Annotated in this window: 51 protein-coding genes and 1 pseudogene (2 of these 52 running past the window's edge); 16 read left to right on the top strand and 36 right to left on the bottom strand. The window is 61.6% G+C overall.

Annotated features, from left to right (window positions below; translation table 11 throughout):
- Together ACLH0H_RS26765 and ACLH0H_RS26760 are read left to right on the top strand one after the other, a co-directional pair.
- On the top strand, positions 1-244 hold the final stretch of the coding sequence (locus tag ACLH0H_RS26765) for an undecaprenyl-diphosphate phosphatase (protein ID WP_411380357.1). The gene continues 587 nt to the left of window position 1, outside the view; only the last 244 of its 831 coding nucleotides appear in the window; the start codon falls outside the window, past its left edge; its stop codon occupies positions 242-244.
- Complete coding sequence (locus ACLH0H_RS26760; RefSeq protein ID WP_411380356.1) at positions 241-624, top strand: DUF1294 domain-containing protein; 384 nt, start codon at positions 241-243, stop codon at positions 622-624. The genes ACLH0H_RS26765 and ACLH0H_RS26760 overlap by 4 nt, the downstream gene beginning before the upstream one ends.
- Here the strand turns inward: ACLH0H_RS26760 and ACLH0H_RS26755 are convergent.
- Both ACLH0H_RS26755 and ACLH0H_RS26750 read right to left on the bottom strand, forming a co-directional pair.
- The gene (locus ACLH0H_RS26755; protein WP_186689671.1) at positions 610-969 is read right to left on the bottom strand and encodes an MmcQ/YjbR family DNA-binding protein; all 360 of its coding nucleotides are present in this window, start codon (positions 967-969) and stop codon (positions 610-612) included. The two genes, ACLH0H_RS26760 and ACLH0H_RS26755, sit on opposite strands and share 15 nt — an antisense overlap.
- A complete protein-coding gene (locus ACLH0H_RS26750; protein WP_076952313.1) occupies positions 966-1,874 on the bottom strand; it encodes a LysR substrate-binding domain-containing protein in 909 nt (302 codons plus the stop codon). Before ACLH0H_RS26750 ends, ACLH0H_RS26755 begins: the two co-directional genes overlap by 4 nt.
- A gap of 126 nt (positions 1,875-2,000) precedes the next feature.
- Here ACLH0H_RS26750 and ACLH0H_RS26745 point away from each other — a divergent pair, with 126 nt between their 5' ends.
- A complete protein-coding gene (locus ACLH0H_RS26745; RefSeq protein ID WP_411380355.1) occupies positions 2,001-2,612 on the top strand; it encodes an FMN-dependent NADH-azoreductase in 612 nt (203 codons plus the stop codon).
- A gap of 209 nt (positions 2,613-2,821) precedes the next feature.
- The gene (locus ACLH0H_RS26740) at positions 2,822-3,859 is read left to right on the top strand and encodes an alpha/beta hydrolase family protein (RefSeq protein ID WP_411380354.1); all 1,038 of its coding nucleotides are present in this window, start codon (positions 2,822-2,824) and stop codon (positions 3,857-3,859) included.
- Here the strand turns inward: ACLH0H_RS26740 and ACLH0H_RS26735 are convergent.
- The 3 genes from ACLH0H_RS26735 to ACLH0H_RS26725 form a co-directional block, all read right to left on the bottom strand.
- Positions 3,853-5,028 carry an MFS transporter gene (locus ACLH0H_RS26735; RefSeq protein ID WP_411380353.1) on the bottom strand — a complete coding sequence of 392 codons (1,176 nt, stop codon included), beginning with the start codon at positions 5,026-5,028 and terminating at the stop codon, positions 3,853-3,855. The genes ACLH0H_RS26740 and ACLH0H_RS26735 overlap by 7 nt on opposite strands.
- Positions 5,029-5,331: 303 nt before the next feature.
- Complete coding sequence (locus ACLH0H_RS26730; protein WP_074851754.1) at positions 5,332-6,918, bottom strand: ABC-F family ATPase; 1,587 nt, start codon at positions 6,916-6,918, stop codon at positions 5,332-5,334.
- Between the two features lie 142 nt (positions 6,919-7,060).
- Entirely contained in the window at positions 7,061-8,299 is a 1,239-nt protein-coding gene (locus ACLH0H_RS26725) for an MFS transporter (RefSeq protein WP_411380352.1), read from the bottom strand.
- A gap of 156 nt (positions 8,300-8,455) precedes the next feature.
- Here ACLH0H_RS26725 and ACLH0H_RS26720 point away from each other — a divergent pair, with 156 nt between their 5' ends.
- Positions 8,456-9,268, top strand: coding sequence for a class I SAM-dependent methyltransferase (locus tag ACLH0H_RS26720; protein ID WP_411380351.1), 813 nt, complete (start codon positions 8,456-8,458; stop codon positions 9,266-9,268).
- Between the two features lie 54 nt (positions 9,269-9,322).
- Here ACLH0H_RS26720 and ACLH0H_RS26715 read toward each other — a convergent pair whose 3' ends face one another.
- The gene (locus ACLH0H_RS26715) at positions 9,323-9,709 is read right to left on the bottom strand and encodes a TIGR03067 domain-containing protein (protein WP_411380350.1); all 387 of its coding nucleotides are present in this window, start codon (positions 9,707-9,709) and stop codon (positions 9,323-9,325) included.
- Between the two features lie 305 nt (positions 9,710-10,014).
- Between ACLH0H_RS26715 and ACLH0H_RS26710 the strand changes: the two genes are divergently transcribed.
- Complete coding sequence (locus ACLH0H_RS26710) at positions 10,015-11,331, top strand: Wzz/FepE/Etk N-terminal domain-containing protein (RefSeq protein ID WP_411380349.1); 1,317 nt, start codon at positions 10,015-10,017, stop codon at positions 11,329-11,331.
- Positions 11,332-11,743: 412 nt separating this feature from the next.
- Positions 11,744-12,643: a lipid A hydroxylase LpxO gene (lpxO, locus tag ACLH0H_RS26705; RefSeq protein WP_411380348.1), complete on the top strand. Its 900-nt coding sequence runs from the start codon at positions 11,744-11,746 to the stop codon at positions 12,641-12,643.
- Between the two features lie 19 nt (positions 12,644-12,662).
- Here the strand turns inward: lpxO and ligD (ACLH0H_RS26700) are convergent, their stop codons facing one another.
- Complete coding sequence (ligD, locus tag ACLH0H_RS26700) at positions 12,663-14,597, bottom strand: DNA ligase D (protein WP_411380347.1); 1,935 nt, start codon at positions 14,595-14,597, stop codon at positions 12,663-12,665.
- Positions 14,598-14,600: 3 nt separating this feature from the next.
- Entirely contained in the window at positions 14,601-15,434 is an 834-nt protein-coding gene (locus tag ACLH0H_RS26695) for a Ku protein (RefSeq protein WP_411380346.1), read from the bottom strand.
- Positions 15,435-15,618: 184 nt separating this feature from the next.
- Between ACLH0H_RS26695 and ACLH0H_RS26690 the strand changes: the two genes are divergently transcribed.
- Positions 15,619-15,939, top strand: a complete 321-nt coding sequence (locus ACLH0H_RS26690; RefSeq protein ID WP_076952305.1) for a hypothetical protein — start codon at positions 15,619-15,621, stop codon at positions 15,937-15,939.
- Between the two features lie 12 nt (positions 15,940-15,951).
- Positions 15,952-17,109: a PQQ-dependent sugar dehydrogenase gene (locus tag ACLH0H_RS26685; protein WP_411380345.1), complete on the top strand. Its 1,158-nt coding sequence runs from the start codon at positions 15,952-15,954 to the stop codon at positions 17,107-17,109.
- Positions 17,110-17,289: 180 nt separating this feature from the next.
- On the opposite strand, the gene ACLH0H_RS26680 is transcribed toward ACLH0H_RS26685, so the two are convergent.
- Together ACLH0H_RS26680 and ACLH0H_RS26675 are read right to left on the bottom strand one after the other, a co-directional pair.
- A complete protein-coding gene (locus tag ACLH0H_RS26680) occupies positions 17,290-17,769 on the bottom strand; it encodes a DUF1348 family protein (protein ID WP_411380344.1) in 480 nt (159 codons plus the stop codon).
- Between the two features lie 54 nt (positions 17,770-17,823).
- Positions 17,824-18,387, bottom strand: a complete 564-nt coding sequence (locus ACLH0H_RS26675; RefSeq protein WP_411380343.1) for a TetR/AcrR family transcriptional regulator — start codon at positions 18,385-18,387, stop codon at positions 17,824-17,826.
- 124 nt (positions 18,388-18,511) lie between these two features.
- On the opposite strand from ACLH0H_RS26675, the gene pssA reads away from it, so the two are divergent.
- Both pssA and ACLH0H_RS26665 read left to right on the top strand, forming a co-directional pair.
- Positions 18,512-19,855 (top strand): CDP-diacylglycerol--serine O-phosphatidyltransferase, encoded by a 1,344-nt coding sequence (gene pssA, locus ACLH0H_RS26670; protein WP_076952302.1) that lies wholly within the window; start codon positions 18,512-18,514, stop codon positions 19,853-19,855.
- Between the two features lie 147 nt (positions 19,856-20,002).
- Positions 20,003-23,176 carry a hypothetical protein gene (locus ACLH0H_RS26665; protein ID WP_411380342.1) on the top strand — a complete coding sequence of 1,058 codons (3,174 nt, stop codon included), beginning with the start codon at positions 20,003-20,005 and terminating at the stop codon, positions 23,174-23,176.
- Between the two features lie 48 nt (positions 23,177-23,224).
- On the opposite strand, the gene efeO (ACLH0H_RS26660) is transcribed toward ACLH0H_RS26665, so the two are convergent.
- From efeO (ACLH0H_RS26660) to efeU, 4 genes are read right to left on the bottom strand one after another with little or no spacing between them, the layout of a single operon-like run.
- Positions 23,225-24,043, bottom strand: a complete 819-nt coding sequence (efeO, locus tag ACLH0H_RS26660) for an iron uptake system protein EfeO (protein ID WP_411380341.1) — start codon at positions 24,041-24,043, stop codon at positions 23,225-23,227.
- A 27-nt stretch (positions 24,044-24,070) separates the two neighbouring features.
- Positions 24,071-25,375, bottom strand: coding sequence for an iron uptake transporter deferrochelatase/peroxidase subunit (efeB, locus tag ACLH0H_RS26655; RefSeq protein ID WP_411380340.1), 1,305 nt, complete (start codon positions 25,373-25,375; stop codon positions 24,071-24,073).
- Positions 25,376-25,389: 14 nt separating this feature from the next.
- On the bottom strand, positions 25,390-26,592 hold the full coding sequence (gene efeO / locus ACLH0H_RS26650) for an iron uptake system protein EfeO (RefSeq protein WP_411380339.1): 1,203 nt from the start codon (positions 26,590-26,592) through the stop codon (positions 25,390-25,392).
- Between the two features lie 10 nt (positions 26,593-26,602).
- On the bottom strand, positions 26,603-27,448 hold the full coding sequence (efeU, locus tag ACLH0H_RS26645; protein ID WP_411380338.1) for an iron uptake transporter permease EfeU: 846 nt from the start codon (positions 27,446-27,448) through the stop codon (positions 26,603-26,605).
- A 186-nt stretch (positions 27,449-27,634) separates the two neighbouring features.
- Between efeU and ACLH0H_RS26640 the strand changes: the two genes are divergently transcribed.
- Complete coding sequence (locus ACLH0H_RS26640; RefSeq protein WP_411380337.1) at positions 27,635-28,657, top strand: AraC family transcriptional regulator; 1,023 nt, start codon at positions 27,635-27,637, stop codon at positions 28,655-28,657.
- 729 nt (positions 28,658-29,386) lie between these two features.
- On the opposite strand, the gene ACLH0H_RS26635 is transcribed toward ACLH0H_RS26640, so the two are convergent.
- From ACLH0H_RS26635 to ACLH0H_RS26550, 18 genes and pseudogenes are all read right to left on the bottom strand, one after another.
- Entirely contained in the window at positions 29,387-29,914 is a 528-nt protein-coding gene (locus tag ACLH0H_RS26635; RefSeq protein WP_411380336.1) for a hypothetical protein, read from the bottom strand.
- A 454-nt stretch (positions 29,915-30,368) separates the two neighbouring features.
- Positions 30,369-31,784: an efflux transporter outer membrane subunit gene (locus ACLH0H_RS26630; protein WP_411380335.1), complete on the bottom strand. Its 1,416-nt coding sequence runs from the start codon at positions 31,782-31,784 to the stop codon at positions 30,369-30,371.
- Positions 31,781-34,960 carry an efflux RND transporter permease subunit gene (locus tag ACLH0H_RS26625; protein ID WP_411380334.1) on the bottom strand — a complete coding sequence of 1,060 codons (3,180 nt, stop codon included), beginning with the start codon at positions 34,958-34,960 and terminating at the stop codon, positions 31,781-31,783. The genes ACLH0H_RS26630 and ACLH0H_RS26625 overlap by 4 nt, the downstream gene beginning before the upstream one ends.
- Before the next feature lie 15 nt (positions 34,961-34,975).
- On the bottom strand, positions 34,976-36,217 hold the full coding sequence (gene mexE / locus ACLH0H_RS26620) for a multidrug efflux RND transporter periplasmic adaptor subunit MexE (RefSeq protein WP_411380333.1): 1,242 nt from the start codon (positions 36,215-36,217) through the stop codon (positions 34,976-34,978).
- Positions 36,218-36,418: 201 nt separating this feature from the next.
- Positions 36,419-37,501, bottom strand: coding sequence for a protein-glutamate methylesterase/protein-glutamine glutaminase (locus ACLH0H_RS26615; protein WP_411380332.1), 1,083 nt, complete (start codon positions 37,499-37,501; stop codon positions 36,419-36,421).
- Positions 37,464-37,985 (bottom strand): chemoreceptor glutamine deamidase CheD, encoded by a 522-nt coding sequence (cheD, locus tag ACLH0H_RS26610; RefSeq protein WP_307393632.1) that lies wholly within the window; start codon positions 37,983-37,985, stop codon positions 37,464-37,466. The genes ACLH0H_RS26615 and cheD overlap by 38 nt, the downstream gene beginning before the upstream one ends.
- Entirely contained in the window at positions 37,982-38,791 is an 810-nt protein-coding gene (locus ACLH0H_RS26605) for a CheR family methyltransferase (protein WP_186689618.1), read from the bottom strand. The genes cheD and ACLH0H_RS26605 overlap by 4 nt, the downstream gene beginning before the upstream one ends.
- 9 nt (positions 38,792-38,800) lie before the next feature.
- Positions 38,801-39,340 (bottom strand): chemotaxis protein CheW, encoded by a 540-nt coding sequence (locus ACLH0H_RS26600; protein ID WP_411380331.1) that lies wholly within the window; start codon positions 39,338-39,340, stop codon positions 38,801-38,803.
- A gap of 36 nt (positions 39,341-39,376) precedes the next feature.
- Positions 39,377-41,032, bottom strand: coding sequence for a methyl-accepting chemotaxis protein (locus ACLH0H_RS26595; RefSeq protein ID WP_411380330.1), 1,656 nt, complete (start codon positions 41,030-41,032; stop codon positions 39,377-39,379).
- A gap of 28 nt (positions 41,033-41,060) precedes the next feature.
- On the bottom strand, positions 41,061-43,091 hold the full coding sequence (locus ACLH0H_RS26590; RefSeq protein ID WP_411380329.1) for a chemotaxis protein CheA: 2,031 nt from the start codon (positions 43,089-43,091) through the stop codon (positions 41,061-41,063).
- Between the two features lie 42 nt (positions 43,092-43,133).
- Positions 43,134-43,421 carry a lipid asymmetry maintenance protein MlaB gene (locus tag ACLH0H_RS26585; protein WP_411380328.1) on the bottom strand — a complete coding sequence of 96 codons (288 nt, stop codon included), beginning with the start codon at positions 43,419-43,421 and terminating at the stop codon, positions 43,134-43,136.
- Between the two features lie 20 nt (positions 43,422-43,441).
- On the bottom strand, positions 43,442-43,810 hold the full coding sequence (locus ACLH0H_RS26580; RefSeq protein WP_076952285.1) for a response regulator: 369 nt from the start codon (positions 43,808-43,810) through the stop codon (positions 43,442-43,444).
- A gap of 10 nt (positions 43,811-43,820) precedes the next feature.
- Positions 43,821-44,765: pseudogene (locus ACLH0H_RS26575) on the bottom strand (methyl-accepting chemotaxis protein); the annotation flags it as partial.
- 382 nt (positions 44,766-45,147) lie between these two features.
- Positions 45,148-45,678, bottom strand: a complete 531-nt coding sequence (locus ACLH0H_RS26570; RefSeq protein ID WP_411380327.1) for a sterol desaturase family protein — start codon at positions 45,676-45,678, stop codon at positions 45,148-45,150.
- Positions 45,679-45,713: 35 nt separating this feature from the next.
- A complete protein-coding gene (locus ACLH0H_RS26565) occupies positions 45,714-46,202 on the bottom strand; it encodes a response regulator (RefSeq protein WP_076952282.1) in 489 nt (162 codons plus the stop codon).
- Positions 46,199-48,514, bottom strand: coding sequence for an ATP-binding protein (locus ACLH0H_RS26560; protein WP_411380326.1), 2,316 nt, complete (start codon positions 48,512-48,514; stop codon positions 46,199-46,201). The genes ACLH0H_RS26565 and ACLH0H_RS26560 overlap by 4 nt, the downstream gene beginning before the upstream one ends.
- Positions 48,511-49,164, bottom strand: a complete 654-nt coding sequence (locus ACLH0H_RS26555) for a response regulator (RefSeq protein ID WP_411380325.1) — start codon at positions 49,162-49,164, stop codon at positions 48,511-48,513. Before ACLH0H_RS26555 ends, ACLH0H_RS26560 begins: the two co-directional genes overlap by 4 nt.
- Positions 49,161-50,327: a sensor histidine kinase gene (locus tag ACLH0H_RS26550; protein WP_411380324.1), complete on the bottom strand. Its 1,167-nt coding sequence runs from the start codon at positions 50,325-50,327 to the stop codon at positions 49,161-49,163. Before ACLH0H_RS26550 ends, ACLH0H_RS26555 begins: the two co-directional genes overlap by 4 nt.
- 155 nt (positions 50,328-50,482) lie before the next feature.
- On the opposite strand from ACLH0H_RS26550, the gene ACLH0H_RS26545 reads away from it, so the two are divergent.
- A complete protein-coding gene (locus tag ACLH0H_RS26545) occupies positions 50,483-51,001 on the top strand; it encodes an SgcJ/EcaC family oxidoreductase (RefSeq protein WP_411380323.1) in 519 nt (172 codons plus the stop codon).
- Between the two features lie 215 nt (positions 51,002-51,216).
- Here the strand turns inward: ACLH0H_RS26545 and ACLH0H_RS26540 are convergent, their stop codons facing one another.
- The gene (locus ACLH0H_RS26540; protein WP_411380322.1) at positions 51,217-51,441 is read right to left on the bottom strand and encodes a DUF2188 domain-containing protein; all 225 of its coding nucleotides are present in this window, start codon (positions 51,439-51,441) and stop codon (positions 51,217-51,219) included.
- Positions 51,442-51,462: 21 nt separating this feature from the next.
- Positions 51,463-54,891 carry a DNA ligase D gene (gene ligD, locus ACLH0H_RS26535; RefSeq protein ID WP_411380321.1) on the bottom strand — a complete coding sequence of 1,143 codons (3,429 nt, stop codon included), beginning with the start codon at positions 54,889-54,891 and terminating at the stop codon, positions 51,463-51,465.
- 268 nt (positions 54,892-55,159) lie between these two features.
- Between ligD (ACLH0H_RS26535) and ACLH0H_RS26530 the strand changes: the two genes are divergently transcribed.
- Positions 55,160-55,375, top strand: a complete 216-nt coding sequence (locus ACLH0H_RS26530; RefSeq protein WP_411382468.1) for a hypothetical protein — start codon at positions 55,160-55,162, stop codon at positions 55,373-55,375.
- Between the two features lie 7 nt (positions 55,376-55,382).
- On the opposite strand, the gene ACLH0H_RS26525 is transcribed toward ACLH0H_RS26530, so the two are convergent.
- Positions 55,383-55,619 carry a hypothetical protein gene (locus ACLH0H_RS26525; protein WP_083735353.1) on the bottom strand — a complete coding sequence of 79 codons (237 nt, stop codon included), beginning with the start codon at positions 55,617-55,619 and terminating at the stop codon, positions 55,383-55,385.
- A 171-nt stretch (positions 55,620-55,790) separates the two neighbouring features.
- On the bottom strand, positions 55,791-55,967 hold the full coding sequence (locus ACLH0H_RS26520; protein ID WP_019821495.1) for a general stress protein: 177 nt from the start codon (positions 55,965-55,967) through the stop codon (positions 55,791-55,793).
- A 309-nt stretch (positions 55,968-56,276) separates the two neighbouring features.
- Here ACLH0H_RS26520 and ACLH0H_RS26515 point away from each other — a divergent pair, with 309 nt between their 5' ends.
- The gene (locus ACLH0H_RS26515) at positions 56,277-56,498 is read left to right on the top strand and encodes a PLD nuclease N-terminal domain-containing protein (RefSeq protein ID WP_076954922.1); all 222 of its coding nucleotides are present in this window, start codon (positions 56,277-56,279) and stop codon (positions 56,496-56,498) included.
- 5 nt (positions 56,499-56,503) lie between these two features.
- Positions 56,504-56,568, top strand: the beginning of a protein-coding gene (locus tag ACLH0H_RS26510) for a hypothetical protein (RefSeq protein ID WP_411380320.1). 451 nt of this gene lie beyond the right edge of the window; the window shows 65 of its 516 coding nt (coding positions 1-65); its start codon is at positions 56,504-56,506; its stop codon lies beyond the right edge, outside the window.

Genomic DNA, 56,568 nt, shown 5'->3' with positions numbered 1-56,568 from the left:
GGTCGGCGCGGCGGTGTATTCGGGCTACAAGTACCGTGACCTGTTCCAGCCGGCGGACCTGCCGGTGTTCGTCATCGGCTTTGTGACCTCGTTCATCTTCGCAATGATTGCGGTCAAGGGCTTGCTCAAGTTCATCGCCAGCCACAGTTACGCCGCGTTTGCCTGGTACCGCATTGCGTTTGGCCTGCTGATCCTGGCAACCTGGCAGTTCGGCTGGATCGACTGGGCGGCCGCCAAGGCATGACGATCCAGTACCCGCGCCTCAAAGCGCTGATCTTTGTGCTGCTGTGCGCGGCGCCGTTGGTGGGGGCGGTATTGGTGTGGCAGCGCGGCGAGACGCTGATCCCGCTGGCGGCCTATGGGGTGGTCAGCCTGGTAGCGTTCTTCCTTTACTGGAGCGACAAGCGCAAGGCCCGCACCGACAGTTGGCGCACTCCGGAAAACATCCTGCACGCCGTGGAACTGGCGGGCGGCTGGCCTGGGGCGTTGATTGCCCAGCAGGTGTTCCGGCACAAGACGCGCAAGGCGTCTTACCAGGTGCTGTTCTGGGTGATCGTGTTGCTGCACCAGGTGTTCTGGCTCGACCAGTTGTTCCTGGGTGGCACCTTGTTATCCGTGCTCTAGCAATAACCCGATCTGCGTGCGCTTGGGCAGTTTGCTCACCACCAGCTGGTGCGAGCGCTGCAACAAGCCACGCAGTTCCTCGGCGCCCAGCGGGTAAGGCGTGTTCATGATGATCCATTGCGCGCGGGCCAGGTACGGCGCGGGGTGGATGCCCGGCCGGTCGACGTGGCCGAGGAACAGGTCCTTGTCGACCTTGAACGCCAGCGAGTCACCCCGCAGGTTTTGCAGGGCGAACATTTTGTTGCCGGCAATCGAGAACACTCGCACGCCGCCCCATTTGTAGTCCTCCCGCGCGCCGGGCAGGCTCAGGCAGAAAGTGGCGACTTGCGCTTCGCTCATGCTCATAACTGGCGGTCTCCGCAGCTTTTGAAGCCTTCTTCCAGGTAGTCGATCCAGGCGCGAATCGCCGGCAACACACCGCGTCGATGCGGGTACACCGCCTGGAGCCAGCCGCCCGGCAATGACCACTCGGGCAGCAGTTGCACCAGACGGCCGCTGGCCAATTCCTCTTCGCAATACATCATCGGCAGCACTGTAAAGCCCAGGCCCATGATCGCGCTGGCCTTGCGCACGATGAAATCGTCGATGCCCAGGCGCGCCTCCATCGCCAGGTCATGGGAGTTGCCTTGCGGGTCGAGCAGGCGCACGTGAACCATGCGGTCGGCTTCCAGCGCGCCGAGGATTGGCAATTGCTTGAGGTCGTCCAGGCTGTCGATGCGGCGACCGCGCATGAATTCGGGGCTGGCGACCAGCGCGGTCTGGGCCTGGCGCAGGCGTTTGGTCACCAGCAGCGGGTCTTCATCGCCCAGCTCACGCACCCGCAGCGCTACGTCGATCCCTTCGGCGACCAGGTCCACGCGGCGATTGACCAAGGTCATTTCCAGCTGCACCAGCGGGTGTGCCGCCAGAAACCCGGCCACCAGCTCCGGCAGGATGTGCTGCGCCATGCCCACCGGGCAACTCACGCGCAGTCTTCCACGAGGCTCGCTGGACATGCTTGCCACGGCTTCATCGGCCATTTCAGCCTCCAGCAGCATGGCCTGGCAATGGCGCAGGTAGCGCTCGCCCACGGCGGTGAGGGTCAACTGGCGGGTGGTGCGTTGCAGCAGGCGCGCGCCCAGGCGTTCTTCCAGCTCGGCGATACGCCGCGACAGCCGCGACTTGGGAATCCCCAGCAGCCGCCCGGCCGCCGCGAAGCCACCGGCTTCGACGACTTTGGCGAAATAGTAGAGGTCGTTGAGGTCTTGCATGCTGAGCCTATTGTCCTGTGTGTGGGACAAACTATCGCATTGCAGGCAGCTTATCGAGCATTGGTTTCATGCGTAGCATCACCACCATCTGGTCGCCACTGGCGATCCCACCTCGGAGACTTGCTCATGAAACTGTTGCACATCGATTCCAGCATCCTCGGCGACAACTCGGCTTCCCGTCAGCTCAGCGCGGGCGTGGTCAAGGCCTGGCAAGCGGCGCAGCCGGGCGTGGAAGTGATCTACCGTGACCTCGCCAGCGAAGGCATCAACCACTTTTCCGGCGCGACCCTGGGCGCATTGGGCACCGCTGCGGAGTTGCGTGACGCCGCGCAACAGCATGAAGCGCAGCTGAGCGCATCGTCGCTGGCCGAGTTCCTCGCCGCCGACGCCATCGTCGTGGGTGCGCCGATGTACAACTTCACCATCCCGACCCAGCTCAAAGCCTGGATCGATCGCATCGCCGTGGCCGGCCAGACCTTTCGCTACACCGAAGCCGGCCCGGAAGGCCTGTGCGGCAACAAGAAGGTCATCATCGTCTCCACTTCCGGCGGCCTGCATGCCGGGCAAGCATCCGGTGCCGCCCATGAAGGCTACCTGAAACTGCTGTTCGGCTTCCTCGGCATCACCGATATCGAAATCGTGCGCGCCGAAGGCCTGGCCTACGGTGACGAGGTGCGCAGCAAATCCTTGAGCGACGCCAACGCACTGATCAACGAACAATTGTTCGCCGCCGCGTAAGGCTTGTGTAAATTCAGCCCTCCCTCGGTTTCAATCTGAAGCCGGGCGCCTAAACTCTGTATCCTGCTCGCTGAACGCGAGCGGCGTACGGAGTTTTTTCGTTTGCTCGCGGTCTTGTTTAATGTGGCCCAGGTTGTGCAAGCATGGGTGTGCACCTGGGGCTTTTCTTTCGATTGGTCGGTTATCACGCAGCAAAGGTGGACATCCTCATGATGCGTCTTTGTGCAGTCATGGTTCTTTCCCTGCTCGGCGGCCTGGTTTCAGTGCACGCCGCGCCCGCGCCGCACCCGCATTGGAGCGTGGGGTTCCATCGCATGACGTTTCTTGATCCGCTGGACCTGCAGCCGATGAAAGCCGTGGCCTTTTACCCCTCCACCGGCCTTGAGCACACCACGCAGTTGGGTGCCTACCATGTGGCCGCCAGCGAAGACGCCAAGATCGCCATCGGCCGGTTCCCGCTGTTGATGCTGTCCCACGGCAACACTGGCACGCCGCTGGCCTTGCATGACCTGGCCACGTCCCTGGCGCGCAAGGGCTTTGTAGTGGTGGCCGTGCTGCACCCTGGCGACAACTACAAGGACCACAGCCGCCTGGGCACGGTGAGCAACCTGTATGGCCGGCCGATCCAGATTTCCGAAGCGATCACCGCCACTTTGGGCGACCCGATGCTGTCGCCTTTCGTCAACGTCAACCAGGTGGGCGTCATCGGCTATTCCGCCGGCGGCGAAACCGCGTTGATCCTGGCCGGTGCCAAGCCGGATTTCAATCGCCTGCGGCGCTACTGCCAGGAACGTCCCGAAGATCGCGATGCCTGCACCACCAAGGGCGAACTGATCGTGGATCGCGACGATCTGCAGCCGCAATCCGACTCGCGTATTCATGCCTTGATGCTGATGGCGCCGCTGAGCCTGATGTTCGGCCGTCACACCTTGGCCGACGTGCATGTGCCGGTGCTGCTCTACAGCGGGGACGGCGACAAATTGGTGGCTGTGGACAAGAACGCCGCCGCCCTGGCGCGCAAGCTGCCCGAGCCGCCGGACTTCAAATTGCTGGCCGGGGCAGGGCACTTCGTGTTCATGGCGCCGTGCGACAGCGATCAATTGGCGGCGATGCCGGCGATCTGCACCGATGCCGATGGGGTCGACCGCGAAGGGATCCACCGTGACTTGATCTCCGAGGCCGGGCGTTTTTTCAGCCAGACCCTCGGGCAATCCACCCGCGCCGGTCTGCAGACGGCGGATCAGTAAGCGCGACGCTTGAGCAACAGGGTCACGCCCAGGGCGGTCACCGACAGCAGCGCCGCGCAGAAGAAGATCCAGCTGTAGCCGAGGTTCAGGGCCACGGCGCCCATCAACGGTCCGGCAATCGCCAGGGCCAGGTCAAAAAACACCGCATACGCACTCAGTCCCGCGCCACGGCTGCTGGCGGGGACTTGCCTGATGGCTTCCACGCCCAGCGCCGGGTACACCAGCGACAGGCCAAAGCCGGTCAGCCCGGCGCCGATCAACGCCACCCCGGTCGACGGCGCCAGCCAGAGCAGGGCGAGCCCGAGGGTCTCGATGGTCATGCAGGCAATCGCCGCGCGGAAACCACCGAAGCGGCTGATTGCAGAGATAAACACCAGTCGCGACAGGATGAAGCACACGCCAAACACCGTCAGGCAGTACGCCGCGCCGGCCCAGCCGCGATTGAGGTAGTACAGCGTGATAAAGGTGGTCAGGGTGCCGTAGCCAATCGAGGCCAGGCACAGGCTGGCGCCAAACGGCGCGATACGCCCGAACACCGCCCGAAACGGCAACCGCTCGCCGCGCACCACCGGCACCGACGGTTTGTGGCGGATCAGCACCAGGCCCAGCGCCGCCAGCACTGAGAGCGCAATGCCAAGGCTGTTGTAGCCGTACTGCGCCACCATGACCACGCCCAAGGGGGCGCCAATGGCGATGGCGCCATAGGATGCGATGCCATTCCACGAAATCGACCGTGCGGTGTGCTCGGCGCCGACCTGGCCCATGCACCAGCTGATGGTGCCGACGCCGATCAACCCCTGGGCCACACCCAGCAGCAATCGGGCGACGATCAGAATGCCCAGGCTCAACGACGGCAGGCTTTGCGCCAGCGTGGCGAACAACGTCAGCACGCCACTCACCAGGATCCCGGCCAACCCCAACACAATCGCACGCTTGGTGCCGACGTTATCCGACATCCTCCCGGCCATCGGCCGGCTGAGCAGGGTGGCCAGGTATTGGCAGCCGATAGTCACCCCGGCGACAACGGCGCTGAAGCCCAGTTGCTCATGCACATAGCCTGGGATCACCGCAATCGGCAGGCCGATGCAAATGAACGCGATGAAGGTGTAGAAGACAATGGAGACGATCTGCAGAGTGATCGAGATTGAACTGGGGTTGGCGGCAGGCATGGGCATTCGTTCGCGGGCGGGCGGTACGGGCATCATGGCAAGGGTGTGGGTGAAATGAAAGCAGGCTATCTAACCTGGCAGATAAACAGGAGAGCGGGCTCGTATGTGGCGAGCAGGCTTGCCCTGCGTTGGGCTGCGCAGCAGCCCCAATGAAAAACACCGCGTTCTGCCTGGCAGAAACGCGGTGCCTGGTTTTAGGGCTGCTGCGCAGCCCAACGCAGGGCAAGCCTGCTCGCCACATAGAAGCTCTCCAGCCACAAGCAAGCCTGCTCGCCACAGGCATGCCGTCATGTCACACGGGTGTTAGAACACCACGCCTTGGCTGCGCAGGTAATCGTCATAAGTGCCGCTGAAGTCGATCACGCCACTTGGGCTCAACTCGATGATGCGGGTGGCCAGGGACGATACGAACTCGCGGTCGTGGCTGACGAAGATCAGCGTGCCGGGGTAGTTTTCCAGCGCCAGGTTCAGCGCTTCGATGGATTCCATGTCCAAGTGGTTGGTCGGTTCGTCCATGATCAGCACGTTCGGCTTTTGCAGGATCAGCTTGCCGAACAGCATGCGGCCTTGCTCGCCGCCGGAAATGACCTTGACCGACTTGAGGATCTCGTCATTGGAGAACAGCATGCGGCCCAGCGTGCCACGGATCACTTGCTCGCCTTGCGTCCACTGGCCCATCCAATCGAACAGGCTCATGTCGTCTTCAAAGTCGGAGGCGTGGTCCTGGGCGTAGTAGCCGAGTTCGGCGGCGTCGGTCCACTTGATGCTACCGGCGTCCGGTGTCAGCTCGTTGACCAGGGTGCGCAGCAGCGTGGTCTTGCCAATACCGTTCGGGCCGATGATCGCCACGCGCTCGCCGGCTTCGACCTGGAAGCTGAAGTCCTTGAACAGCGGCTTGCCGTCGAAGCCCTTGGCCATGCGATCGACGATGACCGCCTGGCGATGCAGCTTCTTGGTCTGTTCGAAGCGGATGAACGGGCTCACGCGGCTCGAAGGCTTGACCTCGGCCAGCTGGATCTTGTCGATCGCCTTGGCGCGGGAAGTGGCCTGCTTGGCTTTCGAGGCGTTGGCCGAGAAGCGGCTGACGAAGGATTGCAGTTCGGAAATCTGTGCTTTCTTCTTGGCGTTGTCCGACAGCAACTGCTCGCGGGACTGGGTCGCCACGGTCATGTACTCGTCGTAGTTGCCCGGGAACAGGCGCAGCTCGCCGTAGTCCAGGTCAGCCATGTGGGTGCACACGCTGTTCAGGAAGTGACGGTCGTGAGAGATGATGATCATCAGGCTGGAGCGCTGGGTGAGGATGTTTTCCAGCCAGCGAATGGTGTTGATGTCCAAGTGGTTGGTCGGTTCGTCGAGCAACAGCACTTCAGGATCGGAGAACAGCGCCTGGGCCAGCAATACGCGCAGTTTCCAGCCTGGGGACACTTCACTCATCGGGCCGAAGTGTTGTTCCAGGGGAATGCCCAGGCCCAGCAACAGCTCACCGGCACGGGATTCGGCGGTGTAGCCGTCCATTTCGGCGAATTCGGTTTCCAGCTCGGCCACGGCCATGCCGTCGTCTTCGCTCATTTCCGGCAGCGAATAGATGCGGTCGCGTTCGGCCTTGACCTTCCACAGTTCTTCATGGCCCATGATCACGGTGTCGAGCACGGTGAATTCTTCGTAGGCGAACTGGTCCTGGCGCAGTTTACCCAGGCGTACGTTCGGCTCCAGCATGACCTGGCCACCGGACGGATCAAGGTCGCCGCCGAGGATTTTCATGAAGGTCGACTTGCCGCAACCGTTGGCACCGATCAAACCATAACGGTTGCCGGCGCCGAACTTGACCGAGACGTTCTCGAAGAGCGGCTTGGCGCCGAACTGCATGGTGATGTTAGCTGTGGAGATCAATTACTTTACCTATCAATGGGTTGCGAGCGTGGCGGCAGGAGCCTTCAGGCATGCGTCAACAGCGACATCAAGGCGCGAAACCCGGTCGCTGAGCAGAAATTTTTGGATGTGTGTTGGAATTTGGCGCGCATTGTCGCATATGTCAGGCGACAGTTGTATGTCGAGCGAAGGAAGGTTTCGCCAAGGTCTCCGGCATCGCCAGCCATAACAGCGCCAGGGCCAGCGCCGCAACGCCGGCCAGGGTCAGGAAGGCCGCGTTGTAGCCGGCCTGCTGCACCACGAAACCGGCCAGGCTGTTGCTCAGCGCCGCGCCCAGGCCAAAGACGGTGGAAAGGGCGCCCAGGCTGACATTGAAGCGGCCGGTGCCCTGGGTCAGGTCCTTGACGATCACCGGGAACAGCGCACTGAAGATGCCTGCGCCGACGCCATCGAGCAGTTGCACGGCGACCAGCCAGTACGGGTCGCTGGACAAGGTATAGAGCACACCGCGCAGCGGCAGGATGATGAAACCCGCCATCAGCAAGGGTTTGCGCCCCCAGATGTCGGCCTTGAGCCCGACCAGCCAGGCTATCGGCACCATCACCAATTGCGCGGCGACGATGCAGGCGGACGTCAGCGGCGTGGCCATCTGCAGGTTGATCTGTGACAGCTTCTGGCTGACCAGCGGCAACATGGCCGCATTGGCCAGGTGAAACAGGGCGCAGCAGATGGCAAACAACAACAGCGGGCGGTTCGCCAGCAACACACGAATGCCGGAAGGTTGTTCATGGTCGGTGTGATGGGCCGGGTCGAAGCCTCGCGCCACGTCATGGTCGATGGCCTGCGCCGACACGCAACTGATCGCGACGATACTGGCCAACGCCATGAACGCCATCAGGTAGAACACCACCACGGGACCGAACAGGTAAGCCAGGCCGCCGGCCAACAGTGCAGCCACGGCATTGCCGGCATGGTTGAAGGTTTCGTTGCGCCCGGTACGGCGGGTGAAGGCGCGTGGGCCGGTAATGCCCAGCGAAATCGCACTGATCGCCGGCGCGAACACAGAGGCGGCGACGGCGCTGGCCGCCTGGGTCAACGCCACCAGGCTGAACGAACTGACGAAGGGCAGCAGCAAGCAACTGCCGGTTACCACGATGGCGGCCAGTGCAATCACCGCGCGCTTGCTGCGCGTGCGGTCAATCAGCGCGCCCGCCGGCCCCTGGGTGAGCAACGCGGCGATACCCGCCAGGGTCATGACCACGCCGATACTCGCCGGGTCCCATTGGTGCACGGCCAGCAGGTAGATGGCGAGGTAGGGGCCGAGGCCGTCGCGCACATCCGCCAGGAAGAAATTCAAGCTGTCCAACGACAACGCATTACGCAGGTCGGAGTGTCTGGCCACGGCGAGATCTTCAGAAGGCAGCGTTCAGGGGCTGAACACTCAGTGCGTTAATGACCCGCAAGCCCTGGGTTAAGTTTCGTGCGCGCCTCGGGGTTTTAATCTGCGGCCACTTGGCTTATTTTCTGAGCCCCGCTTTACAGAACATCCGGAGACGCAATGGACATGCCCTCAGCCCGACAGGCGATTGCCAGCAACAAGGACGCCTGGGACCAATCCGCCCACCTGCACACGACCACCGACACCTGGAACGCGCTGCGCAACAGCGTGAGCGACCCTGGTTTTTCATGCCTGGACCCGACCCTGACCGACTTGCTGCAAGACATCGGCGTGGCCGGCAAGGACGTGGTGCAACTGTGTTGCAACAACGGTCGTGAAACTCTTTCGCTGTTCGGCCTGGGTGCGCGCACCGCGGTGGGCGTCGACCAATCCCAGGGCTTCTTGCAGCAGGCCCGTGAACTGGCCGCGCTTTCACCCCACGACGCACAGTTCATCGAAAGCGATATCCACCAATTGCCGCAGGCGTTGCAGGCACGCTTCGATATCGCCTTGGTGACCATCGGCGTGCTGGGTTGGATGCCGGATGTCGCGCTGTTCATGCATCATGTTGCGAGCACCTTGAAACCCGGCGGTACGCTGGTGATGTACGAAACCCATCCGTTCCTGGAAGTGTTCGATCCTCGCGCGCCAGACCCCTTTCGGCCGGCCAGTTCCTACTTCCAGCGCGAGCCCTTCGTGCTGCAGGAATCGATTGTCTATGAAGGCGAAGGCGAAGGTGCCGGTCCCACTTCCTATTGGTACGTGCACACCTTGGGCGACGTGATAAATGCCGCCATCTGCGCGCAGTTGCAGATCGGCCACCTGCAGGAATATGCCCATTCCAACCGCGAAGAGCTGTACGACCGCTACGAGCACCAGCCTGCGCAACTGCCGATGTGTTTCACCTTGACCGCCACCAAGCGTCCCGCCTGAGAACGCTTTTTCCAGGCGAAAAGCCCCGCCTCGCCAGTTGGGATGGCGCGCCGATCAGCCGCGACGCACGAAGGTGCGCATTGTTTGACATGGGCCAGTACTGAATGCGAGCGGCCTGGGCATGCTTTCATCAGCGGCAATGAACACGAACTCATCGCCATCGAGGCGATAACTGGCGGGCAAGTGCTTGCCGGCGTCATCGCCCATGGCGTCGACCCAGGTAATGCGCTTGGGCACGGTGCTGCTGTCCAGGTAAAACCGGCCGGCCAGCAACACCTCGCCCTCGACGGTCTTCACTTCGAAACGGTCGCCGGTGATAGTCGTGAGTGCGCCTGGGGCACTGTGGGCATCGATGGGATTGAGCACGCCACTGTCTTCGAGTGAGGTTTGCTCCCAGGTGCCTTGCAGGGCTTGAACATCTGGGTCTGGAAGGGATGACATATAAATTCCTTTTGGCTGACAGTTCACTGCGGCTGCAGGTGTAGGCTGTTTTCCACCTGGTTTGCAATTTTCGTTTAATTACAAACAATTGATGCTATTTTGCATGATCTGGGAAACGTTTTGTAACGGCCTCTGGACACTGATTACCGGTGGGAATGACCCCGTGCCATTTAATGAGCCATGTTGCTGGTTGAGTGTTCTCCTATCGAGTGGCGTGTGCAGGGAACGTTTCCCCTGTTTACTCAGTCGTTATGCTTGTGCTTGCTTTTAAACGTTAGGTATAAACTCATCAGGGTGTATGAACATTGAGTAACGCTCCTCAGCTTCATCAATCGTTACCTTCGGATGAAATCGATCTCTTCGAACTGTTTGGCGCCATCTGGAAGCAAAAAAAACTGGTGTTGGCTTGCACGCTCCTGGCGGGCCTTCTGGGCGTAGGCTACGCGTTTCTTGCGCCCAGGGTTTATCAGGTCAGCAGCGTGCTGCGGCCTGCGGCAATCAATGAACTGGATGCCCTCAATCGCTCCGAAGTCTACAAGTTGCCGCCGGCTGAAGCGTTGAGCAAAGTCGCCGCGCAGCTTGAATCATACGAGACCCGATTGGGCTTCTTCAGGGCAAACCCCGCATTGTTCGAGGCCTTCCAACAGCCTGGGCGTAGCCTGGAACAGAGTTTTGAAGCATTCAATAACGACGCCGTTCGCCTGTCGCTTCCCGACCCCAAGAACCCCGATGCGCTCAACAACTACATCCGCCTGGAAATGCAATACCCCAGTGGCGTTGACGGGGTCGCAATTCTCAATGGATTCGTGACATACGCTATCGCGCAGCAACGCAATCAGGTGGGTGCGGATCTCAAGGTCATCGTCAATAACCGCCTCAACGAGCTCAAAGGCAAGATCGATGCGGCGCGCGCCAACTATGAAACCGGCAAGGAATCGAGAATCGCCAGGTTGTTGGAGGCGGACGAAGTCAAGCGTGCCCAATTGCAAGACGAACTCGGCGCCTTGCGCCTGCAGATGAAAACGCAACGCACCAGTCGCCTGGCCGAACTGGACGAGGCCATCGCAATTGCCAGGTCCATCGGCATCAAACATCCCACCACCCCTTCTGCAATGGGGGCTGAGGCTCGCCCGGGCGCCGGCCAGGTGATGCGTACTGAAGTGACCAACCAGGCAATCCCGTTGTACTTCATGGGTACCCAGGCGTTGGAAGCCGAGCGGGCTGCGCTGGCGCGACGTACCAATGACGACTTCTCCAACACTCGCATTGCTGAGATTGGCAAGGAGTTGCGCATGCTTGACGCCAATCGCGAGGTGGAAGTGCTCAAGAGTCGCAAGAGTGAAGACATGTTCTTGCAGGACGTTGAGCCTCTCTGGGCTGAGCAAGCACGGCTGCGCAGCCTGAATATAGACATGAGCGCCTTGAAGCTTGTGACCGTCGACAGGCAGGCGCAGGAACCATCAAGCCCGATCAAGCCGAAGAAAGCCTTGGTCATCGCCCTGAGCCTGGTGGCGGGGCTGATGCTGGGGGTATTGATGGCGCTAATTTGCCATTTCGTCCAGGTGCGTCGCCAAACCGTACCGGTTGCCACGCCGGAGGAGCGTCGGTTGCCACCCCGATAAGCATAGGTATCTACACATTTTGTAGTGAGCGGGCTTGTCCCGCGCTGGGTGGCGAAGCCGCCCCAAACCAGACGGTCGGGTTTCATCTGGAACACTACGGGGTCCTTATTGGGGCCGCTTCGCAGCCCAGCGCGGGCGGTGCGACGATTCGACAAGCCCGCTCACTACAGCGTACCCTCCGCGCGGCATTAGAATTTTTGCCCGGCGAACACAATACAAGACAGCTTTTCACAATTCTTGATTAACTTTTGGTTACAACTTGTGGCTAAATAACTGCACAGGGCGCACCGGGTTGTCACTCAGCCGGTCGTGCCGATTGTGTGAATTGTGATTTCAGGTTCTGCTAACCAAACCTCGGCCGTTGTGGGCACGCAGGAGCAACCTGTTTTCTTCTGACTTGTGACCACATCTCTTGAAGCTCATCATCGTTGTTCTCTACCTTGCCTCGATAGCGTATGTACACCTGCGTGGCCGAGTGCGGCACAAGCTGGGCCGCCAACTCAGCGACCATTCGACTTTCCTGGCACCGATCAACTGTTTCCTCTACCTGTTCTCCAAGCTGCCCAGCCGACCTTATCTGTCGCCCAGCGACTTTCCCGACCTGAGCCCGCTTCAGGAGCACTGGGAGGAAATTCGCCTGGAAGGCCAGAACCTGATGCGTGCCGGTGAGATCAAGCGTTCGCAGCAATACAACGACCTGGGCTTCAACTCGTTCTTCAAGTCCGGTTGGAAGCGCTTCTATCTGAAGTGGTATGGCGACAGCCACCCATCGGCGATGAAGCTGTGCCCGCGCACCACCGAATTGGTGCAGCGCATCGGCTCGATCAAGGCCGCGATGTTCGCCGAGCTGCCGCCGGGCTCCAGGCTGGTGCGCCATCGCGACCCCTATGCAGGCTCGTACCGCTATCACCTGGGCCTGGACACGCCCAACGACCCGGGCTGCTACATCAATGTGGATGGTGAGCACTACTACTGGCGCGACGGTGAGCCAGTGATGTTCGACGAGACCTACATTCACTACGCCGAAAACACCACGCAGCACAACCGTATCATCTTGTTCTGCGATATCGAACGCCCGATGAAGTACCGCTGGGCCACTGCTTTCAATCGCTGGTTCAGCCGCACCGTGATGGCCGCGGCCGGTTCGCCCAACGATGCCGGCGACAAGACCGGCGGGCTCAACCGCGCGTTCGCGCGTTTGTACAAAATCCGTTTGCGCGGCAAGGCACTCAAGAAGCGTAACCGCACACGTTATTACCTGGAACAATGGGTATTCTTCGCCGCGCTGCTGGCGATTTTTTTGCTGATCTGAGCCGGACCCTGGGCGCCATTCACTCAGGCGGTTGAGCGCCCAGTTTGTCCCACATTTTCCGGCTGATTTTTTGGCGGTTGGCATACCCGGCCCAAGGATCGGCCTTCAAACTCTTCAGGCGTTCCTGCAAGTTGGCGACCGTCCACTGTTGGGCGCCGCTCAGCCCTTTGAGCTCCTCACGACTGACCGGCACCGATACCGGCAAACCCGGGCGTGCACGCACGGAATACGCCGCTACCGTGCTGGCGCCCCGCGCATTGCGCAAGTAGTCGATAAAGATCTTGCCGACGCGGTTTTTCGGCCCCGACGTGGCGGTAAAGCGCTCGGGCAATCGCTCGGCCATGAACTGCGAGACTGCCTTGGCGAAGGCCTTGACGGTGTCCCAGTTATCGCGTCGCGCCAATGGCACGACCAGGTGCAGGCCTTTGCCGCCGCTGGTTTTGACGAACGCCTGCAGCCCCAGTTCGTCCAGTACCGACAGGGTCAGTTGCGCCGCTTCTACCATGGCCTCCCAGGGCAGTGCCGGGTCTGGGTCGAGGTCGAGCACAAACAGGTCCGGGGTTTCGATCTTGTCGGTGGTGGCGCCCCAGGTATGGAATTCCACGGTGCCCATCTGCACGGCACCGATCAACGCGCGGGGGCTGTCGATTTCCATCAGGCGTGCATGGCCGGGATCAAGCGCCGGGTCCAGTTGCTTGATGTTGGGTATGGCCAGGCGTTCCGAGTGTTTCTGGAAGAATTGCTCGCCTTCAATGCCTTCCGGCGCCCGGAGCAGGGCAACGGGGCGATGCACCAGGAAGGGCAGGATGCATTGGCTGATGTCGTCATAGAACTGCGCCAGTTGCTGTTTTTGCGTGCCGCTTTGCGGGTCGATCACGCGGTCCGGATGAGTGATCTTTACATCGGTGTCGGGTTGCTTGGCTGCTTTCATGGATTTGGCCGTTCGCGGTTGCTCATGGATGATCTGCGCGGCCGGTTTGTCGGTGCGCAGCGCGACAAACGCCGCCTGGCGGATGACGCCTTCGCGCGTCCACTCGGCGAATTGCACTTCGCCCACCAACGTCGGTTCCACCCAATGCACGCCACGCGCCTGGGCGCTGGCCAGCGGTGTCTCCAAGGGCGAAGCCTTGCGTTCAAGTGACATGAGTTGCGCGTAGATCGATATGAGCGCGGCTTGATCAAACCCGGTGCCCACGCGCCCGGCATACACCAGCCCGGAATCGTCATTCACCGCCAGCAACAGCGCGCCGAAACCACTGCGCGAACCCTTTGGCCGGGTGTAGCCGACGATCACGAATTCCTGGCGCAAGCGGCACTTGAGCTTGACCCAATCGGCACTGCGGCTGGACACGTACGGACTGCCCAGGCGCTTGCCGATCACACCCTCCAGTGCCAGGTCGAAGGCGCTTTCGATGATGTCCCGGTGGTGGGCAGTAAAGGCTTCGGAGAAACGCAGCAATTTGCTTTTGTTGGCGCCCAAGGCCGCCTTGAGGGCGGCGCGCCGCTTCTCGACAGGCGCCTGGCGTTGGTCCTGACCATTGAGAAACGGCGCATCGAACAGGTAGTAGACGATGTCCAGGCTGCGCCCGATATCAAAGGCGTTTTGCAGCGCCTGGAAATCAGGCAGGCCATCGCCGTTGAGGCTGACGACCTCGCCGTCGAGCCAGCTGTCCTTGAGCTTGAGGGCCTGCAAGGCCTTGGTTTGGCGGGGCAGGCGTTCGGTCCAATCGTGACCGTTGCGCGTGAACAGGCGCACCTCGCCGTCGCGGATACGCGCGAGCATGCGGTAACCGTCGTACTTGACCTCATATTGCCAGGCCCCTTCCGGTGCGCGGTCCACCAGCGTGGCCAATTGCGGGGTGAATTGATCGGGCAGGGCAGCCGTGTCTTTCCGGGCTCTGGCTCGGGGCCTGGGCTTGCTGGCCTGGGCTATCTGGTCATCGAGCTTTGGCATGAGCTATGACGCCTTGCTGGATTTCTTCGCGGCGGGCTTCTTGGCCGGTTTGCCTGCCAGGCTGCGCTTGAGCAATTCGGTCAGGTCGATCACATCGGCGGACTTGCGCTCCTCAGTGTCATTACCGGTCTCAACGTCCTCGATCTTGCCGGCCTTGGCCTTCTTGGCGACCAGCGCCATGATTTTTTCCTGGAAACTGTCGCGGTACTCGTCGGGCTGCCATTCGGCGCTCATGTCTTCCACCAGGCGCTTGGCCATGTCCAGCTCACCTTTGGCCAGGCTGGGCTTGGTTACGTCGCTGCCCAGTTCCAGTTCGTCCAGGCTGCGCACTTCGGCCGGCCAGCGCAGCATCACCAGTACCAGCGCCGACTCCAGGGGCATCAATGCCGCCAGGTGCTGCTTGGTGTGCAGCACTACGTTGGCCAGGGCGACTTTGTCGGTTTTTTTAAGGGTTTCCCTTAGCAACGCGTAGACCTTGCCCCCGCGTTTATCCGGTGCAAGAAAGTAAGGCGTGTCGATGTTCTGCAAAGGGATCTGATCGCTGGCGACAAAACCAATGATTTCGATGGTCTGGGTCGACTTGGGGTGAGCCGCGCGAATTTCTTCCTCGCTGATCACCACATAGCGGCCTTTCTCGAAGGCCACGCCTTTGACGATGTTTTCCTTGGTGATCTCCTTGCCGGTGGTCTTGTTGATGCGCTTGTAGCCCACCGGGTCCATGCTGCGCTTGTCCAGCCAGTCAAAGTCGACACCTTGGGAGGAGGTGGCCGAAACCAGTGACACCGGGATATGCACCAGGCCAAAACTGATGGCGCCTTTCCAGATTGCTCGAGGCATATGTGCGATTCCTTGAGTAGGGGCTGTGTTCTGGTGACTCGGACGCTGCGGGAAAAGTTTCGCCGGGCAGATGCGCGGACAGATCGTGTTACACCTGATGAGAAACTATTTAGTGTCGAAAGCCGAACCCAGGGCGTAGCGTGTTATCGAAAGCACGTACTCCTCGCCCCAGAGAGACTTTGTCATGAACAGTTGCAGGCGTCACATTGCAGCGCTGCTGTTGGGCCTGGCCCTGGTGCCGGTGGCATGGGCACAGAACCTGCCCGGTAACACCCACAACAACGCCAACAACGGTCCGATTCACCGGGCCAACCCCAACAGCATGCAGGGCACCCAGCCCAACGCACCGGCCATCCGCGGTATCCAGACCGGGCCGACCACACCCAGGCCGACCCTGGAGAACCGCGGCATCGGCAACGGTTACCCCCAGCGCGATGCCGCGCCCAGCCGTCCGGCCACCCAACCCAGAACCCCCACCTATGACGCCAGCGGCAATCGCCGGTAAGGACCCAGCCTTATGTTCCTACGCAAAACCCTGCTAGCCGCGCTGTGCGCAACCACGCTGCTGCCGATGACCGCCGCTTTCGCCGCTGACGTCCAGCAGTTCCCCAGCGAACAAGGCAGCATTACCGTCACCCCGATCGCCAAAGGCCTCGACCACCCGTGGGCGGTGGCCTTTCTGCCGGACAAGCAAGGCTTCCTGGCCACCGAGCGACCCGGCCACCTGCGCTTCGTCAGCCCGGACGGCAAGCTCTCCGCCCCGCTGACAGGCGTGCCCGAAGTGTGGGCCAAAGGGCAGGGCGGTTTGCTGGATGTGGTGCTGTCACCGGACTTCAAGCAGGACCGCATGGTCTACCTGTCCTACGCTGAAGGTGGCGGCAAGGGCGGTACGGCCGGCACTGCCGTAGGCCGTGGGCGCTTGGCGGCTGACCTGAGTGGCTTGAGCGACTTCCAAGTGATCCTGCGCCAAGAGCCTAAGCTGTCCACCGGCAATCACTTCGGCTCGCGCCTGGCCTTTGACCGCGACGGCTACCTGTTCGTGACCCTGGGAGAAAACAACGACCGCCCCACGGCCCAGGACCTGGACAAGTTGCAAGGCAAGGTCGTGCGCATCTACCCGGACGGCCGCGTGCCGGATGACAATCCCTTCGTCGGCCAGCCCGGCGTGCGCCCGGAAATCTGGTCCTACGGCCAGCGCAACCCCCAGGGGCTCGCGCTGAACCCTTGGAGCGGCACGGTTTGGGAAAACGAGCACGGCCCGCGCGGCGGCGATGAGGTCAACATCATCGAGCGCGGCAAGAACTACGGCTGGCCATTGGCAACCCACGGCATCAACTATTCCCTGACGCCAATTCCCGAAGCGCAGGGCAAGACAGTGGAAGGCACGGTGCCGCCTCATCACGTCTGGGAAAAATCACCGGGTATCAGCGGCATGGCGTTCTACGATGCGGATCGCTTCAAGCCCTGGCAGCACAACGTGTTTATCGGCGCACTGGTCAGCCAGGAGTTGATTCGGTTGCAGTTTGATGGCGACAAGGTGGTCCACGAAGAGCGATTGCTGGGCGGCTTGAAAGCGCGGATCCGCGACGTGCGGCAGGGGCCGGATGGCTTTTTGTATGTGTTGACGGATGAGGATAACGGGGTGTTATATCGGGTTGGGTTGAACCAGGACTAAGCGGTATTTACCCTATTTGTAGTGAGCGGGCTCGCCCCGCGCTGGGTGGCGAAGCCGCCCTAACCGAGGCGCCGCCGAGTTACAGATAAAACCGAGTCGCCTGGTGTGGGGCGGCTTCGCCACCCAGCGCGGGGCAAGCCCGCTCACTACAGGGATATTTGTGAGACGGCTTCACTGGGTTTATAGGCCGAGTTCTGAAAGCCCGGGATGATCATCCGGGCGTCGGCCCAGCGGCCAATGGAACTTGCGCTCGCTTTCCTTGATCGGCATGTCATTGATGCAGGCGAAACGGTTGGCCATCAAGCCATTGGCGTCGAATTCCCAGTTTTCGTTGCCGTAGGAGCGGAACCAGTTGCCTGAGTCGTCGTGCCACTCATAGGCATAACGCACCGCGATGCGGTTATCGGTGAAGGCCCATAATTCCTTGATCAATCGGTAATCGAGCTCCTTGGCCCATTTACGGGTCAGAAAGCCTTTGGCCTCTTCGCGGTTATGCGCGAATTCCGCACGGTTGCGCCACTGCGTGTCGAGGGTGTAGGCCAGGGACACGCGTTCCGGGTCGCGGGAGTTCCAGCCGTCTTCGGCCAGGCGCACTTTTTCGATGGCCGACGCGCGGGTAAACGGCGGCAAAGGGGGGCGTTTTTCTGCGGTCGATGACATGGGGCAGTTCCTCCAGATTAAAAATTTTATCGAGCGTTGTGTTGGGCCGTGCTTTCAAAGTGCCAATAAGGTTCGGGCCATGCATTGCGCGTTATCAGCGGCGGTCGGGTCGCCCATCACCAGGGCGACAGTAATGGCGCCATCGATCAGGATCAGCAGCTGCGCGGCCTGCCGTTCGGGGTCGGGGCTGCCATGTGCTTGACAGAGTTCAAGTGCGTACTCGAACAGTTTCTGTTTATGGGCCTTGGCCAGCAGACGTACCGGGTTCTGCGGGTCGCCGGTCTCGCCGCTGGTATTGATAAAGGCGCAGCCCCGGAAATCGGCAGTGCCGAACCAGGCCTTGAGGGCGCTGAACAGCGCCAACAGGCGCTCACCCGTGCCTTCGCTGCGTTCCACTTCATCGCGCAGCCACTGCAGCCAACGCTGGTCGCGGCGTTGCAGCGCGGCGATCACCAATTCATCTTTGTTGGCGAAATAACGGTAAATACTCTTTCTCGAGACGCCGGCGGTTTTCACCAGCAAGTCCATGCCTGTGGCCGCAATGCCATGGCGATAGATCAATTTTTCGGTGACGTCGAGGATGATGTCGCGGGTTTCATTGCTGGTCATTTCGTTCATGTTCCGCACAGTAGAACGATCGTTCTTCTTGGTCAACCCCTCTTTTGCCGACCGCGCAGCGAGACCTGGGCACCCCCATGGTGTAAGCTCGGGACTTCCTCGGATTCGACCCATTGCGAGCCTTATGCCGTCGTTCTTCAAACGCTCCCTGTTGCCCAAACTGCGCGGTTTCCCCCTCACGCCCGAGGCGCTCGAGGTGCTGTCCGGCGCCGACGCGTATCGGCGCTGTCTGCTGGAAAAAATCGCCCAGGCCACCCAACGCATCTATATCGTCGCGCTGTACCTGCAGCAGGACGAGGCGGGGCAGGAGATCTACGACGCGCTGCATGCCGCCAAGGCTGCGCGGCCGCAGTTGGACATCGTGGTGGTGGTCGATTGGCTGCGTGCCCAGCGCGGCTTGATCGGGGCTGGCAAGCAGCCGGGCAACAGCGCCTGGTATCAGGCCATGACCGAGCAACACAGCACCGAAGTGCCGGTGTACGGCGTGCCCGTGCAAACCCGCGAGCTGTTTGGCGTACTGCACCTCAAGGGCTTTGTGATCGACGACACGGTGCTTTACAGCGGCGCCAGCCTGAACAACGTGTACCTGCACAAGTTCGACAAGTACCGCTTCGACCGTTACCACCTGATCCACAACAAACCGCTGGCCGACTCCATGCAGCACCTGGTGGAGCATGGCCTGGTCGCCTCCAAGGCCGTGCATCGCCTGGACCTGCCGAACCCGCCGACCACCCGCAGCCTGCGCAACGACATCGGCGACCTGCGCAGCCGCCTCAAGCACGCGGCCTATGACACCACGGCCGGGCAATTGCCCAATGGGCATCTGTCGGTCAGCCCGTTGCTCGGGGTAGGCAAGAACAACCCGTTGAGCCGGGTGATCCTCGAACTGATCGCCAGCGCTCGAGATCAACTGACCATCTGCACACCGTATTTCAACCTGCCGCTGCCGGTGACCCGTGAAATCAACCGGGCCCTGGCGCGCGGGGTGAAGATAGACATCATCGTTGGCGACAAGACCGCCAATGACTTCTATATCCCGCCGAGCGAGCCGTTCAAGGTAATTGCGGCATTGCCTTACCTGTACGAAATCAGCCTGCGCCGCTTCGCCAAGCGCCATCAGCCGATGATCGACAGCGGCCAGTTGAACCTGCACCTGTGGCACGACGGCGATAACACCTACCACCTCAAGGGCATGTGGGTCGACCAGCGTTACACCTTGCTCACCGGCAACAACCTCAACCCACGGGCGTTCCGCCTCGACCTGGAAAACGCCTTGCTGATCGACGACCCGCAAGGCCAGTGGCTGGAGCCACGCCGCACCGAACTGGCGCAGATTTTCCAGCACACCACGCGCATCGAGCGGTACCTGGACTTGCAGACGCTGCCGGATTACCCGGAGGCGGTCGGCAAGTTCCTGCGACGGGTCAGCCGCGTGCGGATCGAACGGTTGCTGTATCGGATTCTGTAGTCACCACAATCTATCCTTGTGTGTAAGCCGGGCCTTTTAGGACTCGGCTTACAGCGCACACCGCCATGCTCTATCTAGATTGCCTCCTTACCGTTCAAGGAGGCACGGCATTTCCCTTATGGAATCGGCCAAATAGAGCACACTCTCATGCTGACGATATCGCCCCATGCCCGGCCTGTTGTTTTCCTGACCCCTGAGGCGCCAGCGCCTTTGCAGCACACCCCGCCCACGCTCGTGCGCTCCCGACGTTCCGAACCCTCCACGCCACCTGTCATTCCCGGGCCCATCTGGACCTTGCCGGAATCCGCCAGCGATCCCACCGCCACGGCTGAAGGCGAGCGAACCTTGGCCGCGAACCTGGCCACTGCGCTGAGCAGTGACCACGCCGCGATAGACGTCCCCGCAGGCAGCAGCCTGGCGGGGCTTTTGGATATTTACAGCCGGTTGGTCAAGCAGCCGCAAACCCAGGCCTGGATCGCCAGTAAAGGCTTGCTCACAGACCCATTGACACTCACGCAGGAGGGGGTCGAAGGCTTTGTCATTCGTGACGGAGTCCGCACGCCGGTGTCTTTCAGCAGCACAGACGGCAGCGGTTGGTGGGAGGCCTCGGTGAAGTTGCGCGCCATTCGCAATGCGCTCGACCCGGACAACAAAGGTTTGCCGTACCTTCAAAACGCTCAGTATCGCGTCCCGATACATGTCGTGCTGAGCGCCTACGGCCTCAAGCCTGCCGAGACTGCGCAGGAGCGGGAAGCGCTCAAGGCGCAAATTCTTACGAAGGACCTCACCCTGGCGCCTCAATTGGCGTCTACGGTTGAGGGCGTCAAGCGGGTCATCAGCGAACTCGATGAGCGTGCATACCTGGCGACGCTGCTTGAGCAGCAGGTGCAGGGGCTTGACGATACCAGTCCGACGGACTGGTCCAGGCATCCGACCCAGGTGTCGACGGCGTCCGCCCAGGCGATCGGCGCGCACACGCACTACAACGTAGGCCAATTGCTGGAGCACATGGGCCTTGGGGTACCGCGCACTGCCGGGGCCACGCGTAACGTCATCCAATGGCTGCGCACCGCTTTACCCCCGGCACCGGCGGCGGGGGATTACAGCGCCATCGTGCCGGCCGAGCCGGGTGCTGCCGACTACCGCCCCCTCGCCACGCTGGCCTCTTACACGCCCGAGACGTTACGCCTGAACGCCGATGCTCACCTTGCCAGAGTGCTCGACGGTCCGGATGCCGTGGCGTTCGGCAACCTGCTTGCCGCGACCCTCGACGACCTGCCCACAAGCATCGCCGGATTCGACGTCTATCAGCCCGCCCACATGGGGCGCACCCTGAGCGAAGTGCGCGCCGATCTGGAGCGGCACCTGCGTGAGAACAAAGGCCTGGACCCGAATGTCGCGGTCTTGATGGCGCACGTCGGACTGGCGCAGGCAGCGCCGGAGTTCCTGGTGCGTGACGTGCCCGACGCCGTGGCGATGGGTACGCCTGCCTGGATGGAGTTGCGTCTGGGCTGTGCCATTGCCGAAACCGCGGGCCCCGGCACCTCAAGGGGCATGGACGAAGCGCAAGTCAGTGCATTGACGAGCCTGGCGCCGACTACTGACGAGCAGCGTACGTTGATGCAATTGCGTGGGCTAGGCGTGTTGCTTGACTGGGCGGTGCTGAACGGCGTGCTGCAAGCCAAGCCTTCGGGGCAGTATACCGAAGCGGATATCAAGAAGGCCTCGCAGGTCTTTACCCGGCAGCGGGCGCTGGCGGCACGGGCGTTCAACACGGCAAGCACACCGCTGCCCACACGCCGGGACATTGCCGTAACGGAACTGCTCAAGGTTTTTCCGCAGTACAGCGCCAGCCAACTGGAGCAGGTTAAGGTCATGCTTGCCGATCCCAGTGAGCGCAGGAACCTCAAGATTTCCGAACCCAGGACTCGCTCACTGGTCGAGACCTACATGACCGGCGACCTGACACCCGGTAAATGGGCACTGACTGCTGACATGCTCCAGGCCAATCCAAGCCCGTCTGCGCGCAATCCGTTTCAATTCCAGACCGATACACTGGCGCCCGCGACTGAGCGCAAAGCCCTGGACGATGCCATCCGGCGCCTGCCCGCGCTGGATGGCCTTCTCGAAAAAGCCGTCGGCAAGCACCACCTCAAACAGCAGATGGCCTTCGTGACCAAGCTCAAGCTGATGTTCACACGGCTGCCGTTAGCCGACCGCCAGCGCATCGAGTTGGGGGCTGTGGACTTGTTCACGCTGCGCAGCAAGACCGGCAAACAGCAGGTTTGGGAGTCCGACGAAGACCGTGCGACGGTGACCGGGCACCAAGGGGTGCTGATGCGCGTGTTGCATGATCAGGCCGTGACGTATTACGAAGTGTTGTACAACGGAAAAATCATCAAGCATGACGCTCCCGCAGTGACCTCAGCCCTCGACCGCGTGGTTCGGGATACCAGTCACTTGGGGCAGTATAAATTGCTCGGTGACAAATACATCCGACGCGGCCATGACGTGCCGCTGGACCTCGATGCGTATACCCGTGGCACCTCGCCACGCGAGGGGGTCACTTCTTCCGGTGTGATTATTGACCGGCTCGGGCGCTATCTCCCGGCCGGTTCGCTGCCCGAAGACCAGACGCTGGCGACGTTTGTACCCAACGCTTACCAGTCGGATCGCGTGGAGTTCATTGCGTGTGAGATCGCGGAAAACAACTTCTATGAAACCCAGGCGCAGATGCTCACGCGAGCCAAAGGGCAGCTGCCGCTGGAAAAAAGTCGAGAGGCTGACGCCCGGGACATGAATCTGCTGGTTTCACTGGTACCGTTTGTGGGGGCTTACCAAGACTTTGCCGCTGGCAACGTTGGCAAAGGCATACAAAGCCTGGCGCTGGATGTAGCCGGGATCGCGATAGGCGCGGGCGGGCAGGCACGCTCACTGATCCGCTCGCTCAAGGGAGCAGGCCAGAGCAGTTTGCGGCCCTCATTGGGCAAGTTCACCGCTACGGTAGGGCCCCGGAGACCGAAGGTGGCCTGGTCCTGGACTGAGCCGAAACCGCGCTTCAGTGATGCTGCATTTGATCTGACCAAGCAGGCCGGGCTGTTTTTCAACGCGGTGTTCAACCCGGTCGACGGTTACCCACGCTTGATCAGTGCGATCTCGCGTGGTGTCGGCAAGTTGCCAATGCTGCTGGCGACCGCAGGCGGCGGGCTGAACAAAGCGATGCCCCATCTGATTGCCACCGAGCAGAAATTGCGTAGCTACTTCCTGGTCGGCATGGGCATTGTCGACCCCAGCACGCCACCTGCACTGAGGCCCCAATAACCCGAAAGCCGCCCACTCGCCATGGGCGGGCAGCTACCTACACGCTCATCAGTTCAAACCCAACTTGCCGCGCAACATCGACAAGTCTTCAGCCAAGGTGTTGACCGGGCCGACCAGGGCCTTGCGGTCGTTTTCCTTGACCTTGTCGTAGGTCTCGAAGCCGCCGTCCTTGGTCTTGTACTTGGCCAGGACCTTGTCCACGTTGGCGAAGTTCTTGTCGACCTTGGCCAGGAAGGCTTTGTCTTGCTTCTCGATCTGGCCACGGAACAGGTCGACGATTTTCTTCGCGCCGTCGATGTTGCCCTGGAAGTCATACAGGTCGGTGTGGCTGTAGCGGTCTTCTTCGCCGGAGATCTTGGTGGCGGCGACCTCCTCAAGCAGGGCCGCGGCGCCGCCGACGACTTTTTCCGGCGGGAAGGTCAGGCCGTCGACGCGGGTCTTGAGGTCGTTGACGTCGGTGTTGAGCTTGGCGGTCAGCGTGTCCAGGCCCTGGGTGCTGTTCTGCGAGAACAGTGCGTATTCGATGCGGTGGAAGCCGGTGAAATCTTCGGCGGTCACGCCTTTCTCGTGGTCATCCACGCGCGAATCGATGGACGCGTCGAGGTCGCTGAACAGCTCGGCGATCGGCTCGATGGACTCATAGTGCACGCGGGTCGGCGCGTAGAGTTTTTTGGCGGTGGCCAGGTCGCCTCGGTTGATGGCATCGGTGAAGGCCTGGGTCTGGGTGACCAGCTCACCGATTTCTTCGGTGACGTAGATCTTGTAGTCCGACACCGGGCCTACCAGGTCCAGCGGCGCGGTCGCGGCGAAGGCCGCCAACGGGGACAGGGTCATTAACAACGACAACGCAATAGTCGACTTCTTCATGGGACGGTATCCGCTCTGAGGGTTGTTTTAGGTATTGGCAGGGGTGTGAAGGTGCGTTGCGGCCAGCAATGTTTGCCCGATGAAATCATCCGGGCCCGCGACCCCCGGCAAACTGAAGAAATACCCGCCGCCAACCGGCTTGAGGTATTCCTCCAGGGGCTCGCCGTTCAGCCGGGTTTGCACGCTGATAAAACCTTTTTCCAGATCGGCCTGGTAGCAGATGAACAACAGCCCCATGTCCAGCTGACCGTTTTTGTTGACGCCGTTGGAGTAGTTGAACGGCCGACGCAGGATCAGGTTGGCCTGGGTCTGTGGGGTGCGTGGGTTGGCCAGGCGGATATGGGCATCGAGCTTGGTCAACTTGCCTTGCGGGTCCTTGCTGTAGTCGGGCACCTGGGTTTCTTTGTCGCCGTCCATGGGCGCGCCGCTGGGCTTGATGCGACCGATGATGCTCTCTTGCTCTTGCAGCGGGGTACGGTCCCAGCGTTCGACGAAGTTGCGGATGATGCGCACGGCCTGGTAGCTGCCGTTGGCGGCCCAGGCCGGCTCGTCGCTGCCAGGCTGCACCCACACAATCTGGTTCATCGCCTTGTCGTCGTTGGAGTTCGGGTTGGCCGAACCGTCGCGAAAACCCAGGAAGTTACGCGCGCTCTGCGCAGGCTCTCCAGGCTTGGCCGGCGCCTGGGGCGGCACGCTGCCTTCCTGCTTCCAGCGCACCAGGAGCAGGTCCGGCAGGTTTTTCACGATGTCGCGCAGGGCGTGGATATTGGTGTCGGGGGTGTTGGAACTGAACTGCAGGCTCAGGTCGCCGTGGCACTGCGCCGGCTCCAGCGCATCATTGGGAAAGCCGACCATGCGGATCAGGCGCTTGGGCTTGGCGGCGGCAAGGCCGAAGCGCTCATCGAACAGCGACTCACCGACGGACACGGTGATGGTCAGGTTGTCCGGCGTGACCACCGGGCCCAGAATCCCGGAGTCGGTGGGCGGCAGTTTCGGGTCCACTTGCGGCACGGTGCCGCCGGTCATCAGGAACGCAATGCGTTCGTTCAGCGTGCGGAACAGGCGCTCCAGATCTGCACGGTCGCTGGCCAGCACATCGAATGCCACGACCATGCCGCACGCCGGCCGCGGGGTCACGATGCCGCTTTGGTGGCGGCCGAAAAAATCGTGGTGGTCCTGGGTTTTGTCGCTGCGCGGTGCGGTGGTGACTTGCTCGGCTGCGGCCGCCATGGCCGGGCAGGCCAGGCTGCCGCCGGCAATCGCGGCACCTGTGGCGGCCATGCCCAGCAGGACGCGGCGGCGCTGGAGATCAAACTGTTTTGAATCGCTCATGGGTGCGGTCGTCTTCACTGCAGGCCGGAAAGGCCAAGGGCGGGGTCGATTCCATCGAGTGCATCGGCCAGAGCCCTGGCCTTGTCGGCGATCTGCTTGCGCTGATCGGCGGTCACGCTGTCGTAGCGGCTGTACTGGCCGTCGACTTTCAAAGCATTGAGTTCGGCGTCGAAGGCCGCTAGCGCGCTGTCGATGTTCGTTAACAGGTCAGCGGCGGACCTGGTCAGCAATGGGCGCATCAGGTCGACCACCTTGTGGGCGGCCTGCAGGTTGCCGGCGAAACCATTCAAGTCGACGTGGCTGTAGCGTTCCTCTTCACCGCTGATGGCGCGTACCTCGGCCAGGCTGTTGAGGTTGCGCACCACGATGCTCACCAGTTGCTCCGGAGGCAGGGGCTGAGCCAACAGTTGCCCTTTGAGGGCAGTGACGTCGGTCACCAGCTGCTGTGCAATCGGGGCCAGGCCGTCGAGGCTGCGCTGTTGGAACAGGCTGTATTCCAGGCGGTGGAAACCGCTGAAGGCAGGGTCCTGTTCGCGCTTCTCGAAATAGTCGGCGCGCGCGTTGATCGCATTGTCCAGCTGCGCCAGGCGTTGCGAGGCTGGGGCGAGTCGCTGGTAAGCCTCACGTGCCGGTATGTAGAACGTTTGTGCCTGGGCCAGATCACCCGCGTCGATGGCGTGCTGCAGGGCGGTCGCGGCCTTGATCAAGGCGCTGCCCTGGCTGCTCAAGTACACGCGGAACTCAGACAACGGGCCGATAAACGCCACCATCGACGGCTTGGCCTTGGCCTGGGCGTCGGATGCGGCAGTCGGCGTCACGTGCAAGGTGCCGCGCGGGTTGCTCAACAGGCCGCAGGTGATCGCATAGTCGCCCGGCAGCAGGTTGGCGTTGATCACCTGGCTCAGGCCCGGGGCAATGTTTTCGCGTTCTTCGACCACCAGCACGCCGTCGAGGATTTCCCATTCCACCGCACGATCGGAGCGGTTGATGATACGGAAGCTGGCGCGCCCGGCGGGCACGCTCAGCTCATTCGGCTCGCAGGCGTGGCCATGGATGGTCACGGCGATTTCATCGTGGTTGGCCTGGCGTTTGCTGGCCGCGCGTTGCGAGGCGTAATAGAACAGGCCGCCGGCGGCGATCATCACGACCACCGAGCCCGCCACGGCCCAGCGCAGAGCGCGGGGCGGTGGCGCCGGTTGAGGAGTTGGGTTGGACAAGGGGCGGTCCTTACTGAGTGGAAACGGAAGAGGGCGTGGCGCCAGGCTTGGGCGGTGCGGCGGGCAGGAAGAACATCACCAGGGCCACCACCAGGTAAATCAGGTAGGCGCCGAGTGTGCTGAGGGTGGGGGCTTCCTGATACCCGAACATGCCGGCCAGCACCGAGCCCAGCGGGCTGTCCATGGGCAACATGGCGCTGAAGTCGAACAGCACGGTTTGCCAGTGGTTCCACACCCCGGCTTCGTGCAGCGCCTGCACCGAATTGGCCAGGATGCCGGCGGCCACTACAAGGATGAACAGGCCGGTCCAGCGGAAAAACGCACTCAGGTTCAACCGCATGCTGCCGGTGTAAATCAGCCAGCCGACGATGATTGCCAGGACCAGGCCGAGCAGGGCGCCCATCGGTGCGCCCGGGCCTTCGCTCTGCTGGAACACCGCCAGCAGGAAAAACACGGTCTCCAGGCCCTCGCGGGCCACGGCGAAAAACACCATCAGGATCAGCGCGGTGACCTGGTGCCTGGAACCGGCCAGGGCGTGGTCCAGGGATTGGTGCAGGGAATGCTTGATGGACCGCGCTACTTTGCGCATCCAAAACACCATCGAACTGAGGATGCCCACCGCGACCAGGCCGACGATGCCCTCGAACAGCTCCTGCTGTTTTTGCGGAAATTCGGCGCTGACCAACTCAAGGCCACCACCCACCAGCAAAGCCAGCGCGGCCGCGAGAAATACGCCGATCCACACCGCCGGCATCCACTGGCCGCGGCCGGTCTGCTGCAGGTAGCTGGCGATAATGCCGACGATCAATGCGGCTTCAATGCCTTCGCGCAGCATGATGAGAAAAGGAACGAGCATTCGGCACCGCAGCAGAACTAGATAGGGTGCTAAGTTGTAACATAATGATACTCATTGCCAAACGAGAAATATTGACTTTAGCTGAACGCAGGCTGAACGGCGGGCAATCGCGCAACGCCTACTCTTTTGCCGCATGACTGCCTAAGATGGCGGCATTTCCCGCGACACAGGGCACGCATAGCACCCATGCCGGACAAAGACACCATCTCCATCCACCTCGTGCGCGAAGCCTTGTTGCAAAGCTGCGCGCCCGGTGCAGCCAGTGCCGAAGTGCTGCACAAGGCCGGTATCGATCCCCAACGGTTGACCGAACCCACCGCGCGCGTGCCGGCCACCCACTACGCGCGCCTGTGGCGCCTGCTGGCGCGGCGCACGGATGACGAGTTCTTCGGCATGGACCCACGCAAGCTCAAGTCAGGCAGCCTGGCGTTTTTCTGCCGCGCGGCCATGGCGCAACCGACCCTCGCCACCGGCCTGGAAACCGGCCTGGGGTTTCTGTCGCTGATGCTTGAGCAACTGCCCGCGCAACTAATGCGCCAACAGAGCCTGGCCGAAATCGTATTGCTTGAGCCCGAGTCCGAACCCCGCCGCGCCTTCACCTACTTTACCTACTGGATGATCGTCCACGGCGTGGCCTGTTGGCTGGCCGGGCGACGCATTCCGATCCTGGCCATCGAACTGCGCTGCCCGAGACCGGACTTCTGCGACGATTACCAAGTGATGTTCTCCGACAACCTGCGCTTCGACCGCCCGCGTACCCGCATGATCTTTTCCGCCGACTGCCTGGACTTGCCGATCAAGCGCAGCGCCGAAGAACTCAAACGCTTCCTGGCCCACGCGCCGGCCAACATCCTGGTCAAATACCGCGACCCCGACAGCCTGGCCACCCGCATCAAACACGACCTGCGCCAAATGCCCCCCGACACCTGGCCGGAAACCGAAGGCCTCGCCACCAGCCTGTGCATCTCCGCCTCGACCCTGCGCCGCCGCCTGGCGGAAGAGGGGCAGACCTATCAGGGCCTCAAGGACAGCGTGCGCAAGGAGTTGGCGATTGTCTGGCTGGCGGAAGCGCACATCAGCTTTGCCGAAATTGCCGAGCGGCTGGGGTTTGCCGATACGAGTTCGTTTTATAAGGCGTTTCGTAAGTGGAGCGGGTCGAATCCGGGGCATTATCGGAGTTTGATTTTGAATGAAACAAGTCGGCTGTAAACGCATAGATGTGCGGCATTAGGAAATAACATCCTGGGTTCTGCTTGCGTACTACAGAACGCTCCTTCACGTTTTTCGGAAGCGGCCTGCTTATCTCGCATAATAATTCGTGCATAGTCAGCAGCACGATTCATTTCAATTTCACTGAACGTTTCGATTCATGGTCGGCTTATTTCTGCGAACGGCAGATGTGCGCGATTAAGTCGAGGGCGGCCTATGGAAAAATAAAAAACAGCTGATGCGTAGTGGAAAAATCTTTAATTGTTTAACACTTACGGTGAAAATCATGAGAAGCCTTTCTGCATTGTCTTTGTTGGTCTCTGTATTGCTCTCTACTGAAGTGTCCGCTTTATGCTTAAATATTACTGATAACTATAGCGGAATAGTCCAGCCCGAGTCGGAAGCGGTGGCCCTCGGTCCATTCACTGTTACCGGTGCTAACGGTTGCTCTAATGCGAATATCGAAGCAATGGTGTCCGCCGCAGGCGGAGGGAGAGCTCCGCAGATTTACATTCAGCAGCAGCGGGGCGGTTCCTGGCAAACAGTGGCTGGTAATCCATTATCAGCCTACGCTTCCTGGCTTGGCCCATTGGGTACCTATCGAGTGATGCTGGATAACCGCGAAGCAGTTTCCAAGTCGTATTGGGGAACGGTAAGGTATGGCCGATAGCTTCTAAGAGAACAGGGTGTCGGCGGCGACGCTGGCACCCTGCAAAGAAAGCGCTGAGTTTAGACGCGCTCGTCTATTGTAAAATCGTCCCGGTTGGAATTGACGAAAAACGCGAGGGCATTAATTGCACGATTGGCAGAAAACATTCCCCGGATATATTCAGGAATGCCTTGTGAATGTTTTACATCCGGACGGTTTTCAACAAACGAAAGATAGTCATCCAGTTTTTCATTAAACAGGGCGATGGCATTGTATTTTACGTCGGTTTCAGCTTGCTGGCCGTTAGCGTCAAAAGCGCCAAGGCCCGATATGAACATATGAAAAGCCTCGCCATCAATCACGCCGCTATTGTAAAGCCGGCTGCCGACTTTTTTAAGTTCGTTGGTGGTGATTGACGTCATGTCATAATCTTTCAGAAAAATTTTCAGATCATCAATCGAATCCTGTTTGTGGAGCTTTAATGTCTCCGAGGCTTTCGACTCTTCCGTTATAGTGAATCTATTAACGACCTGCTCCGGATTTTTTATCTGAAACGGGTTGGATGCCTTGGTATGTCTCATTTGCTCTGCAGTTAACAAAATGGCCATAGTGAAATCCTCTATCAACCAAAGGTTACATTTTTAGTGGTGCGCCTATACGTCCTCGTCTATCAACAAGGTATGTTTCGAATCATTGGTAAAATGGGCCAACGCATTGATTGCCTGGTTTGCACGTTCCATTTCTATTCGTCACCTTCGTTGGATTTCTGATCACGGGCGCATCGGCTTGCTTCGATAATGTGGTCGCAGTGGTTCTGTTTTGCATACTCATATCCGTCTCCTGCCTAGAGTAAGAACTACACCCCCGTTATCGACGCCCCGCATCCCAACATAAGCGCCCCAAAGCAGTTTCAGATCCCTCTGACAGATATGCCTGAATAACTTGCAGGTAACTTCCGAACCATCATCCCAATAAAGCACCAGGCCAAAAAAAGCCCCATGACCGAATGGCTCACGGGGCTAAAAATTGGCTGGATGCGACCAACCAAAGGAGCTCTTTACTTCACTTGGCGGTGGCCACAACCGTGTCCGGCTGCCAGCCGCCTCCCAACGCTTTGTAGATCGCGACAATCCCGCGATACAGATCCACTTCGGCCTGGGCCTGGGAATCCTCGGCGGCCAGGCGTTCGCGCTGGGCGTCCAGCAGCACCAGGAAGTCCACGGTGCCTTCGCGGTAGCGGATCGCGGCCAGGTCGGCGGCGGCGCGGCTGGATTCGCTTTGGCGGATCAGCGAAACCAGGCGTTGCTGGCGCTTGCCATAGTCGCTGAAGGCGTTTTCGGATTCTTCCAGGGCCAGCAGCACCTGCTGCTCGTAGGTTGCCAGGGCGCCATCCGCCTCGGCGTCCGCGCCGCGCAAACGCGCGCGCACGCTGCCCAGGTCGAATGCTGCCCAGGTGATGCTCGGGCCAAGGGCCCAGGCGTTGGCGGCGGACGAGCCGATTTGCGAGCCACGCCCGGCGGTAAAGCCGAGGAAGCCGCTGAGGCTGACCCGAGGGAACAAGTCAGCCTTGGCCACGCCGATGCGCGCGGTGGCGGCCGCCAGTTTGCGTTCGGCGCTGAGGATGTCCGGGCGACGTTGCAGCAGTTGTCCCGGATCACCGATCGGCAAGGCCTTGGCGATGGCCGGCAGGTCCTTGGGGCTCAGGTCTACGCTGAGCTTGTCGGGACGCTGGCCGAGGAGGGTGGCGATGCGGTTGCGCTCGCGCACTTGTTCGGCTTGCAGTTGCGGCACGCTGGCTTCCACCGCGGCGAGGCGTGCGTTGGCGCGCTCCACGTCGAGTTGGTCGCCCACGCCGGCATCGCGCAGGCTTTCGGTAATAGTGCGTGAGTCCTGCTGGTTCTTCAGGTTGTCCAAGGCAATGCGTTCACGCAGTTGCGCGCCGCGCAGTTGACCGTAGGCGTCCACCAGCTCCGCGATCATGGTCACTTGCAACTGGTACAAGTCCGCTTCGGCGGCCTGCTGATCGGCGTCGGTCGCTTCCAGGTTGCGCTGGATGCGGCCGAACAGGTCCAGTTCCCACGCCATGTCCAGGCCGAGGTCGTAACGCTCGGTCTTGACGCGGCGGGTGGTCTGGCCGGGGATCTGGCCCTTGCCCTGGTCACTGCTGACACGGCTGGTGATGGTCGGCATGACGTCGTTGCTGGCGTCATCGCGAATCGCACGGGCTGCCCGCAGACGGGCAAAGGCTACACGCAGATCACGGTTACCCTGCAGTGACTGAGTCACCAACTGGTTGAGGGTAGGGTCCTCGAACTGCTGCCACCAGATGCCTTCGAACCTGGCGTGATCGTATTGCTTGGCATCCGCGGCGGCGGTGATATTCGCCGCCTCCGGGGTTTGGGTTTTATAGTCCGGGCCCACGGCACAGGCGCTCAGCGCCAGGACCAGCAAGCTCGGCAAAAACAGGTTCACACTCATTGCTGTGTCTCCAGCTTCAAGGCCTTGGCCGCTTTGCGCGCTTCCTGGCGCTCCACATAGCGACGGATCAATACGTAGAACACCGGTGTCAGCAACAGGCCGAAGAAGGTCACACCGATCATCCCGGAGAACACCGCCACGCCCATGGCATGGCGCATCTCGGCACCCGCACCGCTGGACAACACCAGTGGCACCACCCCCATGATGAACGCGAACGAAGTCATCAGGATCGGCCGCAGACGCAGACGGCAGGCTTCCAGTACCGCCGCGAGCGGGTCGAGGCCTTCCGCCTGTTTGTCCTTGGCGAACTCGACGATCAGAATCGCGTTCTTGCACGCCAGGCCCACCAGTACGATCAGGCCGATCTGGGTGAAGATGTTGTTGTCGCCGCCTGAGATGATCACCCCGGTAATCGCCGACAGCAGCGTCATCGGTACGATCAGGATCACCGCCAGCGGCAGGCTCCAGCTTTCGTATTGGGCGGCCAGTACCAGGAACGCCAGCAGCACACAGAGCGGGAACACGAACAGCGCGGTGTTGCCCGAGAGGATTTGCTGATAGGTCAGGTCGGTCCACTCGTAGGTCATGCCGTTGGGCAGTTCATCCTTCAACAGTTTTTCGATCGCGGCCTGGGCCTGGCCGGAGCTGTAGCCCGGTGCGGCGTTGCCGTTGATCTCAGCGGTGATAAAGCCGTTGTAGTGCATCACGCGGTCGGGACCCGAGGTGTCGCTGACCTTGATGAAGGTCGCCAACGGGATCATCTCGCCTTTGTTGTTGCGCACCTTCAGTTGGCCGATCTGGTCGGAGTCCTGGCGGAACTGCTGCTCGGCCTGCACGTTGACCTGGTAGGTGCGCCCGAAGCGGTTGAAGTCGTTGGCATACAACGAGCCCAGGTAGACCTGCAGGGTGTCGAAGATGTCGCTGATCGCCACGCCGTGGGTCTTGGCCTTTTCACGGTCGATGGCGGCATCGACCTGGGGCACGTTGACCGTGTAGCTGGTGAACAGCCCAAACAGCTCCGGCACGCCGCGGCTCTTGGTGATGACGTTCTGCACTTCTTTGTACAACTCGTCATAGCCGAGGTTGCCACGGTCTTCGATCTGCAGGCGGAAGCCACCAATGGTGCCCAGGCCCTGTACCGGCGGCGGTGGGAAGATCGCCATGTAGGCTTCTTCGATGTTGCTGTACTGGCCGTTCAGCGCACCGGCAATCGCACCGGCGGACATGCTCGCGTCTTTGCGCTCATCGAAGGGCTTCAAGGTCACGAACACGATGCCGCTGTTGGGGCTGTTGGTGAAACCGTTGATCGACAGGCCAGGGAAGGCAATCGCGCTTTCCACGCCGGGCTGTTTCAGCGCGATGTCGGACATGCGCTTCATCACGTTTTCGGTGCGGTCCAGGCTCGCGGCATCGGGCAATTGCGCGAAGGCCACCAGATATTGCTTGTCCTGGGCCGGTACGAAACCGGTCGGGGTGTGGGCAAACCCGAAGAAGGTCAGCACCATCAAGCCGGCGTACACGAACAGAGCAATGCCACTGCCGCGAATCACTCGGCGCACGGTACCCACGTAGCCATGGCTGGCTTTTTCGAAAAAGCGGTTGAAGGGGCGGAACAACCAGCCGCCGAAGATTTTGTCGAGAAACCGCGAGAAGCGATCCTTCGGTGCGTCGTGAGCGCGCAGCAACACGGCAGCCAGGGCAGGGGACAGGGTCAGCGAGTTGAAGGCCGAGATCACCGTCGAGATCGCAATGGTCAAGGCGAACTGTTTGTAGAACTGTCCGGTCAAGCCACTGATAAAGGCGGCTGGAATGAACACCGCGCACAGCACCAGCGCCGTGGCGATGATCGGCCCGGTGACTTCACTCATGGCTTTTTCAGTCGCTGGGAACGGCTCCAGGCCCAGCTCGATATTACGTTCGACGTTCTCCACCACCACGATGGCGTCGTCCACCACGATGCCGATGGCCAGTACCAAGCCGAACAATGACAGGGCGTTGAGCGAGAATCCGAACAGGTGCATCACCGCGAACGTACCAATCAACGACACCGGCACCGCCACCAACGGGATGATCGAGGCGCGCCAGGTCTGCAGGAACAGGATCACCACCAGCACCACGAGGATCAGCGCTTCGAACAGGGTGTGCACTACCGCTTCGATGGAGCCGCGCACAAAGATCGTCGGGTCATAGGCGATACGGTAATCCATGCCCGCCGGAAAGCCTTTTTTCAGCTCGGCCATCTTGCTGCGCACATCGTTGGAGATGTCGATAGCGTTGGAGCCTGGGCGTTGGAAAATCGGAATCGCGACGGCTGGCTGGTTGTCGATCAGCGAGCGCAGCGCGTATTGGCTGGAGCCCAGCTCGACGCGGGCGATGTCCTTGAGGCGGGTGATCTCACCGTTGGCGCCGGCGCGAATCACAATGTTCTCGAACTCTTCCTCGGTGACCAGGCGCCCCTGGGTATTGACCGACAACTGGAAGCTGGTGTCGCTCGGTGCGGGCTGCGCACCCAATGCACCAGCCGCCACCTGGCGGTTCTGCTCACGGATCGCCGTGACCACATCGGTCGCGGTCAGGTTGCGCGAAGCGGTCTTGTTCGGGTCCAGCCAGACGCGCAGGGAGTAATCGCCCATGCCGAACAACTGCACATCGCCGACGCCGCCGAGCCGCGCCAACTCATCCTTGATGTTAAGGATCGCGTAGTTGGACAGGTACAGCATGTCATAGCGCTGATCCGGCGAGGTCAAGTGCACCACCATGGTCAGGTCAGGGGAGGCCTTGTCCACGGTGATACCGATGCGCGTCACTTCCTCGGGCAGTTTTGGCTGCGTGCGGGTGACACGGTTCTGTACCTGTACCTGCGCGTTGTCCAGGTCGGTGCCCAGGGCGAAGGTGATGGTCAGGGTCAGCTTGCCGTCGGCGGTCGACTGCGAGGACATGTACAGCATGTTCTCGACGCCGGTGATCGCCTGCTCTAGCGGTGCGGCCACGGTTTCGCCGATGACCTTGGGGTTGGCGCCCGGGAAGTTGGCGCGGACCACGACGGTCGGCGGCACCACTTCCGGGTATTCACTGATCGGCAACTGGAACAGCGAAATCGCGCCGGCGATCAGGATCAGCAGCGACAGCACCGCTGCGAAGATCGGCCGCGAAATGAAGAACTTGGAAAAATTCATCTTGAGTCGTATCCCTTAACCGCGTGGAGTCGCGCTGCTGGCCAGTTTGGGCGCGGCTTTTTCCGGCGCCACCTGTTCCAGGTTGCTCGCTTCAAGCGCTTGTCGTTGTTGGGCCAAGGCGGCGAGGGTTTCCTTGCTGGCCATCGGGATGGTTTCCGGAGCGACCGGCGAGCCTGGACGCGCACGCTGCAGGCCCTTGACGATCACGGTGTCGTCCTTGGTAAGGCCGCTGCGCACGATGCGCAAACCTTCGATCTTCGGCCCCAGTTCCACCGAGCGATAGGCCGGCTTGTCGCCGTCCATCACCAGCACGAATTTCTTGCCCAGGTCGGTGCCGACGGCTTCATCGTTGATCAGCACGGCGGAGTAGGTGCCGCTGCCGACCAGCTTCAGGCGTGCGTACAGGCCCGGGGTGTATTCGCCCTTGCTGTTGTCGAACACGGCGCGGCCACGGATGGTGCCGGTGGCCGGGTTGACCTGGTTGTCGATGAAGTTCATCTGGCCCAAGTGCGGGTTGCCACTTTCGTTGGACAGGCCCAGGTACACCGGTGTGGTTGCACCGCGACGGCCTTGGCGGGCCAGTTCGGTGTACTTGAGGAACACGCGCTCATCGGCGTCGAAGTAGGCGTAGACCTTGTCGGTGGAGACCACGCTGGTCAAGGCAGTGACATCGGCGGTCACCAGGTTGCCCGCGGTGATTTCGGCACGGCTGACGCGGCCGCTGATCGGCGAGGTCACGCGGGTGAAGCTCAGGTTCAGCTTGGCCAGGTCCAACTGCGCCTGGATCCCGGCGACGGCGGCGCGGGCTTCCTGGGCGGCGGTGGTGCGCGAGTCGGCCAGTTCAGCGGAAATCGCATTGCTCTGGCGCAGGCGTTCGCCACGTTGCGCTTCGTTATCGCTGCGGCTGGCGGCGGCCTTGGTTTGGGCAAGCTGGGCTTCAAGGCGGCGCACTTCGGCCTGGAAAGGACGTGGGTCGATCTGGAACAGCAGGTCGCCTTTCTTGACCAAAGCGCCTTCGGTAAAAGCGACTTGGTCAATCTGGCCGGAAACCCGTGGGCGGATCTGCACAGTCTCCGGGGCCTCCAGGCGACCGGTGAATTCATCCCACTCGTTGACCGGTTGTTCCAGCACCTTGGCCACGCTGACCTTGGGCGCCGGCATGGCGGCCGCCTGGTCCGGGGCCTTGCCGCATGCGCTCATCACCGCCACGGCCAGAATCGCCAGGGGTAAGCGCAAATAGTTGAATGACTGTTCCATGAGGTGCATCCGCCAATGTATTTGAGATGGGCGGATCATGCGCGGCGATGTGCTATGTCACGAATCGAATGAAGCAAAGGTAACTATCATTCGGAATGATATAAGCGCGGGATTAGCCCTCTAGCCTGGGGGGTTCGTTAGGGGGCTATCAATGGGCGTGATAACAAAGGACTGTTATCGGTTGCAACAGTGGTGCGTTTCTCACTTATGCAGGATCGCCTGGTGAATATCCTGCAGCGCCATGATGCGCTGGGCGGCATTGAGCTTGATGGCTTCCTTGGGCATGCCGAACACCACGCAACTGGCCTCGTCCTGGGCCACGGTGGCCGCACCGGCATCGAGCATTTCTTTGAGGCCCCTGGCGCCGTCGTCGCCCATGCCGGTCATGATGATGCCGGTGGCGTTCTTGCCGGCAAACTTGGCGACCGAGCGAAACAGCACATCCACCGAGGGGCGGTGGCGGTTGACCAGCGGCCCGTCGATGACCTGTGCGTGATAAAAGGCGCCGCTTCGCGTCACCATCAAGTGCTTGCCGCCGGGGGCGATCAGGGCCAGGCCGGGGAGTATGCGGTCGTTGTTGCGGGCCTCGCGCACCTCGATCTGGCACACGCTGTTGAGGCGTTCGGCAAAGGACGCGGTGAATTTCTCCGGCATGTGCTGCACGATCACCATGCCCGGGCACACCCTTGGCAGCGCGGTCAGCACCGCTTCCAGCGCCTGGGTGCCGCCGGTGGACGTACCGATGGCGACGATACGTTCGGTGGTCTGGGCCATGGCCTGGCCGTTGGCGGCGGGCAGGATCGCATCGGCGCTGAGCTTGCCCGCCGGCGCAGGCGCGGGGACCGGTCGCGCACTGCGCTTGCCCAGGTTCTTCACGTTGGAATGGGCGGCGGCGCGGATCGCCGCGACCAGCTCGGCCGCCGACTCGATCAGGAAGTTCTTCAACCCGGTGGTGGGCTTGGTGATGATCTCCACCGCGCCGGCCGACAGCGCCTGCAGCGAGGTCTCCGCGCCTTTCTGGGTCAGAGAGGAGCAGATCACCACCGGTGTCGGCCGCTCACTCATGATTTTGCGCAGAAAGGTGATGCCGTCCATGCGCGGCATTTCTACGTCCAGCACGATCACGTCCGGCCACTCGCGGGCGAGTTTTTCCATGGCGAAAATCGGGTCGGAAGCCGCGCCCATCACGTGGATGTCCGGCGTGTCGTTGAAGATCGCCAGCAGCACCTGGCGCACCACGGCCGAGTCATCGACCAGCAATACACTGATTTTTTTCGAAGGCATTGTTTTCAAGTATTCCCATTGGTTGATGCCGGACCCAGACGTTGCCGTTCCACAGGTCGAACACAATAGTGCGATAGCCGGTGCTGCCCATGTCCTGGGCCGCCAGGTGCAAATGGTGGTGCTCGGCAAGGGCCAGCGCTGCGCGGATATTCAAGCTGGCTACATTCTGGTGCTGCTCAGCGGGGAACATCTGGCCACCGCCGAACGCCTTCACCTGGTAATCCTGCGGTCGCGTGCCATGCACGCGCGTATGCCGCAGCAGCAGCTCCAGCGCTTCGTCGCCGTATTTGCCATCCAGCGGTTGATTGCTGCGCAAGCGCGCCGGCAGCATGAAGTGGCACATGCCGCCGATCAGCCGTTGCGGGTGCCAGAAGGTGAACGCCACGCAGGAGCCGAGCAGGGTACGCAGGCGCGTCGGCCGCGTGGCGAAACTGACCTGGCCAGGCGCCAACACTACTTCGGTCGCACCGAGAGGCTTTTTCATGGCTTGTGGTAGATCGACGGCGCCACCAGCTTCAAGGTGTCATTCACCCCGTTGAGGCTTTCCGAGTGACTGATGATGAAATAGCCGCCGGGCTTGAGCAGGGGCAACAAACGGGCGACCACCTGGCGCTTGGTCTGTTGGTCGAAATAGATCATCACGTTGCGCAGGAAGATCACATCGAACTCGCCGAGCGCGGGCAACGGCTCGTTCAGGTTGACCTGCACGAAGCTGACGCGGTTGCGCAAGGTCTTGTCGATCAGGAACGTGCCTTCCTGGCGGCCGATGCCCTTGAGGCAATACTTGGTCAGCAGCGGCTGGGGCAGGGTGCCGGTGCGCTCCATGGAGTAATGCCCGTTGCGCGCCTTGGCCAGCACCTGGGTGCTGATGTCCGAGCCGACCACTTCCCAGGGCGTGGTGCCCAGGCTCTCGGCCAGGGTCATCGCCAGGCTGTAGGGTTCTTCGCCCGAGGAGCTGGCCGCGCTCCATACGCGAAACACTTTGCCCGGTGCGGCCTTGGGCAATACCTGCTGGCGCAGGAAGTCGAAGTGCTTGGGCTCGCGGAAAAAGTAGGTTTCATTGGTGGTCAGCAGGTCCAGCGCGACCTGCAGCTCGCCCTGGCGCTGGTCGCTCATGATCAGCTTGAAATAGTCCCCATAGCTGTCCAGCTCATAGTGCTTGAGGCGCTTGGACAGGCGCCCGGCCACCAGGGCTTTCTTGGCCGGCGACAGGTTGATGCCGGCCGCGCGGTACAGCCAGGATTGGAATTGACCGAACTCACGGTCATCGAGTGCAGCGGCGTCTGACATGGTCGGGCCTCAACGTGGGTCGAGGTCGAGTGTCGGCGCCTGGGCGCTGTCGGCCAGGCTGGACATTTCATCGATGGACAGTACTTTCGCCACCTCCAGCACAATCACGAACTTGCCGTCGACCTTGGCCATCCCGCCGATGAAGTCGGCGCGAATCCGCGCGCCGAAGCTGGGCGGGGGCTCGATCTGCGCCGCCGGGATCTCCTGCACGGCCGAAACCGTGTCCACCAACAGCCCGATGTCCTGGGGCCGGCTGTCTTCGCTGCTTGCTTCGATGATGATCACGCAGGAGCGCCGGGTAATCGGCGAGTTCGCCCGGCCGAAACGCGCCGAGAGGTCCACCACCGGTACCACGGCGCCGCGCAGGTTGATCACGCCGCGCACGAACGCGGGCATCATCGGCACCACGGTCAGGCTGCCGTATTCGATAATTTCCTTGATGCCCAGGATGCCGATGGCGAACATCTCGCCCCCGAGCATGAAAGTCAGGTATTGCGCATCCTCATCGGCCGCCAACGCGGTATGCCGGGTAGTCATCAGTGCACCCATGTCATTCTCCCTGTAAGCCCGCATTGATGTTCAACATCAGAAACGGGTGAATTCCGATTCGTCCGGCGCGCTGGCCATGTTGTAGGCAAACGCCTTGCGCGCTGGCTGCGGTGCAGGGCGCGGTGGTTGGCGGTTTGGCTTGCTGCCCGGGTTTTCCATGCTGCTGTTAACCGCGGCCCTGGGAGCGGAGTCGAGTACGAAGAAGCTCATCGCTTGTTGCAGTTGCTCGGCCTGGCTGCTCATTTCTTCGGCGGTGGCGGCCAGCTCCTCGCTGCTGGAGGCGTTCTGCTGGGTCACCTGGTTGAGCTGGGTCATGGCCGTGTTGATCTGCGCGACACCGGCGGCCTGTTCCTCGGACGCGGCGCTGATTTCCTGCACCAGGTCGGAGGTCTTGTTGATTGATGGCACCATTTCGTCGAGCAACTTGCCGGCCTTCTCGGCCATGTCCACGCTGCTGGACGACAACTCGCCGATTTCCTGCGCGGCGACCTGGCTGCGCTCCGCCAGTTTGCGCACTTCGGCGGCCACCACGGCGAAGCCTTTGCCGTGCTCGCCGGCCCGTGCGGCCTCGATCGCGGCGTTGAGCGCGAGCAGGTTGGTCTGGTAGGCAATGTCATCGATGATGCTGATGCGCTGGGCGATTTTCTTCATCGCCACCACGGTCTGCTGCACCGACTCGCCGCCGTCGGTGGCTTCCTTGGCGGCCTTGCTGGCCATGCCATCGGTGACCTTGGCGTTCTCGGTGTTCTGGTTGATGCTGGCGCTCATCTGCTCCACCGACGCGCTGGTTTCCTCGACGCTGGCGGCCTGCTCACTGGTGGCCTGGCTCATCGACTGCGCGGTGGCGCTGACTTGCTCCGAGGCGCTGGCCAGGTTGTCGGCGGCGTTGCGCACTTCGCCGATGATCAGCGCGAGTTTGCCGACCATATTGCGCATGGCATTGAGCACCATGCCGGTTTCGTCCTTCGAGCCTGGCGCGATAGGGGTGTTGAGGTTGCCTTCGGCCAATTGCTCGGCGGCGGTCGCGGCCAATCGCAGCGGGCGGGAAATGATCCGCGCAATGAACAGGGCCAGGCCCAGGCCGATCAGCAGCGCCGCGCCCAGTACCACGATGATCAACAGGCGTGAACTGTCATACAGCGCCGCACCCTTGTCACCGGCCACGGTGGCGCCGGCGTCATTGAGCTCGACCATTTTTTGCAGGCGGCTGGTCAGCTCATCGAAGTGCACCTTGGAGTCGCCGCGCAGCACGCCGCGCGCCTGGGCTTCCTGATTCTGGCGGGACAGCTCGAACAGTTGCTGGCTGGACGCCAGGTAAGCGCTCCAGGCGCTCTTCACGCCGGCCAAAAGCTGACGGTCTTCGTCGTTCGACAGCATCTGCTCGTAGGTGCCCAGCCGGGTTTCGAACTGCTGGCGGGCCTCGGCGGCTTCGCGCTCGGCCTGGGCTTTTTCCTCGGCGACCTCGGTGCTGATGTTGCGGTTTTCCTTCAAACGATAGTTGGCGGCAAAAAAACGCATGCCGGCCGCCGCGCGCATCGACGGCATCCAGTTGCCCCTGATCTCCTGCGCCGCATTGTTGACGGCGCCGAGCTGTGCGATGGCGAACACGCCCATGACCGCCGTCAACGCCAGGACCACCAGGAATGAGCTGATCAGCTTGGTGGAAATTTTAAGATCGTAGAACCATTTCATCAGGGAATCTCCATGGAAAGCAAATACGTCAGCGAACGACGACCGGGGGCGATTGAGGCGCCAGGGGCGTGCGGGCTTCTTGTTGTACGATTTGATTGAGCAGTGCCGGTATATCCAGAATCAGCGCCACCGCGCCGCTGCCTAGGATGGTCGAGCCGCTGATGCCGCGCAGCGCGCCGAACAGCTTGCCCAAGGGTTTGATCACGGTCTGGAACTCGCCGAGCAGCTCATCCACCACCAGCCCGGCCTTGTGCTCGGCGTAGCGCACCACCACTACATTCTGGCGGCGGGCCGCCAGGCCTTCGTGGCTGAAGTGGTCACGCAGGTGCACCAGTGGCAGCACTTCGCCGCGCAGGTCGAGGTAGCCCTGGTTGCGGCTGGATTGGCGCTGGCGTTCATCCAGCTCGATGCATTCCTGGACCATGTCCAGGGGAATCACGTAGGTGGACTGGTCGATGCCCACCAAAAAGCCATTGATGATCGCCAGGGTCAGCGGCAGGCGGATGCGTACCACGGTGCCCTGGCCCGGGTGGCTGTCGAGGTCGACGGTGCCGCGCAACAGGGTGATATTGCGCTTGACCACATCCATGCCGACGCCGCGCCCGGAGAGGTTGGTCACCGTCTCGGCCGTGGAGAAACCGGCTTCGAAAATCAGGTTGTAGATTTCCTGGTCGGTGAGCACCGCACCACTGGCGACCAGCCCGCGTTCCTGGGCTTTTTCCAGGATACGTTCGCGGTTGAGCCCGGCGCCGTCATCGGCGATTTCGATGACGATGCTGCCCGAGTCGTGGTAGGCATTCAGGCTCAGGTGCCCCTTGGCGGACTTGCCGGCGGCCAGCCGTGCTTCGGCGTTTTCGATGCCGTGGTCCATGGCGTTGCGTAGCAGGTGCATCAGCGGGTCGCCGATTTTCTCCACCACGGTCTTGTCCAGTTCGGTTTCCGCGCCGCTGATGATCAGGTCGATGTCCTTGCCCAGTTCCTGGCTGACATCGCGCACCACGCGGCGAAAGCGGTTGAACGTGTCGCCGATGGGGATCATGCGCAGGTGCAGCGCGCCATCGAGAATCTCTTCCACCAGCCCCGATACGGTCGAAGTGGCTTCCTGCAGCGGGTCGTTGTTGCACGACCGCGCCAGCAGACTCGCACCAGCGCTGGCGATCACCAGCTCACCGACCAGGTTGATCAGCTCGTCGAGCTTGTCGGCATTGACCCTCACGTAGTTGCCGTCCCGAGGCTTCTCACTGGTCGCGGCCACGCGTTGCGGCGCGGGCGGGGCGTATTCGGGCTGGGCGACCAGCTCGGTCGCGGGGCAGGCAGTGCTGTCGCAGGCTTCGTCGACGGCGCTGATGTCCACTTCACAGTCGTCACGCACAAAGTCGAACACTTCGTTGAGGGTGGCGTGGCTGGCCGTCGAGCGCAGGTCAATCTCGAACCCCAGGTAGCAGCTTTCCGGGTCCCAGCTGTCCACGGCGGGAATGCCGTCGGTCAAGGTGGTGACCTGCAACAGCGTGCCCAGGGTGTCGAGGTAACGCAGAAAGGACAGCGGGTCCATGCCGTTGCGAAAGACGTCCACGCCGAAGCGCAGGGAAATATGCCAGAGCACGTCGGCCGCCGTGTCGTCGTCCACCACGGCGATTTCGACGTTGGCGGTGGCGGTGTGCATCGGCTGATAGGCACTCAGCGCCTCGCGCAACGCCTCACCGCGCTCCAGCGCGGCGGGTGTCAGGGCCTCACCGCGGCTGGCGACTACGTCAACCAGTTCGAGCATGTGGTCGCCGCACTTGAGCAGCAGCGCGATCAAGGCGGCGTCCACCGCCACACTGCCGTCGCGCAGGCGGTCGAGCACGTCTTCGACGATATGGGTAAAGCCCACGATCGGCGCCAGGCCGAACAGCCCGGCGGAGCCCTTGATGGTGTGCGCGGCGCGGAATATCGCACCGATGGCATCTTCATCGCCGGGCTCGCTCTCCAGTTGCAGCAGGGATTGCTCCATGGCCTGCAGCAGTTCGCGCGCCTCGACGATAAATGTCTGCTGTGCCTGATCGAGATTGATGCTCACCTGGACCTTCCTTGTCGATCGTTGAACGGGCTGTGACGCGGGCTAAAAGGCACCGTTGCGACACAATTGCAAAGCTTGCGCGACCGCCTGGCTCTGGCCGGCCAGGCTCAAGGCCGTGCCGGTATGGCCCGCTTCGCGCTGGATGACCGCCAGCAATTGCAGGCCGGCGCCGTCCATTTCCGTGACCTGGGACAGGTCCAGCTGCAGGCGCGGCGCCGCGCCGATGTGTGGCAGCAGCGCGGCGGCCAGCTCGGCCACCGTATAGATGGTCAGTTCGCCGTCGATACCGACGTGGGCGGTGTCGTCGAGTGTTTCACGGGTGATCGGCATGCAAAACTCCTTGGCCGCAATCAGGGCAGGATCAGCTTGGACACCGCCGCCAGCATCTGCGCCGGCTGGAACGGCTTGACCACCCAGGCCTTGGCACCGGCGGCCTGGCCTTCGGCTTTCTTCGATTCCTGGGACTCGGTGGTCAGCATGATGATCGGGGTGAACTTGTAGTTGGCCAGCTTCTTGACCTCCTTGACGAAGGTGATGCCGTCCATGTTCGGCATGTTCACGTCGCTGATGATCAGGTGCACCTTCTGCCCGGTGAGCTTGTTCAGGGCGTCCCTGCCATCGCTGGCCTCGATCACGTCGTAGCCGGCGCTTTTCAAGGCAATGCCAACCACTTGCCGAACGCTGCTGGAGTCGTCGACCACTAATACATTCTTCGCCATGAGGGGCTCCCTAAAAGAAAGTTATGTCTTGAGAATTCTGTTGCGCGGCCGCTTGGCCATGGTGGGTGCGGCGCTGCTCGTCGGTGGCGTAGGTGGACTCCATGCGTGCCAGCCACTGCCGGGCATCGATCGCCACCGGCGCATCCGGTGACTGGCTGGCCTGCTGCAGGTGTTCATGCAGGGCGTGCATGTTGTCGCGCACGTGACTGAGGATCTGGCTGACGCGGTCCTGGAACTGCAGGTTGACCAGCACCTCGGTCATCTCGTCGCGAATCCCGTAGCTTTCCTGCTTGAGCAGGTCGGCGGAGTCGGCCAGGTGACCGGTAATGTTCTGAAAACGCTCGAGCACCGACTGGATGCTTTGCTCGGAGGCGGCCACCGAGTGGCTGTCCTGGTCGGCGCTGCTGGAAGCCGCCTGCACCAGTTGGGTAATCGCGTTATTGATGATGTCGACCTTGGCTGACATCTGCTGGCCGGTCTCGCTGGACTTGCTCGACAGGCTGCGCACCGCATCGGCCACCACTGCGAACCCGCGACCGGCTTCACCGGCCCGCGCCGCCTCGATGGCCGCATTGAGGGCGAGCAAGTTGGTCTGTGCCGCGATGGCCGCCACATCGGCGGCCATGGTGCGCAGCTCACCGGTATAGGCGGTAAGGCCGCGCACTTGGGACAGGGTCTGGTCACGGCTCGATTGAGTGGCCTTGAGGGAGTCGATCACCTGGCTCAACTCGCTGTCGCTGCGGGCCAGAACCTTGAGCGCCCCGTCGGCCGCCTGGCCATCCAGCTCGCCGGCGGCTTGCTGCGAGGCGTGCACGGTGTCTTGCAGCCGCGCGGAAATCCCGGTGAAACGGTTGGCCAAGCTCACAATGGCGTCTTCGGTCAGTTGGCGCGAGCTTTCCACGTGCTTGGCCCAGATCGGCATGGCACCCAGCAATACTTCATCGAGCTGTGCCCGTGAATCCAGGCTGGTTTGCCTGGCCTGGGCAATCGAAGGGTCTTCCAGCACCAGGGCGTGCAGCACCGCCTGACGTTGGGCCCGCGTATTCAAGGCGCATGCCCCGAGGCCGACCAGCACCAGCAGCACGCAGACGGCGAGATTGGCGGGGCTGGCGGATTGTACGAGTATCCACGCCACGGCGGGGACGACCGGGAGTAAAGCGAACCAGAGAAAGCGTGGATGAGCGGAAAGGGCGGTACGGCTGGATTGACTCGGCGGCATGAGTTCGTTCCCTGAACGATGTTACGGATATAAACAACATAGGAGTTATCCGCCCCATTCGCCGCAACTTTAGCCCTGTCTGGCGCCTTCCGTCTGGTTTATGACGGCTACGTTACCTTTACTCCACTGTTTCAACCCGCGCCGGGGTACGAATGAAGGTACGAAACACGTGATCCCACAGCGGTGAGGAGACGCCGAAGTTTTTTTCGATACCTTGGCGATGATGCAGGTCGTGATTGGCAACCAGGCCCGGAATGTACGGATACGCCCAATGCTCGGGACGGTGCATCACGTAGTGCACCGAGATGTAATAGAAGTAGCCGGTGACTGCGCCGATAAACAATGAGGTCAGGCCGGTGCACCAGGCCAACAGCAGCAATGCGGCAAAGGTGGAGCTGGTTTTCCAGCTCGACACCCCGATATAGGCCAGTACATCAATGTGATGGGTCCAGTGCTCGCGACGGTACAGCGAGTGGAACAAAAAGCGGTGCGCCGAATACTCCACCAGCGTCCAGGCCAAGAGGCCGGCGAGCAGTTGCCATGGGTCAAGGGGAGCCAGCGAGAGCGCGAGGCCGATGAACAAGGGAATGGTGAAGAAATCCAGGTAGTACGCGGCCGACGACATCAGCCATTTGTTCGAAGCCGCCATGTGCGGGTCTTCCTTGAGGTGCGATCGATGGGGAACTAGGCCGGAGTGTCCCCGGCGGCGTGGAGATTGCCCATTGATTCACGCCGTTGCAACAGCTCAATCCGCTGCGTCGGCACCAACCGGCGCAAGGTGGTGTACAGCGCCCGGGTTTCCAGCAGGTTCCACACCCGCAACATGGTTTCCAGCGCATCCAAAGGCTTGCTGATGAAATCCCGCGCGCCGAGGGCCAGGGCGCGCAGGCGGGTGTCGCGGGTGGCGTCGGCGGTGAGTACCAGGATCGGCAGGTATTCGCCGTCGGGGATGCGCCGGTTGAGCTGTTCCAGCACCGCGAAGCCGTCAAGCTCGGGCATGTGCAAGTCCAGAATCACCAGGTCCGGTTCGAAACTGTTGAACAGCTCCAGGGTGCGCAGCGGCTCGGTGCTGCTCAGCACGTTGGTCAGCCCTTCGCGCGCCAGCAGTTGCTCCACCAGGTCGAGGTTCGGGCGTTGGTCGTCGATGATCAGAATGCGCAGGTCGAGGTTCACACAGGCTCCGGAAAATACTGGTCGAGGTGGGCAAGAAACGCCGGGATATTGATAGGCTTGCTCAGGACCGCCGTTGCGCCGGCATCTTGCAAGGCTTGACGGGTGAGGTCGCTGGCGTCGGCGATGATCATCAGTACCGGGGTTTTGCGGGTGATCGGCGAGTCGCGCAAGCGTTGCAGTACCTTCACGCCATCGATGTCCGGCAGCGAAACATCCAGCAGGATCAACTGCGGCCTATGCTGGGCGGCCAGGTCCAGGCCCAGTTGGCCTTGCATGCTCGACAGCAGCTTTATGCCCGGCCGGCGTTGCAGCAGGGTTTCGAGCAGCGCCAGGCTGGAAAGGTTGTCTTCGATGCACAGCACCTTGCCCAGGAAGGCGCGAACGGCGGGGGCAGGGCGCGCCAACGCGGTGTCGATGACGGGCGCGGCGAGAGCCGTGGAGCCCGGCACGCGCACGAACGGCAGCTCCAGGGTAAAGCGCGAGCCGACACCGGCCTGGCTGTGCACGGTCAAGCGGCCGTGCATGTTTTCCAGCAGGCTTTTGCTCAGCGCCAGGCCCAGGCCGCTGCCTTCCACATTCGGGTCGGCGCCCAGGCGCTCGAACGGCGTGAACAGTTGTCCCAGGCGATCAGCCGCAATGCCGTGGCCGGTGTCGCACACCGACACTTCGAAGCGTGGCCCGCTGACACCGACCTCGATGCTCACCTGGCCTTCGCGCCGGTTGTATTTGATCGCATTGGACAGCAGGTTCAGCAGCACCTGGGTCAGGCGCTGACGGTCGGCAACGATACCCGTGTCCGCCGCCAACACCGGCAAGGGTTGCATGCGGATACCCGCGTCGGCGGCCATGGGCGACACCAGCGTCAGCGCCTCTTGCAACACGCCCGCCAGCGGGATCGGCGCGATATTCAGCGCCAGGCTTCCCGCTTCGATCTTGGCGATGTCCAGCACCTCGTTGATCAACGTCAGCAGATGCTGGCCGGCGCGCAGGATATGCCTGACGTGGGCCTTTTGCCCCGATAGCGCATCCATTTCCAACAGCTGCGCAAACCCCAGGATCGAATTGAGCGGTGTACGCAGCTCGTGACTCATGCGCGACAGGAACTCGCTTTTGGCGCGGCTGGCGCGTTCGGCTTCTTCGCGGGCGGTGCGCAAGGCAATCTCGGCGGCGCGGCGGTCGGTAATGTCGCGGGTGATCTTGGAGAAGCCGCGCAGCGCCCCGGTGCCGTCGTACTGGGCGGTGATCACCACGCTGGCCCAGAAGCGCGTGCCGTCCTTGCGGCAGCGCCAGCCCTCTTCGGTGTAGTCGCCATTGCGGGTGGCTTCGCGCAGGGCCATGTCCGGGTGCTGCGGGCATTCGTCGCGCAGGTAGAACACCGAGAAATGCTGGCCGATGATTTCCTGTTCGGTATAGCCCTTGATGCGTTCGGCACCGTTGTTCCAACTGGTGACATGGCCTGCGGTGTCGAGGGCGAAGATCCCGTAGTCCTTGACCCCGTCGATGATCAGCCGCAAGCGTTCCTCGTTGTCGCGCAGCGCGCGTTCACGTTCGGCCAGCAGCAACCCGGCCTCCACCAGGCGGGTGCCCAGTTGGCCGATCTCATCCTGTTCCGGTGGCTGCGCAAGCAAGGGCTGGCCCAGCGCCAGGCGTTGCGCATTGCGCTGTACATTCTGCACCCGCGCGACAATGCCCTTGGACAGGAACAGCACCGCGACAATGGCGCCGAACAGCCCGCAGATCGCCGCCAGCCAGGTGGACAGCAACAAGCGTTGACGGGTCTCGTAGGCCGCGGTGCTGCGCTCGGCCAGCAACGAAGCCTCCAGGGTCAGCATGGTGCTGATGTGTTGGCGCAAGGCATCGAGGATGTGTTTGTTGCTGATCAGAATGGCGCTGATCGATTGCGCGCTGGCGTGGCTGTCGTTGAGCATCTCTTCAAGCCCGTCGGCCTTTGCGTCGATCAGCGGCTTTATCGCGTTGAGCTGCTCACGCACCCGCTGATCGCGCACGTTGCGGTCGAGCCGCAACAGCGCGGCGTCAATCTGCGGCCTGGCGTTGCGGTAACTGGGCAGGAAGTCTTCGCGGCGGGTCAGCAGGTAACCGCGCACACTGGCCGCCGCTTCCGCGAGCAAGGTGTGCACGGCCTGGATATCGCCTTGCACGCGCAGCACCCGGCGCACATCTTCTTCGGCGCGCGCGGTCTGGCGTTCGGTGGTGTAGATCAGTACCAGGGACAGCAACAGCACCACCAATGGCAATGAAATAACCACCAGCGCCTTGCCGCGCAGTGGCAGGTCGGCCCAACGCCGCTTCATGGTTGCGCCACCAGGCCCAGGGCGATGCCGCGCACGGCGGCCTGGGTGCGGTCGGCGGCGCCGAGCTTGCCGATCACCCGCTCCACATGGGCTTTGGCCGTGCCGGTGGTAATCCCCAGGTGTTCACCGATGGCGCGGTTGCTCATGCCGTTGGCGACCAGGCCAAGCACCTGGCGCTCCCGCGGGGTGAGGTGTTCGCTGGGGGCCGCGCCGCTGGTATGGCGTTCGGTCATGCGCCGCAACAGGCGCGCGCTGACCGTAGTGTCCAGCGCTTCGCCACCGGCTGCCACGGTTTGCAGGGCCTGGATCACCTCGTCACGACTGGCGTCCTTGAGCAAATAGCCGACCGCCCCGGCGCTCATCGCCGCTTCCAGGTGATCGGGGCTGTCGTCCATGGTGAACATCACCACTTTTACCGTCGGCAGGCGTTGCTGCAGCAGGCGTGCGGCGCCCAGGCCGTTGAGCACCGGCATGCGGATATCGAGGATGACGATATCCGGCAGCAGCTGTTCGCACAGTTGCACCGCGTGCTGGCCGTCACGTGCCTGGCCGACCACCTCGAACTGCGGATGACCGGCGAGCAGCGCGACGAAACCGGTACGCGTCACTTCATGGTCATCGGCCAGGACCAGGCGTAACACGGGGCTCATTGCGCAGCTCCATTCACAAGGGCAGGCACGCTGGCCTGCACCTGGGTGCCGCCGCCGACCACGCTGACACAGCTGAAGCGGCCGCCCAGCAGGCTGGCGCGCTCCTGCATGGTGGCAAGGCCCACATGGTCCGCCCCGTTCCGGTGCGGGTCATGTGCGAAGCCCTTGCCGTTGTCATCGACTTGCAGGATGGCCGTCTCGTCGCGCAATTCCAGGGTCAGCGCTACCTGGCTTGCCTGCGCATGTTTGAGCACGTTATTGATCGCTTCCTGGCCGATCCTGAACACAGCGATCTCCACCGGACTGGGCAGCCGTGCCGCACAGTGCGAGCGCCACAGCACCTGGATGCCGGCATCACGCAGGCGGTCGGCTTCTTTGTCGAGGGCCTTGAACAGGCCGAAATCGTCGAGCACCGTGGGGCGCAGGCCCGCGATCAGTTGCCGGCCTTCACCCACAGAGTGTTGGGCCAGGCTGAGAATCGCCTGCAGATCCGCGGCCAGAGCATCCGGCAGCGTGGGGCAGCGACCGGCGAACCCTTGCAGGCGTTGATGCAAGCCAGCGAGGGTCTGCGCCAGGCCGTCGTGCAGGTCGTAGGCCACGCGTTTGCGTTCATCTTCCTGGGCACGAAGCAAGCGGTTGACCAGGTCGGACAGCGCGCGGTCGCGGGCCTTGAGCGTGGTCAGCAGACGCTGGTTTTGCAGGTGCGCGGCCAGCAGCGTGGCGAGCAATTGCAGGGATTCGCTGTCTTCATGCTCCGGCGCGCGCAGGCTGACGCTATTGCCCAGCACCAGCACGCCAAAGGCCTGGCCATCACTGCCTCGCAATGGCACCTGCAGCACGTTGTGCGGCGACGCGTGCCAGTGTGGCGCACACAGGTCGCGGTCGGCGAGGGTAGTCAGGCGGGCGATGTGCGCGGGGCTGCCATGGCGCGCGGTGACACTCGCGCAGCCCTCGGCATCCCATTCCTGCAGTAGGCCGTGGTCCATGGCGAGGAATGCGCAAGCCCTGGCAAGCACGCGTTCGCGCATGGCCTGGGGCGGCAATTGGGCCAGTTCCTGCCCGGTATCCACCAAGAGCCGCAGGCGTGCCGTGCGGCTTTGCGATTGACGAAAATGCGCGCGCATGGCCAAGGCGCTGCCGGGATCTAGAGGCGTGTTGTGCATGGTGAGCGTTCCGGTCGCAAGGACGCTCATTAGACCCCGCCAGGCACCCCGGGCGCTATCTGCCATATGGCATAGGCAAATGCCTCCACTTGGCCGATGGCACGGGACGGGCAGCTTGGCAAAGTGGCCTCACCGACCACCCCTGGAGTTTCGCCATGCAATTCAAACCCGCTGCACTCGCCCTGATGTTTGCCTTGAGCGTACCCTTTGTCCAGGCTGCCGACACGAGCCCCTATGTCTACCGTGAAGTGGCCCAGGCCCCGACGAATGTGAAAGACCGTGAGATTGCCGGCCTGTTCGACCGTTGGAACAGCGCCCTGCAGACCGGTAACGTCAAGTCGGTGGTGGACCTGTATGCGCCTGGCGCGGTGCTGCAACCCACCGTGTCCAACCAGGTGCGCACTACGCCCGAGCAGATCGGCGACTACTTCGACCACTTCCTGGCACTCAAGCCGGTGGGGCAGATCAACTACCGCGAGATCCGCCAGCTGGGCAGCAACGTGGCCATGGACAGCGGCGTCTACACCTTCACCCTGACCGAGGCCAACGGCCAGGTGCGCCATGTGCAGGCCCGCTATACCTTCGTCTACGAGCAGGTGGGCGGGCAGTGGAAGATCCTCAACCATCACTCCTCGGCGATGCCTGAGGTGCAGGCCAAACACGCGAAGCAGTGAGGTTGCGTTCGGCCAGCGTGGTTGGCGGGTGCCTGAGATCAAGGTCAAAAGCCAGAGCAGTCTGAGGTTTACCTGATGTATAGAGATCAATGTGGGAGCGGGCTTGCTCGCGAATGCGATGGATCAGTCGATTAATTCGGCGACTGACACACCGCATTCGCGAGCAAGCCCGCTCCCACATTTGACCTTCGTAGCTTTGAGTAATGCGTTCGCCGCTAGCCTTTGGTTTTCCGGGGATCGGCGCTGCGAGGGTAGGTGCGCTCTTCCTGAATCGAACCGTCTTGCTTGTGGATCTTCAGCGAGGCGGTCTTACCCTCAAGAAACTCACTGGCCAATTTTACGATTTCGGCCTTGGTGGTCGCCGTCTTCGATGCGCGTTCCGAACCTTGCTTCTTCAATGCCCAACCGTTTTCAGTCGGCGTGATGTGGAAGTCATCCATTTCATTTCTCCTGCAGTGGTGCTACTTGAGGCCGATGCGTTTACGCATTTGGGCCGTGATGGTTTGCTTGGTTCCAGGCAGATCCGCCCACGGATCCACGTCCAGTTCGCCCAGCCGCTCATGCAAGTTGCGGATGTTCCAGACGTTGGCGCCCTTGATGTCTTTGATTTCTTCGCGAAAAATCGGTACCGACACCGGCAGCCCCTCGCGGCTGCGCGCGGCATAGGCGCAGATCGTGGTCGCGCCAAGGCCGTTGCGTAAGTAGTCGATGAAAATCCGCCCGACTCGATTCTTCGGCCCGGAAACCGCCGAGAACCGGTCTGGCAACAGCGTGGCGATATGTTTGACAATCGCGTGGCTGAAGCTTTTTACCGCGTCCCAGTCGGCTTTCGGGGTCAGCGGCACGACGATGTGGATGCCCTTGCCTCCGCTGGTTTTCAAGAACGACTTGAGGCCCAGTTCGTCCAGCACCGTCAGGGTCAATTCGGTGGCTTCCACCATGCTTTTCCATGGCAGCGCAGGGTCGGGGTCGAGGTCGAGAATGAAGCGATCGGGACGCTGCAGGTCTTTGGACACGGCGTTCCAAGTATGCAGCTCGATGGTACTCATCTGCACCGCGCCCAGCAGCGCCTCGATGTTGTTGATCAACATCACCGGATGGCCGGTGGCTTCCTTGCCGATGATCTCGATGCCGGGGATCGCCAGGCGCTCTGCGTTTTTCTGGAAGAACAGTTCACCGCCAATACCGTCCGGGGCGCGCACCAGGGCGACCGGGCGATTGAGCAACTGCGGCAGCAGCCATTCGGAGACGCCAATGTAGTAATCCGCCAGGTCACGCTTGGTCGAGCTGCTGCTCGGGTCAATTACCCGTTGGGGATGGGTGAGCCGAATCTTGGTTGAGCCATCGTCGCCCGTCTTACGCTTGGCCTTGGTCGCAGCCTGTTGTTTGGCGGGTGGTTTTTTTTCGCCTTCAGGGGCGGGGGCAGGGCGCTCTTCAGTGATGGATTGGGCCGGTTTGTCGTTGCGCAGGCCTTGGAACACGGCGTGTCTTACCGAACCGTCCTTGGTGATCTCGGCAAAGGCGACTTCGGCCAGAAGCGACGGCTTGAGCCAATGCACGTCCTTGGCTTCAAAACCCGTCGGCGGGTTGACCATGGCAGGCTTCTTGGTTTCCAGCGGGGTGAGCTGTTCGTAGATCGTGCTCAGTGTGACCTGATTGAACCCCGTGCCAACCTTGCCCGCGTATTTGAGCGCGTTGCTGTCGGCATCGTGCAGGCCCAGCAGCAGCGCGCCGAATTTACTGCGCGCGCCCTTTGGCTCGGTGTAGCCGACAATGACGAACTCCTGCCGGCGTTTACATTTGAGTTTGATCCAGTCGCCGCTGCGCCGGGAAACATAGGGGCTGCCCATGCGCTTGCCGATCAGGCCCTCCATCTGCATCTGGCAAGCGCTGTTGAGCAGTGCATCCGGTGTTTCGGCGAAGTCATCCGAATAGCGCAGTACTTCATCCTCACTGCGCTCCAGCACCTTGGACAAGGCTTCCCGTCGTTGCTCCACCGGCACTTCGCGCAGGTCCATGCCGTTGAGAAAAGGCATGTCGAACAGGTAGTAGACGATGTTGCCGCTGCGGCCAAGCTCGAAAGCGTTCTGCAGGGCCTGGAAATCCGGCACGCCGCGCTCGTTGGCCACGACCACTTCGCCATCGAGCCACGCGGACTCCAGGGCGAGGCTGGCAATCGCCTCGGCCTGGCGCGGAAGCTTGTGTGTCCAATCATGGCCATTGCGTGTGAACAGCTGCACCTTGCCTTGATCCACACGGGCCATGATGCGGTAGCCATCGAACTTGACCTCGTAACGCCAGTCACCGTCGGGTGCGGAGTCCACCAGGGTGGCCAGTTCTGGCTTGAGAAGCTCGGGAAGCTCGGCCGGCTGGGCATTGACCAACTGAGTGTGTGCCGGCTTTGCGCGCGCGGCGGCCGTCTTCTTGACGGGCTTGGGTTCGGCGGCTTTTCCCGGGCGCTTCTTCTGCACGAGGGTGCGGTCACTCAGCACGCTGTGGGGTTCAGCCTTGACGATGTCGTAATCGCTTTCCGGGCGCGCGAATTCGTCTTGGTGTTTGATCAGGAACCATTGCTCCTGCTTGCCGGGCATGTGCGTCTTGACCAGGTTCCACACGCCGCCGAGTTTTTCGCCCTGTAACTCGAATTTCAGCCGGCCTTTGGCGTAGGCCTCGGCGGGATCGGACAAGGGCTTCCAGATACCGCGGTCCCAGACGATGACGTCACCGGCGCCGTAATGCCCCTGCGGTATCGTGCCTTCAAATGTCGCGTAATCCAGCGGGTGGTCTTCGACGTGCACGGCCAGGCGTTTGGATTTGGGGTCCAGCGACGGGCCCTTGGGCACCGCCCAGCTTTTCAGCGTGCCGTTGAGCTCCAGGCGAAAGTCGTAATGCAGGCGCGTCGCGTCGTGCTTCTGGATGCAAAACTGCAGCGCAGCGGGCTCGTCGGCTTTTTTCCTGGTTGGCTTGCGTGGCTTCGCGGCGCCCGAGGGTTCCGAGGTCGCATCGAAATCACGCTTGCGGTTGTATTCATCAAGGGAGTCGGTGGTGCGCGCGGTGGCTTGCGTGTCGGCTGGGCTGCGCTTCGGGGCTTTTTTGGCGCTGGATTTGCGAGATGAGATTTCGATCCAGGTCGGCGCGTGATCACTGGCATGCTCTTCGCCGCGTACCCATGCATCCACACCGGCGTTTTTCAGATGAGGGGCGAGCACCGGGTTCAGCAGCAGATGGTCGATGCGCAAACCGGAATTCTTCTGCCAGTGCTGACGGAAATAATCCCAGAACGTGTACACGCGTTCGTCCGGATACAGGTGCCTCACCGAGTCGATCCAACCCTGGTCCAGCAGCCGTTGAAAGCATTCGCGGCTTTGCGGCTGGAGCAGGGCGTCCTTGAGCCATGAGCGGGTGTTGTAGATGTCGAAGTCGGTGGGCACCACGTTGTAGTCGCCCGCCAGCACCACCGGGTGTTCGCTGGCTTGCAGCGTTTGGGCATGGGTGATCAGGTGCTCGAACCACTTGAGTTTGTAATCGAACTTGGGCCCCGGTTGCGGGTTTCCATTGGGCAGGTACAGGCAGCCGACCACCACGCCGTGGGCCGCAGCCTCCAGGTAGCGAGACTGCGAATCGTCTTGCGCGCCAGGCAGGCCTTTGTGAATCAGCAGGGGTTCGGAATCCCGCGCAAGTATGGCCACGCCGTTCCACGACGCTTGGCCATGGTGCAGGCAACCATAACCGGCTGCTTCGATATCCTTGGCAGGAAACGCCTTGTCCTGGGCCTTCAATTCCTGCAGGCAGACGATGTCCGGGCGCTCTTTTTCAAGCCATCGCAGCAGGTTCGGCAGTCGCGCCCCTATGCCATTGACGTTGAATGTAGCGATCTTGAGGTTCTGCATGGGCTCGATCCTTTGCTCTACTCGCAACCTACTTATCGGAGTATCAGAAACCGGAGCGAGTTCTATTTGTTTGACGCTGCGCTTGTGGAAGGACCAGGCTCATCCAGATACTTTAAACCTTCTGCCCAGGCGCACTGTCGATTACTGAAGACACTTTTGCAGGTAGAGGGAACATCAATGACAGGGGTTGCGGGACTTGCCCATGACGACAACGGCATGCCAAACCGGGTGACGCTTGGCGCTTATTGATTGGGTGCAATGGCCGGCCATGGTCGTGACCGTTATCTCGGCGTGGTTTATCGGCTCTCAACGGCCTCGCCGGCGCATGATCGCGTTTTGGGGGTTTATCCTCAGCAACCTGTTATGGGTAGTGTGGGGATGGCACGCCAATGCGTTTGGCCTGATTGCGCTGGAGTGCATTCTGCTGGGCATGAACGCCAGGGGCTTCAGGAAGAACCAGCGCAATCAGCAGACTTGCGAGTAAGTCGCGGTTATTGATTGCTGAAATTTTTTTTAAACCCCCGCAAGTTCATTGTGCACAGACAGATCTGCAGCACGATCAGCGCGTACGCCTGCGCGTAGGCGCCCCAGATAACCCACAGGATATTGCTCAATATGAAACAGAAGAACCCGGCCATTCTTCTTGCCGGGCGTTGCGAGCCGATAAGCCATGCCGCGATCACTGTGACCACCATGGCCGGCCATTGAACCCAATCCACGTAACTCAAGACGCCTCCTCTAATCACATGCGGTTTAAAGAAGAGAGGCTCCCAACGAAGAATAATTCAGATTTTTTGTAGTGAGCGGGCTTGCCCCGCGCCTAGGCGAAGCCGTCCCAGTCCAGTTGCTGCGTCCTTTATCAGTAAAAGGGGCAGGCAAGCTGCCCCCGTTTGGATCACTTACGACTTACGCCCGCCGCCATGGCTGTTCTGGCCGCCTTTGCGTCCCGCTTCCGAGGCTTTTTCCCGATCATTGGCAAAATTGCCGCCGGATGCCTGGCCGCCTTTTTTGCCGGCCTCGGAGGCCTTCTCGCGATCATTGGCGAAGTTACCTGGGTTTTTATTACTGGTTGTCATGGTCTTTCTCCATACTTTCAGTAGTTGGTTGTCGTGTCGCTCGTTACCCATTTATGCAATAGGTATGTATTCCGATAACGGCGCGTTTGAAATTGTTTTGAGAGATTTTTAAACAGTCGATGAACGGTCGATATGCCCAGTAAACTTGTACAAAGTGCAGTAACTACCGCCGCTTCGTATAATTATTTAATAGTAAATTGATAGCACTGCAGCCGCTTCGCTTAATGGGCATGTGTTCCTGGCAACGGAAAAATAATGAACCCCGGCCGTACTCTCCGGACCTAAATAAACACAAACAGGAGGTGCACCATGCAATTCACTTATCTCTGGATTTTCCTGGCGGTCATCGCGGTGTTGCTCGATCTGTGGGTGCTCAATAGTCTGTGGCGAAGCGAAAACTCATCGGGCAGCAAGGCAGGCTGGACCGCCCTGGTGGTGCTGTTGCCGTTTGTGGGGGCGGCTGCCTGGGGTATCGCCGGTCCGCGCGGCGTGACCAAAGGCCCGTCGTCGGCGGAACACAGCAAAGGCTGAAGCCGATGAAGCCGCCTGCGCACGAAGACCTGCACAGCCGCCGCTACCCGATCAATGAGGACATGACCCT

This window comes from Pseudomonas sp. MPB26 (assembly GCF_046605355.1).
GTDB lineage: Bacteria > Pseudomonadota > Gammaproteobacteria > Pseudomonadales > Pseudomonadaceae > Aquipseudomonas > Aquipseudomonas cedrina.
The sequence above is the reverse complement of the archived record's forward strand: the minus strand, read 5'-3'. Positions and strand labels throughout refer to the sequence as shown.

What these genes read in the sequence shown, in the direction of transcription:
- ACLH0H_RS26760 (WP_411380356.1), top strand. Translation starts at nt 241, where the DNA reads ATGACGATCCAGTACCCGCGCCTCAAAGCGCTGATCTTTGTGCTGCTG.
- ACLH0H_RS26755 (WP_186689671.1), bottom strand. Translation starts at nt 969, where the DNA reads ATGAGCATGAGCGAAGCGCAAGTCGCCACTTTCTGCCTGAGCCTGCCC.
- ACLH0H_RS26750 (WP_076952313.1), bottom strand. Translation starts at nt 1,874, where the DNA reads ATGCAAGACCTCAACGACCTCTACTATTTCGCCAAAGTCGTCGAAGCC.
- ACLH0H_RS26745 (WP_411380355.1), top strand. Translation starts at nt 2,001, where the DNA reads ATGAAACTGTTGCACATCGATTCCAGCATCCTCGGCGACAACTCGGCT.
- ACLH0H_RS26740 (WP_411380354.1), top strand. Translation starts at nt 2,822, where the DNA reads ATGATGCGTCTTTGTGCAGTCATGGTTCTTTCCCTGCTCGGCGGCCTG.
- ACLH0H_RS26735 (WP_411380353.1), bottom strand. Translation starts at nt 5,028, where the DNA reads ATGCCTGCCGCCAACCCCAGTTCAATCTCGATCACTCTGCAGATCGTC.
- ACLH0H_RS26720 (WP_411380351.1), top strand. Translation starts at nt 8,456, where the DNA reads ATGGACATGCCCTCAGCCCGACAGGCGATTGCCAGCAACAAGGACGCC.
- ACLH0H_RS26715 (WP_411380350.1), bottom strand. Translation starts at nt 9,709, where the DNA reads ATGTCATCCCTTCCAGACCCAGATGTTCAAGCCCTGCAAGGCACCTGG.
- ligD (WP_411380347.1), bottom strand. Translation starts at nt 14,597, where the DNA reads ATGCCAAAGCTCGATGACCAGATAGCCCAGGCCAGCAAGCCCAGGCCC.
- ACLH0H_RS26695 (WP_411380346.1), bottom strand. Translation starts at nt 15,434, where the DNA reads ATGCCTCGAGCAATCTGGAAAGGCGCCATCAGTTTTGGCCTGGTGCAT.
- ACLH0H_RS26690 (WP_076952305.1), top strand. Translation starts at nt 15,619, where the DNA reads ATGAACAGTTGCAGGCGTCACATTGCAGCGCTGCTGTTGGGCCTGGCC.
- ACLH0H_RS26685 (WP_411380345.1), top strand. Translation starts at nt 15,952, where the DNA reads ATGTTCCTACGCAAAACCCTGCTAGCCGCGCTGTGCGCAACCACGCTG.
- ACLH0H_RS26680 (WP_411380344.1), bottom strand. Translation starts at nt 17,769, where the DNA reads ATGTCATCGACCGCAGAAAAACGCCCCCCTTTGCCGCCGTTTACCCGC.
- ACLH0H_RS26675 (WP_411380343.1), bottom strand. Translation starts at nt 18,387, where the DNA reads ATGAACGAAATGACCAGCAATGAAACCCGCGACATCATCCTCGACGTC.
- pssA (WP_076952302.1), top strand. Translation starts at nt 18,512, where the DNA reads ATGCCGTCGTTCTTCAAACGCTCCCTGTTGCCCAAACTGCGCGGTTTC.
- ACLH0H_RS26665 (WP_411380342.1), top strand. Translation starts at nt 20,003, where the DNA reads ATGCTGACGATATCGCCCCATGCCCGGCCTGTTGTTTTCCTGACCCCT.
- efeO (WP_411380341.1), bottom strand. Translation starts at nt 24,043, where the DNA reads ATGAAGAAGTCGACTATTGCGTTGTCGTTGTTAATGACCCTGTCCCCG.
- efeB (WP_411380340.1), bottom strand. Translation starts at nt 25,375, where the DNA reads ATGAGCGATTCAAAACAGTTTGATCTCCAGCGCCGCCGCGTCCTGCTG.
- efeU (WP_411380338.1), bottom strand. Translation starts at nt 27,448, where the DNA reads ATGCTCGTTCCTTTTCTCATCATGCTGCGCGAAGGCATTGAAGCCGCA.
- ACLH0H_RS26640 (WP_411380337.1), top strand. Translation starts at nt 27,635, where the DNA reads ATGCCGGACAAAGACACCATCTCCATCCACCTCGTGCGCGAAGCCTTG.
- ACLH0H_RS26635 (WP_411380336.1), bottom strand. Translation starts at nt 29,914, where the DNA reads ATGGCCATTTTGTTAACTGCAGAGCAAATGAGACATACCAAGGCATCC.
- ACLH0H_RS26630 (WP_411380335.1), bottom strand. Translation starts at nt 31,784, where the DNA reads ATGAGTGTGAACCTGTTTTTGCCGAGCTTGCTGGTCCTGGCGCTGAGC.
- ACLH0H_RS26625 (WP_411380334.1), bottom strand. Translation starts at nt 34,960, where the DNA reads ATGAATTTTTCCAAGTTCTTCATTTCGCGGCCGATCTTCGCAGCGGTG.
- mexE (WP_411380333.1), bottom strand. Translation starts at nt 36,217, where the DNA reads ATGGAACAGTCATTCAACTATTTGCGCTTACCCCTGGCGATTCTGGCC.
- ACLH0H_RS26615 (WP_411380332.1), bottom strand. Translation starts at nt 37,501, where the DNA reads ATGCCTTCGAAAAAAATCAGTGTATTGCTGGTCGATGACTCGGCCGTG.
- cheD (WP_307393632.1), bottom strand. Translation starts at nt 37,985, where the DNA reads ATGAAAAAGCCTCTCGGTGCGACCGAAGTAGTGTTGGCGCCTGGCCAG.
- ACLH0H_RS26605 (WP_186689618.1), bottom strand. Translation starts at nt 38,791, where the DNA reads ATGTCAGACGCCGCTGCACTCGATGACCGTGAGTTCGGTCAATTCCAA.
- ACLH0H_RS26600 (WP_411380331.1), bottom strand. Translation starts at nt 39,340, where the DNA reads ATGGGTGCACTGATGACTACCCGGCATACCGCGTTGGCGGCCGATGAG.
- ACLH0H_RS26595 (WP_411380330.1), bottom strand. Translation starts at nt 41,032, where the DNA reads ATGAAATGGTTCTACGATCTTAAAATTTCCACCAAGCTGATCAGCTCA.
- ACLH0H_RS26585 (WP_411380328.1), bottom strand. Translation starts at nt 43,421, where the DNA reads ATGCCGATCACCCGTGAAACACTCGACGACACCGCCCACGTCGGTATC.
- ACLH0H_RS26580 (WP_076952285.1), bottom strand. Translation starts at nt 43,810, where the DNA reads ATGGCGAAGAATGTATTAGTGGTCGACGACTCCAGCAGCGTTCGGCAA.
- ACLH0H_RS26570 (WP_411380327.1), bottom strand. Translation starts at nt 45,678, where the DNA reads ATGGCGGCTTCGAACAAATGGCTGATGTCGTCGGCCGCGTACTACCTG.
- ACLH0H_RS26560 (WP_411380326.1), bottom strand. Translation starts at nt 48,514, where the DNA reads ATGAAGCGGCGTTGGGCCGACCTGCCACTGCGCGGCAAGGCGCTGGTG.
- ACLH0H_RS26555 (WP_411380325.1), bottom strand. Translation starts at nt 49,164, where the DNA reads ATGAGCCCCGTGTTACGCCTGGTCCTGGCCGATGACCATGAAGTGACG.
- ACLH0H_RS26550 (WP_411380324.1), bottom strand. Translation starts at nt 50,327, where the DNA reads ATGCACAACACGCCTCTAGATCCCGGCAGCGCCTTGGCCATGCGCGCG.
- ACLH0H_RS26545 (WP_411380323.1), top strand. Translation starts at nt 50,483, where the DNA reads ATGCAATTCAAACCCGCTGCACTCGCCCTGATGTTTGCCTTGAGCGTA.
- ACLH0H_RS26540 (WP_411380322.1), bottom strand. Translation starts at nt 51,441, where the DNA reads ATGGATGACTTCCACATCACGCCGACTGAAAACGGTTGGGCATTGAAG.
- ligD (WP_411380321.1), bottom strand. Translation starts at nt 54,891, where the DNA reads ATGCAGAACCTCAAGATCGCTACATTCAACGTCAATGGCATAGGGGCG.
- ACLH0H_RS26530 (WP_411382468.1), top strand. Translation starts at nt 55,160, where the DNA reads ATGGTCGTGACCGTTATCTCGGCGTGGTTTATCGGCTCTCAACGGCCT.
- ACLH0H_RS26520 (WP_019821495.1), bottom strand. Translation starts at nt 55,967, where the DNA reads ATGACAACCAGTAATAAAAACCCAGGTAACTTCGCCAATGATCGCGAG.
- ACLH0H_RS26515 (WP_076954922.1), top strand. Translation starts at nt 56,277, where the DNA reads ATGCAATTCACTTATCTCTGGATTTTCCTGGCGGTCATCGCGGTGTTG.